General features: G+C 43.4%; 45 protein-coding genes, 4 tRNA genes and 1 pseudogene (1 of these 50 running past the window's edge). 25 read left to right on the top strand and 25 right to left on the bottom strand.

Annotation, left to right across the window (positions count from 1 at the left end):
• Positions 1 to 47, top strand: partial view of a ZIP family metal transporter gene (locus tag RCH20_RS03305; RefSeq protein ID WP_209955766.1) — the end only. Its footprint begins 661 nt before the window's first position; the window shows 47 of its 708 coding nt (coding positions 662–708); its start codon lies off the left edge, out of view; the stop codon is at positions 45 to 47.
• Positions 48 to 662: 615 nt separating this feature from the next.
• Here RCH20_RS03305 and RCH20_RS03300 read toward each other — a convergent pair.
• Positions 663 to 866: a CsbD family protein gene (locus RCH20_RS03300; RefSeq protein WP_209955764.1), complete on the bottom strand. Its 204-nt coding sequence runs from the start codon at positions 864 to 866 to the stop codon at positions 663 to 665.
• Positions 867 to 1,276: 410 nt separating this feature from the next.
• A complete protein-coding gene (locus RCH20_RS03295; protein ID WP_327192583.1) occupies positions 1,277 to 2,506 on the bottom strand; it encodes an NADH:flavin oxidoreductase/NADH oxidase family protein in 1,230 nt (409 codons plus the stop codon).
• Positions 2,507 to 2,695: 189 nt separating this feature from the next.
• Here RCH20_RS03295 and RCH20_RS03290 point away from each other — a divergent pair, with 189 nt between their 5' ends.
• Together RCH20_RS03290 and RCH20_RS03285 are read left to right on the top strand one after the other, a co-directional pair.
• A complete protein-coding gene (locus RCH20_RS03290) occupies positions 2,696 to 3,427 on the top strand; it encodes a TetR/AcrR family transcriptional regulator (protein WP_327192582.1) in 732 nt (243 codons plus the stop codon).
• Between the two features lie 65 nt (positions 3,428 to 3,492).
• Positions 3,493 to 5,733: a molybdopterin oxidoreductase family protein gene (locus RCH20_RS03285; protein ID WP_327192581.1), complete on the top strand. Its 2,241-nt coding sequence runs from the start codon at positions 3,493 to 3,495 to the stop codon at positions 5,731 to 5,733.
• Positions 5,734 to 5,884: 151 nt separating this feature from the next.
• Here the strand turns inward: RCH20_RS03285 and RCH20_RS03280 are convergent, their stop codons facing one another.
• Complete coding sequence (locus RCH20_RS03280; protein ID WP_327192580.1) at positions 5,885 to 7,213, bottom strand: D-amino acid dehydrogenase; 1,329 nt, start codon at positions 7,211 to 7,213, stop codon at positions 5,885 to 5,887.
• Between the two features lie 77 nt (positions 7,214 to 7,290).
• Positions 7,291 to 8,085 (bottom strand): CAF17-like 4Fe-4S cluster assembly/insertion protein YgfZ, encoded by a 795-nt coding sequence (gene ygfZ / locus RCH20_RS03275; protein ID WP_327192579.1) that lies wholly within the window; start codon positions 8,083 to 8,085, stop codon positions 7,291 to 7,293.
• Positions 8,086 to 8,416: 331 nt separating this feature from the next.
• Between ygfZ and RCH20_RS03270 the strand changes: the two genes are divergently transcribed.
• The gene (locus tag RCH20_RS03270; RefSeq protein WP_327192578.1) at positions 8,417 to 8,770 is read left to right on the top strand and encodes a zinc ribbon domain-containing protein YjdM; all 354 of its coding nucleotides are present in this window, start codon (positions 8,417 to 8,419) and stop codon (positions 8,768 to 8,770) included.
• A 170-nt stretch (positions 8,771 to 8,940) separates the two neighbouring features.
• A complete protein-coding gene (gene hemL, locus RCH20_RS03265) occupies positions 8,941 to 10,242 on the top strand; it encodes a glutamate-1-semialdehyde 2,1-aminomutase (protein WP_327192577.1) in 1,302 nt (433 codons plus the stop codon).
• A 167-nt stretch (positions 10,243 to 10,409) separates the two neighbouring features.
• Here hemL and RCH20_RS03260 read toward each other — a convergent pair whose 3' ends face one another.
• Positions 10,410 to 10,751 carry an Mpo1-like protein gene (locus RCH20_RS03260; protein WP_209958796.1) on the bottom strand — a complete coding sequence of 114 codons (342 nt, stop codon included), beginning with the start codon at positions 10,749 to 10,751 and terminating at the stop codon, positions 10,410 to 10,412.
• A gap of 507 nt (positions 10,752 to 11,258) precedes the next feature.
• Here RCH20_RS03260 and ppx point away from each other — a divergent pair.
• The 5 genes and pseudogenes from ppx (at position 11,259) to RCH20_RS03235 (ending at position 17,778) form a co-directional block, all read left to right on the top strand.
• Positions 11,259 to 12,809, top strand: a complete 1,551-nt coding sequence (gene ppx, locus RCH20_RS03255; protein WP_327192576.1) for an exopolyphosphatase — start codon at positions 11,259 to 11,261, stop codon at positions 12,807 to 12,809.
• Between the two features lie 429 nt (positions 12,810 to 13,238).
• Positions 13,239 to 14,054, top strand: a pseudogene (locus RCH20_RS03250) (acetyl-CoA carboxylase carboxyltransferase subunit alpha); the annotation flags it as partial.
• 117 nt (positions 14,055 to 14,171) lie between these two features.
• Positions 14,172 to 15,881 carry a tRNA lysidine(34) synthetase TilS gene (gene tilS, locus RCH20_RS03245; protein ID WP_327192575.1) on the top strand — a complete coding sequence of 570 codons (1,710 nt, stop codon included), beginning with the start codon at positions 14,172 to 14,174 and terminating at the stop codon, positions 15,879 to 15,881.
• A gap of 376 nt (positions 15,882 to 16,257) precedes the next feature.
• The gene (gene proC, locus RCH20_RS03240) at positions 16,258 to 17,091 is read left to right on the top strand and encodes a pyrroline-5-carboxylate reductase (protein ID WP_209955744.1); all 834 of its coding nucleotides are present in this window, start codon (positions 16,258 to 16,260) and stop codon (positions 17,089 to 17,091) included.
• Between the two features lie 117 nt (positions 17,092 to 17,208).
• A complete protein-coding gene (locus RCH20_RS03235; RefSeq protein WP_209955742.1) occupies positions 17,209 to 17,778 on the top strand; it encodes a YggT family protein in 570 nt (189 codons plus the stop codon).
• 102 nt (positions 17,779 to 17,880) lie between these two features.
• Here RCH20_RS03235 and RCH20_RS03230 read toward each other — a convergent pair whose 3' ends face one another.
• The gene (locus tag RCH20_RS03230; RefSeq protein WP_327192574.1) at positions 17,881 to 18,687 is read right to left on the bottom strand and encodes a hydroxymethylpyrimidine/phosphomethylpyrimidine kinase; all 807 of its coding nucleotides are present in this window, start codon (positions 18,685 to 18,687) and stop codon (positions 17,881 to 17,883) included.
• A gap of 346 nt (positions 18,688 to 19,033) precedes the next feature.
• Here RCH20_RS03230 and RCH20_RS03225 point away from each other — a divergent pair.
• From RCH20_RS03225 to RCH20_RS03215, 3 genes are all read left to right on the top strand, one after another.
• Positions 19,034 to 19,123 (top strand) — tRNA-Ser (locus RCH20_RS03225).
• A 184-nt stretch (positions 19,124 to 19,307) separates the two neighbouring features.
• Positions 19,308 to 19,384: transfer RNA gene (locus tag RCH20_RS03220), tRNA-Arg, on the top strand.
• 583 nt (positions 19,385 to 19,967) lie between these two features.
• Positions 19,968 to 20,573, top strand: a complete 606-nt coding sequence (locus RCH20_RS03215; RefSeq protein ID WP_442793094.1) for an RDD family protein — start codon at positions 19,968 to 19,970, stop codon at positions 20,571 to 20,573.
• A gap of 52 nt (positions 20,574 to 20,625) precedes the next feature.
• Here RCH20_RS03215 and RCH20_RS03210 read toward each other — a convergent pair whose 3' ends face one another.
• The 3 genes from RCH20_RS03210 to panD all read right to left on the bottom strand — a co-directional run bounded on the left by RCH20_RS03210 (position 20,626) and on the right by panD (position 23,522).
• Complete coding sequence (locus tag RCH20_RS03210) at positions 20,626 to 21,597, bottom strand: calcium/sodium antiporter (protein ID WP_209955738.1); 972 nt, start codon at positions 21,595 to 21,597, stop codon at positions 20,626 to 20,628.
• Positions 21,598 to 21,916: 319 nt separating this feature from the next.
• Positions 21,917 to 22,909 carry a calcium/sodium antiporter gene (locus tag RCH20_RS03205; RefSeq protein WP_327192573.1) on the bottom strand — a complete coding sequence of 331 codons (993 nt, stop codon included), beginning with the start codon at positions 22,907 to 22,909 and terminating at the stop codon, positions 21,917 to 21,919.
• A gap of 232 nt (positions 22,910 to 23,141) precedes the next feature.
• On the bottom strand, positions 23,142 to 23,522 hold the full coding sequence (panD, locus tag RCH20_RS03200) for an aspartate 1-decarboxylase (RefSeq protein ID WP_209955734.1): 381 nt from the start codon (positions 23,520 to 23,522) through the stop codon (positions 23,142 to 23,144).
• Between panD and RCH20_RS03195 the strand changes: the two genes are divergently transcribed.
• Positions 23,521 to 23,727 (top strand): hypothetical protein, encoded by a 207-nt coding sequence (locus RCH20_RS03195; RefSeq protein WP_327192572.1) that lies wholly within the window; start codon positions 23,521 to 23,523, stop codon positions 23,725 to 23,727. The genes panD and RCH20_RS03195 overlap by 2 nt on opposite strands.
• A 21-nt stretch (positions 23,728 to 23,748) precedes the next feature.
• On the opposite strand, the gene pth is transcribed toward RCH20_RS03195, so the two are convergent.
• From pth to RCH20_RS03155, 8 genes are all read right to left on the bottom strand, one after another.
• Positions 23,749 to 24,330, bottom strand: coding sequence for an aminoacyl-tRNA hydrolase (gene pth / locus RCH20_RS03190; protein WP_209955732.1), 582 nt, complete (start codon positions 24,328 to 24,330; stop codon positions 23,749 to 23,751).
• Positions 24,331 to 24,606: 276 nt separating this feature from the next.
• Entirely contained in the window at positions 24,607 to 25,290 is a 684-nt protein-coding gene (locus tag RCH20_RS03185; RefSeq protein WP_209955730.1) for a 50S ribosomal protein L25/general stress protein Ctc, read from the bottom strand.
• Positions 25,291 to 25,753: 463 nt separating this feature from the next.
• A complete protein-coding gene (locus RCH20_RS03180) occupies positions 25,754 to 26,701 on the bottom strand; it encodes a ribose-phosphate pyrophosphokinase (RefSeq protein ID WP_209955728.1) in 948 nt (315 codons plus the stop codon).
• A gap of 94 nt (positions 26,702 to 26,795) precedes the next feature.
• Positions 26,796 to 26,870: transfer RNA gene (locus tag RCH20_RS03175), tRNA-Gln, on the bottom strand.
• A gap of 222 nt (positions 26,871 to 27,092) precedes the next feature.
• Positions 27,093 to 27,167 (bottom strand) — tRNA-Gln (locus RCH20_RS03170).
• A gap of 164 nt (positions 27,168 to 27,331) precedes the next feature.
• Positions 27,332 to 28,450, bottom strand: coding sequence for a 4-(cytidine 5'-diphospho)-2-C-methyl-D-erythritol kinase (gene ispE / locus RCH20_RS03165; protein WP_327192571.1), 1,119 nt, complete (start codon positions 28,448 to 28,450; stop codon positions 27,332 to 27,334).
• A 101-nt stretch (positions 28,451 to 28,551) separates the two neighbouring features.
• Entirely contained in the window at positions 28,552 to 29,172 is a 621-nt protein-coding gene (gene lolB / locus RCH20_RS03160) for a lipoprotein insertase outer membrane protein LolB (RefSeq protein ID WP_209955726.1), read from the bottom strand.
• 176 nt (positions 29,173 to 29,348) lie between these two features.
• Positions 29,349 to 31,268, bottom strand: a complete 1,920-nt coding sequence (locus RCH20_RS03155) for a hypothetical protein (RefSeq protein ID WP_327192570.1) — start codon at positions 31,266 to 31,268, stop codon at positions 29,349 to 29,351.
• An 859-nt stretch (positions 31,269 to 32,127) separates the two neighbouring features.
• Between RCH20_RS03155 and hemA the strand changes: the two genes are divergently transcribed.
• The 4 genes from hemA to RCH20_RS03135 all read left to right on the top strand — a co-directional run bounded on the left by hemA (position 32,128) and on the right by RCH20_RS03135 (position 36,343).
• Complete coding sequence (gene hemA, locus RCH20_RS03150) at positions 32,128 to 33,510, top strand: glutamyl-tRNA reductase (RefSeq protein WP_209955722.1); 1,383 nt, start codon at positions 32,128 to 32,130, stop codon at positions 33,508 to 33,510.
• A gap of 594 nt (positions 33,511 to 34,104) precedes the next feature.
• A complete protein-coding gene (locus tag RCH20_RS03145; RefSeq protein ID WP_327192569.1) occupies positions 34,105 to 35,241 on the top strand; it encodes an aminotransferase class V-fold PLP-dependent enzyme in 1,137 nt (378 codons plus the stop codon).
• A 188-nt stretch (positions 35,242 to 35,429) separates the two neighbouring features.
• A complete protein-coding gene (locus tag RCH20_RS03140; protein ID WP_327192568.1) occupies positions 35,430 to 35,867 on the top strand; it encodes a YeeE/YedE family protein in 438 nt (145 codons plus the stop codon).
• Positions 35,868 to 35,923: 56 nt separating this feature from the next.
• Positions 35,924 to 36,343, top strand: coding sequence for a DUF6691 family protein (locus RCH20_RS03135; RefSeq protein WP_327192567.1), 420 nt, complete (start codon positions 35,924 to 35,926; stop codon positions 36,341 to 36,343).
• Between the two features lie 168 nt (positions 36,344 to 36,511).
• On the opposite strand, the gene RCH20_RS03130 is transcribed toward RCH20_RS03135, so the two are convergent.
• Positions 36,512 to 38,176: an AMP-binding protein gene (locus RCH20_RS03130; protein ID WP_327192566.1), complete on the bottom strand. Its 1,665-nt coding sequence runs from the start codon at positions 38,174 to 38,176 to the stop codon at positions 36,512 to 36,514.
• A 693-nt stretch (positions 38,177 to 38,869) separates the two neighbouring features.
• Here RCH20_RS03130 and RCH20_RS03125 point away from each other — a divergent pair.
• Positions 38,870 to 41,089, top strand: coding sequence for an FAD-dependent oxidoreductase (locus RCH20_RS03125; RefSeq protein ID WP_327192565.1), 2,220 nt, complete (start codon positions 38,870 to 38,872; stop codon positions 41,087 to 41,089).
• 425 nt (positions 41,090 to 41,514) lie between these two features.
• Here the strand turns inward: RCH20_RS03125 and RCH20_RS03120 are convergent, their stop codons facing one another.
• The 3 genes from RCH20_RS03120 to RCH20_RS03110 form a co-directional block, all read right to left on the bottom strand.
• The gene (locus RCH20_RS03120) at positions 41,515 to 42,279 is read right to left on the bottom strand and encodes a lysozyme inhibitor LprI family protein (protein WP_327192564.1); all 765 of its coding nucleotides are present in this window, start codon (positions 42,277 to 42,279) and stop codon (positions 41,515 to 41,517) included.
• 161 nt (positions 42,280 to 42,440) lie between these two features.
• Positions 42,441 to 42,857 carry a VOC family protein gene (locus RCH20_RS03115; protein ID WP_327192563.1) on the bottom strand — a complete coding sequence of 139 codons (417 nt, stop codon included), beginning with the start codon at positions 42,855 to 42,857 and terminating at the stop codon, positions 42,441 to 42,443.
• Positions 42,858 to 42,979: 122 nt separating this feature from the next.
• On the bottom strand, positions 42,980 to 43,984 hold the full coding sequence (locus RCH20_RS03110; protein WP_327192562.1) for a lipoate--protein ligase: 1,005 nt from the start codon (positions 43,982 to 43,984) through the stop codon (positions 42,980 to 42,982).
• A gap of 463 nt (positions 43,985 to 44,447) precedes the next feature.
• Between RCH20_RS03110 and RCH20_RS03105 the strand changes: the two genes are divergently transcribed.
• Entirely contained in the window at positions 44,448 to 45,512 is a 1,065-nt protein-coding gene (locus RCH20_RS03105) for a 2,3-butanediol dehydrogenase (protein WP_327192561.1), read from the top strand.
• A gap of 345 nt (positions 45,513 to 45,857) precedes the next feature.
• Here the strand turns inward: RCH20_RS03105 and RCH20_RS03100 are convergent, their stop codons facing one another.
• On the bottom strand, positions 45,858 to 46,157 hold the full coding sequence (locus RCH20_RS03100) for a Trp family transcriptional regulator (RefSeq protein WP_327192560.1): 300 nt from the start codon (positions 46,155 to 46,157) through the stop codon (positions 45,858 to 45,860).
• Positions 46,158 to 46,513: 356 nt separating this feature from the next.
• Between RCH20_RS03100 and trpB the strand changes: the two genes are divergently transcribed.
• The gene (gene trpB / locus RCH20_RS03095) at positions 46,514 to 47,749 is read left to right on the top strand and encodes a tryptophan synthase subunit beta (RefSeq protein WP_327192559.1); all 1,236 of its coding nucleotides are present in this window, start codon (positions 46,514 to 46,516) and stop codon (positions 47,747 to 47,749) included.
• Positions 47,750 to 47,869: 120 nt separating this feature from the next.
• Here trpB and RCH20_RS03090 read toward each other — a convergent pair whose 3' ends face one another.
• Positions 47,870 to 49,015: a hypothetical protein gene (locus RCH20_RS03090; protein WP_327192558.1), complete on the bottom strand. Its 1,146-nt coding sequence runs from the start codon at positions 49,013 to 49,015 to the stop codon at positions 47,870 to 47,872.
• A gap of 243 nt (positions 49,016 to 49,258) precedes the next feature.
• Here RCH20_RS03090 and RCH20_RS03085 point away from each other — a divergent pair, with 243 nt between their 5' ends.
• Complete coding sequence (locus tag RCH20_RS03085) at positions 49,259 to 50,362, top strand: alkene reductase (protein ID WP_209955699.1); 1,104 nt, start codon at positions 49,259 to 49,261, stop codon at positions 50,360 to 50,362.
• Between the two features lie 103 nt (positions 50,363 to 50,465).
• On the opposite strand, the gene RCH20_RS03080 is transcribed toward RCH20_RS03085, so the two are convergent.
• On the bottom strand, positions 50,466 to 51,524 hold the full coding sequence (locus tag RCH20_RS03080; RefSeq protein ID WP_327192557.1) for a pirin family protein: 1,059 nt from the start codon (positions 51,522 to 51,524) through the stop codon (positions 50,466 to 50,468).
• A gap of 122 nt (positions 51,525 to 51,646) precedes the next feature.
• A complete protein-coding gene (locus RCH20_RS03075) occupies positions 51,647 to 52,957 on the bottom strand; it encodes an NAD(P)/FAD-dependent oxidoreductase (RefSeq protein WP_327192556.1) in 1,311 nt (436 codons plus the stop codon).
• Between the two features lie 386 nt (positions 52,958 to 53,343).
• Between RCH20_RS03075 and acs the strand changes: the two genes are divergently transcribed.
• The 3 genes from acs to RCH20_RS03060 form a co-directional block, all read left to right on the top strand.
• Positions 53,344 to 55,311: an acetate--CoA ligase gene (gene acs / locus RCH20_RS03070; RefSeq protein WP_327192555.1), complete on the top strand. Its 1,968-nt coding sequence runs from the start codon at positions 53,344 to 53,346 to the stop codon at positions 55,309 to 55,311.
• Between the two features lie 186 nt (positions 55,312 to 55,497).
• Complete coding sequence (locus RCH20_RS03065; RefSeq protein ID WP_327192554.1) at positions 55,498 to 56,736, top strand: NAD(P)/FAD-dependent oxidoreductase; 1,239 nt, start codon at positions 55,498 to 55,500, stop codon at positions 56,734 to 56,736.
• 292 nt (positions 56,737 to 57,028) lie between these two features.
• The coding region (locus RCH20_RS03060) for an RNA-guided endonuclease InsQ/TnpB family protein (RefSeq protein ID WP_327192553.1) at positions 57,029 to 57,671 on the top strand (643 nt) is incomplete at its 3' end.

Raw genomic sequence — 57,671 nt, 5'->3', positions numbered from 1 at the left:
CCTCGCTTGGGTTTTTAGTGGGTGTCGTTGGTGAGATGTTGATCTAAAAGTAAGAAAAGTAAGAAGAAATGACTCATTATAAAGCGCTTGTAAGCATATGCTTACAAGCAAAGACGCTCACGCGACTTAACAACAAGGCAACAATTTGGCACTATAGATACACGGCATTAGGGAGTGCGACTCAAGGATTGAGTTTACCGTATTATGGATAATAATTCAGTTACTAGCATCAGGATGGTAATAGCAACTGAAGAAAGGACACATATCCCGTGCTGGTGGTAGATAATGCCAATAGTAGTTGTACGTAATGGGCAGGATGCCCAGCTGTCACGACACACTTGATATCTTGCAAGGATGCAGCGATTAGAGTGGTGATGGGTAACATGGATCGTTAACAATAAAGCCGCATAACAATTAATTGCTATGCGGCTTTATCGTGTCTAGAGTTTATGACAATTATGAGCGATATAAAATTATAAGTGATATGAGAAGCGCCTATATAAATGGCGCTACCGATCATTAAAATTTAGTTGGCCTCTTTTTTTTCGTAGTACTTAAAATCCACTCTTTTTTTAGTGCATTGTTATAAGTGGTCATTATATTCAGTTTTTATAAAATTATTGATAGCCCATACAAGTTTTTATGTGTGATGTATCTATCAACTAATATTTATTATCACGGCGCCATTCGTCCACTTCACGTTCAGCATCGTCCTTAGCATGGCCATAACGCTCTTGCACACGGCCGACTAGCTTGTCGCGGCTACCTTCGATATGGGTGAGGTCATCATCAGTTAGGTCGGCCCACTTCTGTTTTACTGCACCTTTCATCTGATTCCACTCACCTTTTAGAGTATGTTCATTCATAGTTATATTCCTCTTTCTATTTATTAAATTATTGACCGCAATACTTATATTGTAATGGATGTTTTTTAGTTATTGCTTTTCATCACCAATTTTATTATTGCTTTGCTATACAAGCGCTTAGCTTGTAGCACTGAATATAGGCGGTTTAGATTGTGTTGTCTGTATACACAATGTTTATAATGTTACTTAATTATAAGAAACGCCCTGTATGTGTTGTCCATACAAATACTGTGTTATAGCAAAGGTGAATTATGTCTATTATGCGTAACGATGATTAATAATTCATCGAAGTGATTTTTACTGACATCAATGAGTAGCGGAGAATCTATCAGAAAGAAAATAAATAAAAAGCAGAAGCCAAAACATGGAACTTCTGCTTTTTTATACTTCTTCTAGTATGAAGTGTTGAGTTATCTGGCTAAGTAGCCTTGATAGCGCTTCGTTAGTTTTTTTATTCGAATGCGATCACTAATCAGTGAGAATATCGGTGATGCGTTTGGTTTAGGTGGCTTACCTTCTCCCATACGTCGCAGTTGGCGCTTGACCACTGCCATCGTGGCAATCGCACTTAAGGTTTTGTCCTTCCATTGCACCCTTGGGTTGTGAGCGCTGAGTTGCTCATCTTTTTTCCAATCATTAGGCAAAGAAGGGTTCATCGCTAAAGCCGTTCCCATTCCGATGATATCGATACCGTGAGTCAATACGTCTTCCGCTATCGCTAAACGCCTGACACCGCCCGTGGTCATAATAGGCATAGTGGCCACTTGCGCAATATCTTTTGCGAAGTCTAAAAAGTAGGCTTCTCGCTGTAAGGTTCGGCCATCAGCGGTTGACCCCTGCATCGCTGGGCTTTCATAACTGCCACCAGACAGTTCGACTAAATCAACGGCCAGCGTATTCATCGCCAGAATAACAGTTTTTGCATCATTGGCATCGAAGCCACCACGCTGAAAATCAGCCGAATTTATTTTTACGGCTACCGCAAAGCTAGAGGCAACTTGAGCACGCACGGCCTTGATAACAGCAATCAATAAGCGCATACGGTTCTCAATGGATCCGCCATATTCATCCTCACGTTTATTGGTTAATGGCGATAAAAATTGAGAGAGTAGATAACCGTGAGCGGCATGAATTTGCACGCCATCAAAGCCTGCTTGTTCTGCTTTTACAGCGGTATCAACGAAGCGCTGAATCAGTTGCTCAATATCTTGGTGGGTCATGGCTCTAGGCTTACTAAATAAGTGAGAGTGCTTTCCCAAATCAAGGGGCACATCAGAAGGAGACAACACATCGCCTCCCATAGCCGCATACACTTGGCGGCCAGGGTGATTAATCTGCATCCAGACTTGAGTATTCTTCTGCTTGGCAGCTTGAGCCCAAGTCTTGAAAGGGGCTATAGCACTGTTCTTGTCTAATACGATACCACCTGGACCGGTCATAGCGCGGCCATCGACCATTACGTTACCTGTGATTAATAAGCCTGTACCACCTTCAGCCCAGCGCTGATACAAGCGCAGAATAGCAGGGCCAGGAATTTGTCCTTCATCGGCCATATTTTCTTCCATGGCAGCTTTGGCTAGGCGATTGGGGAGACTGGCACCACAAGGGAGTAAAAACGGAGTAAAAACTGCTGACGTCATAATGGCAACCTAACGGTGTGGTTTTGTGAAAAATAAGTTCTGCTATGAATTAAACGATAGACTTATAGTTTAAATGACTATAGCCTTATAGTCGAAGTAATCTTTATAAATTTATAATCGCTTTATGTAACCTCAAACAAGTTACTTGAACCTTGATTCAATCATTTACTAGACAGGGATAGATCAGCTTTGAATGCATTAGCACAGCAACATTCAGTAGTACTGACAGCAGCATCAGTACCAGTAGAATCGAAGCGTGAGCTGGCAAAAGCCAATACGCGTCGAGCGCTATTGAAAAGTGCATTACAGCTTTATAGCTTGGAGGGCGCTTGTGGTATGAGCATGAACAAAGTCGCTAAGGGCGCAGGTATCGCTCAGCCCAGCTTTTACAATCATTTTGATAGCATGGATGACCTGCAAAGTGAATTAAGTGCACAGCTGAAAGCCAATTATTTATCCCCTATGCGCATGGCTTGGGTGAACATGATAAAAGATTATGATTCCTTGAACAAAGACCAGTTCAGTCAGCGTTGCCAGCAGTGCCTGACCCTAATTTTTGACTCAGCATTTAAAAACATTGCTTTATTTCAACATTTAATCGAAGACCGCTCGCGTTGTGGCTCAAAGATAGAAGGTTTAGATAATAAAGGTTTAGAAAATAAAGGCTCATTAAACAAAGGCCTAGGAAACTTAATTATAGAAATACAAGAAGAGTGGGCGGACATATTTATTCAGGGGTTACAGTTATCTGGTCGTTGTTTTGAGCGCACTGATGTGAATCTCTGTGTCGATATCGCTAGTGCACAGGTCCATGAATTAATACTGGGTTGTCATCAAGAGCGTTATTCAAGACAACAGGCCATTGATATATTAAGTACGAATTTTAACGCACTCTTTATCAATTTTTTTGCCCGCAAGTAACGATGATTACAAGTAATTCATATAATGAAAACTAGGACTAATACAGAATAAAAGGGAGCACGACAATGGTTAAAGCAGCTAAAGCGGCTAAAGTAACTACAGCTAAAGCAACTAGGGCTAACGAACAGACACACTTTAGAACCTGTAACTTATGCGAAGCGATGTGCGGCATCGAGATAAAGCACGATGGCAACAAGGTCTTATCCATTAAAGGGGATAAAAACGATCCCTTTTCTCAAGGCTATATTTGTCCGAAAGCGACGGCCTTACAAGATTTGCATGAAGACCCTGATCGCTTGCGTCAGCCTGTCGAGAGAACCGCTAACGGCTGGAAGAAAATTAGCTGGCCAGACGCTTTAGATAAAGTGGCTGCCGGTATTCAATCAGTACAGAAACAGCACGGTCAAAACGCCCTCGGTATTTATCTGGGGAATCCGAACGTACATAACTTGGGAGGTATGTTGACGATTAGGCATTTACTGCACAGTATAAAAACGCGCAGTCGCTTTTCTGCTACCTCAATCGACCAATTACCGCATCACATTGTTAGCATGCATTTATTTGGTCACATGCTGCGCATTCCTGTACCGGATGTCAATCGTACCCAGTACATGCTGATCATTGGTGGTAATCCGCTCGCCTCTAACGGCAGTATCATGAGCGCGCCGAATATGCGTCAGAAGCTAAAAGATATCAAAGCACGTGATGGCAAAGTAGTTGTGATTGACCCAAGACGGACGGAAACAGCAGATATTGCCAGCGAACATCATTTCATTCGCCCAGCAACCGATGTCTTATTACTGCTGGCCATGCTGAATGAAATCCACTTACAAGGTTATGCTAAAGAGCATGTCAAAAATAATAGAGCGGCGGCTTTAGCACCAGAAATCGACCGTATCGCCTCTTTTGCTAAAGATTATACCGCTGAGTCAGTGGCGGGTATTACTGGTATTACCGCCGTTGAAATCAAACGTCTAGTGAAAGAGTTTTGTGAGGCTGAAAGTTCAGTCTGCTATGGCCGCATGGGCATATCGGTGCAAGAGTTCGGTTTATTAAGTCAGTATCTCGCTATGATCATTAATATCGTCACGGGCCGTTTGGATGAAGTTGGCGGTTTAATGTTCCCTAACCCTGCGGTCGACGTCGTTAATAATTCGGGTCCAGGCTATCTAGGTAAGCGGCTTAGCCGAGTAAGTAACTTGCCTGATTTTAATGGCGAGTATCCGGTAGTGGCTATGGCGGATGAGATGCTGGTAGAAGGGGAAGGGCAATTGAAGGGATTCATCAGCGTCGCTGGCAATCCTGTATTAAGTACCCCCAATGGTGAAAAGCTAGACAAAGCGCTGTCACAATTAGACTTTATGGTGTCGCTCGATTACTTCGTTACTGAAACCAGTCGTCATGCCAATATTATTTTACCGCCAGTATCGCCATTAGAGCGCGATCATTATGACCTTACTTTTAATGGTTTTGCTGTGCATAATGTGGCCAAATATTCGAAGGCATTGTTCAGTAAGAAAAAGAATGAAAGACATGATTGGCAAATTTACCTAGAGCTTGCGAAACGCTTGAATAAAAAAGTGCCTTTGGCAACCAAAGCCGAACGCTTGTTAATCAAGGTTTTAGGGCCAAAATTCTTGCTTGATCAAGGTTTGAGACGTGGTCCTTATGAAGGCATGACGTTAAAGAAGCTGAAAAAAAATCTTCACGGTATTGATCTAGGACCTTTAAAAAGTATGTTACCGCAAGCCTTAAAGCACAAAGATAAGAAGATTCATCTTAATGTTGATTTTTATCAAGCAGATTTAGACCGTGTGAAAGAGATGATGCAGCAATATGACGACAGTCAGATTCTACTCATTGGCCGTCGTCATGTGCGTAGTAATAATTCATGGTTGCACAACAGCCATCGATTGGTAAAAGGCAAGTCGCGCTGTACCTTGATGTTGCATCCTGAAACGGCGCAGCAGCATAGTATTGAGCACGGTCAAGACGTAAAAGTCAGCTCTCGGGTGGGTAGTGTTGTCATTGCAGCAGAAGTCACCGATGAGCTCATGCCAGGGGTTGTGAGTATTCCGCATGGTTGGGGTCACGGTCGCAAAGGCGTTAAGCAAAAGATTGCCCAAGCACATGCAGGCGTCAGCGTTAACGATTTAACAGATGATACTTTAATTGATCAGTTGAGCGGTAATGCGGCAGTGAACGGCGTACCGGTGCAATTAGAGGCAATCAAGGTAAAAGCAGGTGAGCTAGAGGTAAATAAGACTGATAAATTAGAAGCTACTGAACTTGAGGTATCGGGTTAAGTGGTATCGATCTAGAGGCTAGAGGACTCATTAATAACCTAAACTGAAAAGGCGCTTACCTATAGTAAGCGCCTTTTTTATGTCTGTATTACCGTAGCGTTTTCAAGGTATTTTAACTATAGCTATGAGACTGACACCGTTAAACTGGCATTTATTGAGCCTTTATACCAACGAAGTCAAAATCGACTGCGGGTATTTCACCCTGCATCAATAAACTAATCGCTTTAGCGGAGCCGCAAGCATGCGTCCAGCCCAGTGTTCCATGGCCAGTGTTTAGCCACAGGTTATCAAAGGTAGCCTCTGTATTATGACTACCATGACGAACGTGACCAGCATGTGCCCGCCCAATTAACGGTACATTTGAGGGAGTCATAGGGCGTAGCCCCGCCCAATACTTAACAGAATTGGCAACGATGCCTTTAGGGAATAGCTGCTGTACGCGCTGGGTAATAGCTTCGCAGCGTGTGCTATTAAGGTCTAGATTATAACCATTAAATTCGGCTGTCCCCGCTACCCGTAATTTATCACCCAGGCGCGACACAACCAGTTTGTACTCATCATCAATGAGGCTAATAAACGGCGCTAAGTGTGGCGCGCGTGGATTCACTCGATAGGTAGCAGAATAGCCTTTGGCTGGGAAGATGGGTAGATGAATATTTAACGGCTTCACGAGTGGCACACTATAACTGCCGAGTGCCAGTACATAACTATCAGCACTAAAAGTCTGCGCATTTTCACCCGCTGGGCGAATGGTGATGCTATGGACATGAGGTCTGGCAGACTCAGTGTCGGTATTTATGGCTAAAATATCAGTATCGTATAAAAACTGCACGCCAGCTTCGACGCAACGTTCTGCTAGACGCTGGGTAAATAAGTGCGTATTGCCTGATTCATCACTGCTGGTATAGGTTGCACCCTTCAGCTTGTGGGCAATGGGGTACAGTGCTGGCTCTAAGCTAGCGGCAGTATTGATATCAATGAAGTGGCGCTCACAGCCTAGTTCTTGCATACGCTCGGTTGGCGCAATGGCCGCATCAAACTCAGCTTGGCTGGTATAAAAATGCATGATACCTCGCGTTTGCTGCTCGTATTTGATATCAATATCGGCGCGTAGCTGCTGCAAAGCGGCTCTTGAATATAGGCCCAAATGTACCATCTGTACTAGATTGGCATCGGCCTTATCAGCGCGGCACTCTTGTAAAAACTGCATTGCCCACTTGAGTTGAGCTTTATCCGCACGCAAGCGATACAGTAGCGGCGCATCTTCTTGGAACAACCATTTGAGCGCTTTCATCGGTGCGGCTGGGTTGGCCCAGGGAGTGGCATGTGATACCGATATTTGACCACCATTAGCGAACGAGGTCTGTAGTCCTGCGGCTGGCTCACGTTCAATCACAGTCACGTTATAGCCTGCTTGCCGCAGATACCATGCGGTAGTTACACCGACTACGCCTGCACCGAGTACTGAGATATGGGTCATAGAATTCTCTACTGTGATTGATTAAGTCATACTGTCGGAATGTCGATTAAGGCCGTTATTTACCTATTAATCGCCATCTATTTAGGACGGGCAACATCTGTTTGTAGCGCTGGGGGCAGTGCTAATACTGTTAGGTCGCTATCAGCAAGATGTTCTGGACGGGCCACCACTAATGCTTCAAAACCTTTGTTACGTTGGTTATGTTGGCTATCTTGGCCAATTACTATTGCATTGACCACTTGAATTTTGCCTAGTTTTTCGCCTACTGCTGGCAGGTCGCCTGTCCCCTGTACATAATGTAAAAATGCCTTAGGCGCTGATTTAAAGTAAATACGCGCGATGACTTCTTGACCTAAATAACAGCCTTTATCGTAGTCCATACCGCCACGCTGATGTAAGCGTAACTCTTGTGGCTGAAACTCGCCTTGGGTGGCGGCCACTATCCAGTAGTTACCGGTTGCAATACTAGACTGCACCCATGCTTGCGTATCTTCTGGCGTATTGTGAGTCTCTTTATGGCTAAAGGTTGGCTCATCTGCCAGTACGCAAGGATAAATCGGGGTTGGTGCACTGGTTTCAAACTTTGAAAAGGCACCATATTTACCAAGATGTGCTTTTAAAGACTCTGCACAATCCGCACTGATAACCACGTCATAATGCTTTTCGGCTTGTTTTTTAATCCAAATGCCAAACTCAATACGACCTTTTAAGTTGCCGATAGCAGCGGCCTGATAACTGAGACCCAGTTTGGTCACGTCACAGGTTAATTGGCCTTGTAAGAATTTTTCGGCATCGTCACCTTGGATGGTTAATTGTTGGAATTTGACCGTAGCAGCGGGTACAGAAGAATCTGGAGTCAAAGATTGAGTCATAGTGGTCATCCTTATTATGAGAATTGAGTGATTGACCTTTAGGTACAAAAAACAACGTCCAGATGTAGGTGCTGAGATTGGCTACTAAAGAACAACTGATTAACCTAGCATGATTTAAAGGGTATAACCTAAAGGTAGAAAAGTAATATATAGAAGTAAATGAGTTCAAAGAGAGTACCATAAAAAACAGCCTCAAAAAAAATGCTGAGCTTATAGTGTAAGTTGGGCATATAGTATGGTTTTCAACCGAACCGATTGGTTAAAATCAGCGACTTACGGTACAATGAGTACTCTAAAGCGGACCTAATTTATGACGGCTAACGAGGATATTATGAGTTTACCCAATTGCCCAGCATGTGATGAAAATTATACTTACGAAGATGGTGCGCTACTAATATGCCCAATGTGTGCCCATGAGTGGACCGCGGCTGAAAATGATGTAGCGCAAACTGACGAGCAAGACACTGTGATACGTGATGCCGTTGGCAATGAGCTGCAAGATGGCGATGCCGTCACCGTAATTAAGGATCTAAAAGTCAAAGGCTCGTCCACCGTCATTAAAGTGGGTACCAAAGCAAAAAGTATCCGCCTATTGCCCGATGCATCCGATGGTCATGATATTGACTGTAAACTCGACGGCTTTGGCCCCATGAAGCTTAAGTCCTCAGTGGTTAAAAAAGCTTAATAAACAGGATTTACATCCCTAGTTTTTAAATCCTTAACTGAGCTGTTTTAGCTTTATTTAATGTCACGTTTATCCCTTTTATTCGAAACTGACGATGTTAGTTATCTATTAAATAAAGCATCGACTGTTGCTGCTCAATTCTTAATAAAATAACATAATAGAGATCATTTATGAGTACTAAAAACGAACAACTCTTCGCCCAAGCCCGCAAACATATTCCTGGTGGTGTGAACTCCCCAGTTCGTGCCTTTGCTGGGGTAGGCGGCACACCCGTATTTATGCACCGCGCTAATGGTAGCAAGATTTATGACACCGAAGACAATGCTTATATCGATTATATAGGCTCGTGGGGGCCGATGATTTTGGGTCACGCTCATCCAAAAGTCATTGATGCGGTCAAACAAGCCGCTGAGGATGGACTTAGCTTTGGTACGCCAACACCGTTTGAAACCACGGTTGCTGATAAGATATGTGACATCGTTCCTAGTGTTGAGATGATTCGTATGACCAGCTCGGGTACTGAAGCAACTATGAGTGCAATTCGTCTGGCACGCGGGTTTACTGAGCGTGATAATATTGTCAAATTCGAAGGCTGTTATCATGGTCATTCAGACAGCTTGCTAGTCAAAGCTGGCTCAGGAATGCTTGATATTGGTGAGCCCACGTCAAAAGGCGTGCCAGCTGACTTTGCCAAACACACGATTACTCTACCTTATAATGACCCACAAGCGATCAAAGACTGCTTCGAAAAATGGGGCGACACTATTGCTTGTGTTATCGTCGAGCCTATCGCTGGCAATATGAATATGGTTATCCCGGAGCAGGCTTTTCACGATACCTTACGTGCTCAATGTACTGAACATGGAGCCGTGCTGGTTTTTGATGAAGTAATGACTGGCTTTCGAGTGGGACTGGGCGGTGCTCAAGCACATTTTGGTGTTAGCCCTGACTTAACCTGTTTTGGTAAAATCATCGGTGCCGGCCTACCGGTTGGTGCATTCGGTGGTAAGCGTGAGATTATGTCTTGCATCGCACCAATGGGCGGGGTCTATCAAGCAGGTACCTTATCTGGTAATCCTCTCGCTATGCGTGCTGGCATCGCCATGTTTGAAGACTTAACGGTAGAGGGATTTTACGACGAGCTGGCCGGCAAAGTTGACCGTCTCATTGATGGTATCCAGGCCGCCGCTGACAAGCACGGTATCCATTTGCGCACCAACAAGCTTGGCGGTATGTTCGGTATGTTTTTTGTCAAAGACAGCGATACCAAAACCCCACTCGATTTTGATGATGTCACTGAATGTAATATGGATGCTTTTAACACCTTCTTCCATGGCATGCTTGATCGGGGTATTTATCTCGCGCCTTCTGCTTATGAAGCCGGCTTTATGTCTATTAAGCATAGCAACGAAGATTTAGATTTTTCTATCCAAGCCGCTGACGAGATATTTGCAGAAATGGCCAACGCGTAATTTAATGGCTTTAAGCTTTAAATGATAAGTTTTAACGTCTAATCAATCTCCATAGAAAAGGCCAGCATATAATTATGCTGGCCTTTTCTATAGTTGAACGTTTTTAGCCATATAGTTAAAATACCTTAAAAAAGCCACGGTACTGCTGGCCCAGATGAACCCGGCACTTACTGCTGTCGCGGCTTATCAAACGTGCGATCTTTCAAGCTTAAGTTACCGCGCAGCACGTCGCCATACATGCGAAAATCACTGACAAAGCTTTTTAGTGGAAATTTAAAAGAGGCCGGTTTGTTTTTTTCAAAGAAAAAATGCCCGACCCAAGCACAAGCATAGCCTGCCGCAATACCCTTCAGTAATGGTTTCGGTGAACGGGTTCTGATAGAGTTGGCTATGCCTAATAAGCCAAAACTACTACCTGCAAAGTGGAGGCGGCGGCAAGCCATGTTTTGATGCTCAGCTAAATAAAAATCATAGAAGCCCGTTTCAACTGACCTATCCATTTTTACCATATCAGTCCTGGCGCTGCTAGATTTAGAATTAGTATCTGTTTTAATGTTGTTAGTATTAGCGACTTGTTGTGCTTGAGTGGTAGCAGTCTGATTCATTTTATTAGCTTCCTTTGCTGGTGATTTATCTACTATCAATTAATCACTGACAACGTCCTGGTTATCAGTGATTAATCAGCATTATCCATAGTCATGTTCAATAAATTATTTATGAATGACAGTTAAATGCTTGTTATTTATTGCAATATTGCTGATTTTAAATGTAGCAAATAGCGCTGGTTAATACAAGTGCTAGGCGTTGACTGAGCGTTCGTATTCTGGGCGCACCTGAGCAAGCGTTGCGTCCTGCTTGCCAGTGTTTGGCATAAATGCTTTAATGACGAAACTTGTCTATGATGCGCATGGCTGACACTACTATTAAAAAGTTATTGATACGATGTGCATAAGATATTTGTTTGTATTTGACTTTATAAGCTACCCCAACCCTCATAAATGGTAACTATTTTTCCTATGCTCAATAACACCCTTGAAAATCTGCCCATCGCTGATGATGAACTGATAGCCGCCATTGATATTGGCTCTAACAGCTTTCATTTGGCGATTGCTCGCCTTGATCATGGCGAAGTACGAAAAGTAGCTTCCATGTCCGAAAAGGTACAGTTAGCAGCAGGATTAGATGAGCATAATATCTTAGGGGCTGCTGCCGAAAACCGAGGGCTAGATTGTCTGAGTCGCTTTGTAGCACGCCTTGATTCAGTGCCGCCTGAGCGCATTCGTATTGTCGCAACCAATGCCCTGCGCCAAGCTAAAAATGCTAACGATTTTATCGCACGCGCTAATGAAATTTTGCCCAAGCCGATTGAAATCATCGCCGGTCGTGAAGAGGCGCGGTTGATTTATCTGGGCGTATCACATACCAATGCCAGTAGCGACAAGCGCTTAGTGATTGATATTGGCGGGGGTTCGACAGAATTTATCATTGGAAAAGGCTTTGATCCGTTATTGACCGAAAGTTTACAGATGGGCTGTGTGGCCTTTACTCAGAAGTTTTTTGCGGATGGACAGATTACTAAAGAGGCTTTTAACCATGCTATCGCAGCGGCCCGCAAAGAAGTATTATCGATTAATGGTCGCTATCAAAAGACTGGTTGGAACAGCGTAGTTGGCTCTAGTGGGACGATTAAAGCCGTACGAAACGTGCTAGTCTCAAAAGGTTGGTCTGATGCTCAAGAACGCGTGACTTATCGAGGAGTCAAAGAATTAGAAAAGCTATTGATTAAAATTGGTGATGTGAACGATATTGAGCTAACTGGCGTCAAAGAACATCGCAAGGCCGTATTTCCAGCAGGGGTGGCCGTACTGCGTGCAGCCATGAAAGTACTGGGTGTGGAGACTATTACTTACTCTGATGGGGCGCTACGCGAAGGCGTCATGTATGACATGCTTGGGCGCTTTGCTAGTGAAGATGTACGCGACCGCAGTGTCTTGGCGCTAATCAAACGCTATTCTGTGGACAAAAAACAAGCCCGCCAAGTGGTCAGAACCAGCCGTCATTTACTCAAGCAAGTCCAAAAAGACTTACAGTTGACTGGCGATGATGCAGATGTATTGAGACGTGCTGCTTATTTGCATGAGATTGGACTGGCAATCAGTCACAGCAATTATCATCGCCACAGCTCTTATCTACTTGAAAATTCGGATATTCCTGGTTTTTCACAAGTGGATCAAAAGCGTATGGCCCAATTGATGCTGAGTCATAGGCGCAAGTTAAAAGGTGATATGCTCGAGAAAACTTGTCTCATTGGTGGTAATCAACTGGTTTATTTGTGCTTGCTACTCAGACTTGCGGTTTTAGCTCATCATAGCCGTAGTGAATATGACCTGCCTCAGATGCAGCTGATTGTCACAGACACCAATTGCTGGCAAATTACTGTTAGTACTGACAAAAAGCATTATGCATTTTTATATTCTGATCTTTGTGCTGAGATTGAACAGTTTGCCAAGTGGGGCGTCAAGCTAAATGTCATTGAGTCTAGTGTTATTAAAAAACTAAGTCATTAATTTAGTCATTAACTTAGTCATTAACTCAGCAACTGATTTAAATATTAGATGGCATGATTGTTTGCTCAACAGTCAATCAAAAACTAACATTACAAAAGCTGCCTTCTCGGTAATGCCACGACATTTGAGATGTGCTACTATAGCTTTTATTGAGTTTACAACTGTACTGCTGTGTTACTCAAAGTAATAACCGTGCTATATAATTAGATTCACATAACATAACCAGATTCATATAACCAAAACCATATCATTTTAATACCCGTTTAACCATAAAACGAGTAACCATAAAACGAGTAACTATAAAACGAGCATCCATAACAAGTGCCAGTAAACAATACTAGCGAACTGTGTGTAAATAGTACGCATCGTTCAATAGGTAGGGCTGGCACGGTAGCGAAGTGATATGGTTTTGACCACAAAACGACAAAAAAGGAAACGTCTATGAGTACTGTTTGGGATAGCGTTCAGCTGGCACGGCATGCCAAGCGTCCATTATTTATGGACTATGTTAATCAGCTATTTACTGAGTTTGATGAGCTGCATGGCGACCGTGCCTTCGCTGATGACAAAGCGATTATTGGTGGTCTAGCGCGCTTAGATGGTAAGCCAGTAATGGTGGTTGGTCAACATCGAGGGCGCAGTACTCGCGAGCGTATCGCCCATAACTTTGGTATGGCAAACCCTGAAGGCTACCGTAAGGTTATTCGCTTAGTCAAAATGGCTGAGCGTTTCAATATTCCGGTAATGACTTTCGTTGATACTCAAGGTGCTTACCCTGGTATTGGTGCTGAAGAGCGGGGACAAGCGCAAGCTATCGCTGAAAGTATCGCAGTATTCTCAAGTCTTAAAACCCCTATTATCGTCACCATTATCGGTGAAGGTGGTTCAGGTGGTGCATTGGCTATTGGGGTTGGTGATAAAGTTAATATGCTACAAAATAGTATCTACTCGGTCATTTCTCCTGAAGGGTGTGCTGCCATTCTCTGGAAAACAGCTGAAAAAGCCCAAGAGGCTAGCGAAGCCTTAAAATTAAATGCTATCAACCTTTATCAAATGGGCTTGATTGATGCGGTCATCGAAGAAGGTGAAGGGGCACATATTCATCCACAACCGGTAATGAACTCGCTTAAAGCCCTGTTAATTGAGCAGCTAGACGAGCTACAAGATATGGATGCGCACGACCGTTGTGAGCAGCGTTATGAAAAGCTAAAATCTTTTGACTCAGAAGTGATGTTGCCCTGCTAACTGATGTTGTTTTGACAAGTGACGATAGCAGATTAAATATTGCCAACTAAATAATAACTGACGTGCTACTTTGTGGCACGTTTTTTTGTATATAAAACCAGATAAATAAGATCAATTATGACCAGCAGCGCAATCCGTCAATATCCTATTGAATCAATAGCCAAATCGCTAATAGATAAAGACTTAGCACAGGCGTTACTAATCAGCGTGGCTGAATATACTGACCAGCTACAGGGTCACCGGATCTGGCTGGCCTGTAGTGGTGGGCGTGATTCATTGGCGTTAGCTGCCATCTGTTTACAATTGTATCGGCAAGGTCAGCTAGCGTTTTTACCGCAACTATTGCATGTCGACCATGGCCTGCAAGCTGATAGTAAGTGTTGGGCGCTGCACCTTGCTGAGTGGGCGCATGCGCAACAAATGCCTTGCCATATTTTACAAGCAACGGTTAACGGTCATGATGAGCAAGCCGCCCGGCAAGCACGTTATCAAGCCATGCTCGCTCATATCAATCAAGATGATGTTTTATTATTAGCCCATCATGCCGATGACCAAGCTGAAACTGTGCTGATGCGCTTGATTCAAGGCGCAGGAGTAAATGGCTTGTCCGGTATGGAAGCATGGCGAGTACAATCGCAAGGCGCACGTCGCAACGTCGTATGGCGGCCTTGGTTAACAGTACGTCGTGCGAATATCAGCAGCTACGCCCAGCGTCTACAGCTCCCCTACATTGACGATCCTACTAATACCAGTGGTGACAATGTACGTAGTGGCTTGCGTCATGAAATCATGCCGGCATTGGCACATTATAATACGAATGTCATTGATAATATTGCTCGTAGTGCGCAGTTGCTCGCCGATGCTCAAGCAACGGTCAGCGCGCAAGCTGCCCAAGATTTTCAGCAGACCGCCATCACATCGCTGCAATTTGTACCGGCGCAACGGGTGCTGAGTATTCTTGATTTACAGCTATTGCCATCCTATCGCCAGCGACAATTGCTGCACTATTGGCTCGCACAAGATGAGCCATTACCGCCTGCTAAGCAATTAGTCGATGATGTGATTATGCTGATTCAGCGTAGCGATAATGACCATCAGACTCAGCTACATTGGCAAGGCCGTAAGCAACAGTACCTCATTTGTCGCTACCGTCAGCAATTGTATCGTCTCAGCAAGAGCTGGCTGACCTGGCTGACCATACCACTGATTGAACAAACGCACGTCTTACCTAGTACTGTTGTGTCTGAAACCCGTTTGTCTGAAATTAATGGGGCTGAAACTAATGGGGCTGAAACTAATGGGGCTGAAACTAATGGGGCTGAAACTAATGGGGCTGAAACTAATGGTTCTCAAAATACCTTAACGACACTTACCTTACGTACAGATGAAAATTTTGTTTGGCATTTACCACTGACCTGCGATTCAATAGGGCCGTTATTAAGCCGTTTAAACACTTTATTAGGTAACGCTCACACACCAATAAATGTATTAAACTTGATAAGTCATCAAGATAAAGTTGTGTTAAAGATCGCCCCATTAGGTCGGCAGCAGCGATTACAAACCACCCTGGCTACACGTCCACAAGCCGGCAAAAAGCTGTACCAGACGCTGGGTATTCCTTTATGGCTACGTGACAGCCTAGCAGTGGTTAGTATTGTCTGTATAGATACGCAGAATGATCTACCGTTTGATTTACCCATATTACTACTATCACCATTTGACAGCTGGATATTAGGGTTTGATAAATCGGTAGCGAATATGATGAGTGACGAGTTTGATGAGAATAACACTGTCAACAGTACTTTAAGCCTTAATAATAGATCCTAAAAATACAGTAGATCCAATTTAAAAACGATACAGTGCTGCAAGCTAATTGAAGCGGAAGCTAGTAAAAAAATTTTCTTAAAAAAGTCTATTAGAAATAATATGAAGTCACAAAAGTAAGCGCTTTTCTTGTATAACTCTGTTTGCTAAAACCTGCCCTGAAAAATTCTATTAACAACTTTCTAAAAACTTAACATATTGGTTCTCACTCAGTGGTTAACTCAATACTCTAGCTGAGTCTATTGTCACTGTTACCGTCACGAATTTATCAAACGGTAGCAGTAGCAGTATGATAGAATGAGTGTCATTTTCAATAGCATTATATTAGTTTGAGTGCTTTTAAATGTTGCCGATAGGGGACTGTTCTTAGGAGATCAGAATGTCAGTATTAGATAACAAGAAAATTAGCTTCATCGGTGGCGGGAACATGGCCCAAGCCCTTATTAGTGGGCTTATTAGCTGTGGTGTCAAGCCTGAGCTGATTACGGTAGCAGATCCTAGCGCGGAAGTGCGTCAGCATTTAGCGGCCCAGCACCTGAAGACTGTTGATCCGGTCGCCGATCCAAAATCGGCCGTTATTGATGCTGACGTGATTGTGCTGGCGGTAAAGCCGCAACTGATGAAAGTGGTAGTGAGTGCATTTGCTGATGTGTTGGATAATCAGCTGGTTATCTCAGTAGCAGCGGGCTTATCGACTGATATTTTATCCGGTATGCTTGGTGGTTATCGCAATATTGTGCGCGCTATGCCTAACACTCCAGCCATGATTCAAATGGGTGCAACGGGTCTATATGGCACCGATGATACCACTGAAGAACAACAACGGTTGGCAACAGCAGTGATGGAAGCGTCAGGTCTGGTAATGTGGGTAGATAATGAAGAACATATGCATGCGGTGACCGCAGTTTCCGGTTCAGCACCCGCGTACGTCTTTTACTTTATCGAATCAATGATAGATGGCGGGATTGCCTTAGGGTTGGACAAAGAGCAAGCCTCAGCACTCGCTATGCAAACCGTCCTAGGCGCAGCAAAAATGGCTATTGGCAGTGATGACGCGCCAGCTGAGCTACGTCGTAAAGTCACGTCGCTAAACGGAACCACTCAAGCGGCGATTGAATCAATGCAAGGCAATGAGATCGGTCGTCAAATCGCTGAGGCTATGAAAGCCTGCGCTGACCGTAGTCAAGCACTGAGTGATGAGATGAGTGATTAATTGGTTATAAAAAATCAGCTATAAAGCCAGCCATATTAATAGTGGTTGTGATATTAGCTGTAAGCATAAGAGTTTAATAATGGTATCTGTTAACACGGGCATATTGAGTAGCGCTTCATGAATAACATGTTATTGCAAATTTTTGATCTGGTCACCACCTTCGCTATGTTGTTGGTGTTTATACGCTTCATGCTACAGTTTGCAGACATGGATGCAAGCGATCCTATGATTCGGCCGGCTTACAAAGCGACCCATATTGTAGATGTGTTTGGTCGTATCTTTCCGACCGTGGCTCAAGGGCGTATCAGTATTGCTGCAATTGTACTGATGCTGTTAATTCGTCTGATAGACATTTCTGGTAAAGCTGCGTTAACTCAACAAGGCATTGCGCCTGTGCCGCTATTTTTCACCGGCTCAGTAAGCTTGGTTTTAGACTTTTTGCGTATGTGTCGCTATCTGGTAATTGGCTCTATTATTGTCAGCTGGATTGTGGTGTTTACCAACTCTTCGCATCCAGTCATTGGTATTATTATGCGTTTAGCGGAGCCCATCTTAGCCCCGTTCCGCCGTATCACGCCAAACCTTGGTATGCTCGATCTATCCCCTATGGTGGCCTTCTTTGCTTTTTACTTGCTAGAGATCTTCATTGGTGGCTTGGCCTCAAACTTTATGCCAATGTTAGGCTAGGCTAGGCTGGACTGATTTAAGTCGGTCTAATAGAGACCTACTATTTTGCTATCAAAAAAGACGCCTTAGTAATCAGGCGTCTTTTTTACGTCTAAGATCCTCTTAAGTACTAGCTGTTATTTTTACGAACCGATTCGGTATCAACTGAGCTTTAGCATCATCAGGATGCGGCGCGTCAGCAGCAATGAGCGTTTGGGTGATCCAATGGTCTGCCGCAATCACCGCTGCTGTGAGCGCATCGCCCAGCGCTAAGCGTCCAGCAATGAAGCTAGCAAGCGAACAGCCAGAACCATGAAATTCACCATCAAGGCGTGATAGCGTACTCTGATGAATCATTTCACCTTGCACATACAGATATTGCTCAATATCACCGCTATCAAAGTCATGCGAAGTTTTGACCAGTACTGCATGTGTTCCTTGGGCACATAACTTCTGCGCGCCAATATGTAAATCTTGCTCGCCACTCAATGCGCGCAGTTCGTGAGTATTGGGGGTAATTAAAGTGGCATAGGGCAACAGCTTTCTAAAGGCAGCTACTAGCGTTTGCTCATCGCCCAAACTGCCACCACTGTTAGCAACTAGCACGGGATCAAGTACAAAAGGCGTGCCGTCAGCGATTATCCGTTCAGCAAATAAGCGCGTTAGCATCGCGATGTTATCTGTGGTACCTAACATGCCAGATTTAATGACTCGAACCGGTAAGTCATCTAGCACAGTCGTTGCTTGAGCTTCTACCAGTGTGGCCGCACACGCTTCGAAGCCAATCACCTGCTGCGAGTTTTGCACCGTGATGGCGGTGCAGGCGACTGCTGCATGGGCACCTGCTTGTCCAATCGCCTCAATATCTGCTTGTAGTCCAGCACCGCCTGACGGATCTAACCCTGAAAAACACAATACTACCGGCCGCATAGCTTTTCCTTTTATGGTTCATTATGAGTGTGCAATAATTTTTGTTCATCGTATCTAATGACTGCTACTTACTATAGCCATCCTGATTTAAAAAAGCCATAGTAACGTATAGTCGCTAGCTGCTGTTTGGCTGCTATAGCAGCTAAGAATGAGAGCAATATAAGAGAAATGAGCACTTATGAGCCATTTGGAACAATTAATATTCAAAATTATGCTAAAAGCCTTACCAAAACCACGTGTAACGCTTGCAATTTATTTTGGCTTTGATATAATACTCGCCCACGACATAGGACGTATCATTAGCATTGATACTTGTTTTTAGAACTTAAAAAGTCTGACGTCGTTTGGTGAAGTGGGTGAGTGGCTGAAACCAGTTCCCTGCTAAGGAACCATACGTTTGCGCGTATCGAGGGTTCGAATCCCTCCTTCACCTCCATTATATTTAGTTGTTTGTAGATTTAGAACGCAGCTTATTCCTGTTAAAAATGATTTAACTTTTGAAATAGAAAGAATTCTGTCTTAATCGTTAAAATGCATTGACACTAGCTGTATTATCTATATAATAGCCAACCTAATTTGCTGTAATAGTTTTTGACTGTGCAGTAAATGATGTGCAATACGCGCCTGTAGCTCAGTTGGATAGAGCACTTGGCTACGAACTAAGGGGTCGGGAGTTCGAATCTCTCCAGGCGCACCATTTGCATCATCGCTTATATACTAGATCAATCGCCTGTCTTATGACACTCTGGCGGTTTTTTTATGTCTGCTACTTTTACAGATTGATCCCACTCAGTTCAAAAAATGCGCTCTAATCTCGATATAGCAAAGAGCAGTTAATACTTTTATTCTTAAATCATGCTCGCAGACTCTCAATGCTGCTTGCTGCTCACTTATCTTTACCCAATCTACAGTCACAAACCTATAGTCAATGAAAAGTAATATCGACACATAATTTACTGCTGGCATAAGTTTTTCTTGCTTGCTGTGCCTACGCAGACAGAGGCTGCAAAAAGCTTATACCAGCAGTACCCTAGCGTTTCTAAGGTATTTTAACTATATAGTCACAAACATTTTGTTGCATATCATAGCGATCTGATGAGAATTGCTCAAAATTTATAATCAGTATCTTTTCGTTTCATCTGCAGATAGCATATTAGGATTGTGTACGATAAAGGGTTTAATTACGGTACAATAGAGTTATTATTTTCCGCTTGCCATGAGCTTGTATGATGCCAAAAAATACACCAAAAGCTGCTGCTAACTCAAAATCTAGAGCCAAAATGCCATCACGACGCCTGCCCGAAGTCGAAGAACCTACCATTGCCAAACCAACGGAGCGGGTGGTTGCTATTGTCTACGATGGTATGTTGATACTGGCGCTACTGTTTTTGGTGGGGACGGTACTGACCGTTATCGGTACGCTGCTCACGATGCAAGCTGGGACCCAGTCAGCAGAGGCGCAGTCGTTGCCAACTTGGTATCAGAACTCTATCATGACCCCCTCGTTTGTGCTGACGCTGGTCGGATTCTATGGTCTGTTTTGGCGTCGTGGCGGTCAGACATTAGGCATGCAAACGTGGCGGCTAAAAACGGTCAACAGCACCGGTCATTTATTGACTTGGGGTCAGTCATTTAAACGTATTTTCGCCGCCTGTTTGATACCATTGTTGTGCGGTATTATTGGCAGTGTCATTGATGGATCACGGGCTGTTCTATTAGCCAGTATTTTTTTGGGGTGGATATTTAATTATGTGTTTTGCCTCTTTAACCCCCGCGGTCTGGCAGTGCAAGACATGCTATCCAACACCATCACTCTAAAAATGCCCAAACTAGAACATGAAGGCTTATGGAGTGGTTTTAAGAACCGTAAGCAAAATAAAACTTAACTGACGGTTCTTAAATGAGGGTTTTTGTACGACTATGTTCATCTGACCCTACTTACATACTAACCGTTCGGATAAGTAAAAAGGAATAACCGACAAAGAACAATACTAAGGTGACCCCAGAGGCACGACCGAATTTACGCTTAGTTTTGTAGGAAAATATACACATTGCAAACAATAACAGAGTCAAAACTCCCATAGCCAATACATCGCGCGATAAGATGATGGCGTTAGGGGCAATAGGTGCGATAAGTGCTGCCAATCCTACTACTGCTAAGGTATTGAAAATATTAGATCCGATAATATTGCCCAAAGCCATATCATGCTCGCCTTTGCGCGCGGCTGATATACTGGCTACCAATTCAGGTAATGAGGTACCGATGGCAACAATAGTTAAACCAATAATTAGCTCACTTAAACCCCAAAGTGTAGCCAATTCGACCGCGCCCCAAACGATAGCTCGTGAGCTCAATATCAGCACTAATAGCCCAAGAAACAAGCTACCTAGACCACGCGCCATGCTGTGTTCAGAATCCGAAATTTCTTCTATAGTATCATCTTCATGCTCATGATTGCCTTCACGTAGGCTCAGCACAATTTGAAGACCTAAGACTACTACTAGTAATACTATGAGTATAATCCCGTCAGTATTGTTCAAGACCCCGTCGCTTAGCTGCCAGGCTGCCACTGCCGTTACTAACAATAATAAAGGCATATCACGTTTAATGATGCTCTTGCGAATGATGATTGGACTTATCAATACGGTTACCCCTAAAACTAAGGCAATATTGATAATGTTGGAGCCATAAGCATTACCCAATGCCAGTTCTGGGCTACCCTCTAGTGCTGCCAATACGGACACTACCATCTCAGGTGCTGAGGTACCTAGCCCCAAAATGATCACCCCAATCAAAAAACTTGGAACGTTTAGCTTATTTGCTAAGGCTACTGCGCCATCAATAAAGACATCAGCGCTCCAGACCAAAATTATAAGACCTATTACTACCGCAGTTACGGCCAACCACATAATTTTATTTCCTTATCTATAAAAAATACCAAAAGATTACTGCTAATAAAAGCACTAATAACAGGTATAAAAAAAGCTGAAACAGCATTGTTTCAGCTTTTATATTAGCACAGGTTTTTGATTAAGTTATAAAAATAACTTAAGTAATTTGACTCTATCTTTAGTTTTATTAATAAATGTCAAAGTAATGATCAATCAATATTGTCATCAACATTATCATCAATATTGACCGGTTATAGTCGAGCTACCGTAAAGATTGCTAGGGTTTGTTTAGAGATACAATCAACTTGATGAGTATCCCTTTTCATAGAGTTATGGACTAAATACTGGCTGTCTGGATTAACCATAGGGTATAACCGATGAAGAATAGCACCAGCACAATTCCAGCTAGGCGGCCTAGTTTGCGTTTGGTTATAAAGGCGAACAGACACATCATAAAGAGCAATAGGGTCAGTACTGCCATCACTAAAACGTCGCGCGACAGAATAACTGGATTGGCGGTAATCGGTACAATAATCGCCGCTACCCCCACCACCCCTAAAGTATTAAATATATTAGAGCCAATAATATTGCCTAATGCCATGTCATGCTCGCCTTTACGAGCTGCTGATAAGCTCGATACCAGCTCAGGCAAGGAGGTGCCAATAGCGACCACCGTCAAGCCGATAATCAGCTCACTGACTCCCCATAACGTTGCTAATTCAATCGCCCCCCAAACGATAGCGCGCGAGCTCAGCACTAAAATAAGTAGGCCAATAAACAAGCTCACTAAGCCGCGTATTAAGCTTGGTTCTACATGCTCCAGACCTTCATTTTTGATTATCACATCGTCTTTATGCTCATGCTCAATCTCTGAATTACCCGCGCGTAGGCTCAATATAACTTGCAGACCTATTACTATGACCAAAACTAGTAATAATACGATACCGTCAGCTTGACTTAGCCTTCCATCACGCAGCTGCCACCCTGCCAAAGCGGTAATTAATACTAGTATCGGTAGATCCCGCTTGACGACACCTTTACGAATAATAAGAGGGCTTATCAGTAACGTGGCCCCTAAGACTAAGGCAATATTTACGATATTAGAGCCATAGGCATTACCTAAAGCCAAATCAGGGCTACCTTCTAACGCGGCTAATACCGAGACTACCAATTCAGGTGCTGACGTGCCTATACCTATGATCAGCATGCCTATTAAAAAACTAGGAATCCTTAGCCTTTTCGCTAATACTGTTGCCCCATCAATAAAAACATCGGCACTCCAAACTAAGATTGCCAGTCCAATAATTACTGCAATAACTGCCAACCACATGAGTAGGCTTCCTTATGAATAAGTTAATGTAAAAAAAGTACCAATCAATAGACATAAAAAAAGCTGAGTCTCTATTTAGACTCAGCTTTTATGCCAGTATAAGTTCCCTATGGAGAGGTAAGAATACCTTTAATAACTTTGCTACCTGTGTAGTATTTGTTAATTACTAGCTAAAATAGATACTTTGCTGACAAGAAAAGTAAGTAACTGATATTCCAGACAAAACCAGTCTTTAAGCGACTTGTACTGGAATGATATTAGCTGTGTCTTTAACAGTATTGTCTTCGTTGCAATAGACCAGCTTTGGTTGATAAGTGTCTGCTTCGGCTTCATCAAAATGAGCGTAGGCACAAATGATAACGATATCGCCTAAGTCAGCCATATGAGCGGCAGCACCGTTCAATGAGATGATACCAGAGCCGGCTTCAGCACGAATAGCGTAGGTACGAAAGCGTTTGCCATTGGTGACATTATAGATGTCGATGGACTCATTTTCGCGCAGACCAGCGAGGTCTAATAAATCGCCGTCAATGCCGCACGAGCCTTCATAGTGGAGCTCAGCATGCGTGACGCGGGCACGGTGCAATTTGCATTTAAGCATATTAAGTAGCATGGATTGCTTCCTTAGCGTAATAAAAGTAAAAAGTAATAAGTTAGTGGGGGTGCTTACCGTCACATTAAAGGGTAAGGAACCGGTTCAGCGCGCAAACTTGAGCACGGAGCCCAAGCTTGAGATAGCAGTTAGTGCTGCTACCGGCGAAACTACAATGGGCGTTGACGTGGTTCATATCGACCAGCCGTCAAAACATTTACTATAAGAAAAAACGCATCATACCTTGTCAGTCTGGTAATTTAAAGCCATTAATTTGCGTACGCGCGCGTTCAATATCACCTGCTAATAATAGTGGTAGCGACTCAAAGGCCGCAGTGAGCGCACTATCAATAGCGATCTGTTCATCAGGCGAGGCTTTAGAGAGTACATGCCCTGTGACTTTAGACTTATGGCCTGGGTGACCAATGCCCACACGTAAACGGTGAAAGTCATTGCCAAGGTGCGGGGTAATATCACGCAGACCATTATGACCGCCATGACCGCCCCCAGTTTTTAGCTTGATACTACCTGCTGGAATATCCAGCTCGTCATGAGCGATGAGTAACTGGTCGTTATGAATGTCATAAAAATTAACCATCGGCACCACTGACTCACCAGACTTATTCATAAAGGTCAGCGGTAATAATAGCCGCACATCATGCCCATGAATTTGTCCACGCCCAGTCACTCCGTGAAATTTTTTGTCAGGGCTCAGGGCAATATTAAACTGCTGCGCTAAATGATGTACGAACCAAAAACCTGCATTGTGACGGGTAAACATATACTGTTGACCAGGATTGCCAAGACCGACGATAAGCTTTAGGGACATGACTGTACTCTGCTTGTAATCAATGAGGGAGGGATAACTGGTTGAAAATTTGCTGTTTGTTCCCTAAATAAATATATGGCTAAATTAAGGTGTAACACAGGCCATTTTTTAAGGATTTTAAATCCAAAGTTTCAGATTCGGGGTCTTCAAATATCACTTACAAAAACAGCAGGAGACGTTTATCCCCTGCTGTTTTTTGAACATAAGCACAATAAGCTAATTTACCGTTTAAATAGGACACCATAAGTGCCTATAGAACAGGAGTTAATGTGCTTATTATTCGCCGTCTGCGTCATCAGCAGCTGCTTTGTCGCTTTGCTCAGTAGAAGGAACTTCGTCAGCGTCAGTTTCAGCATCTTCATCAACTTCTTCAACCGTTGGTGGCTGCATGTTGACGATAGTACGGTCATGACCGTCTTCTAGCTCAAGCTCATTAATAACCACGCCTTCAGGCAAATCGATGTCTGATAGACGGAATAGGTCACCAATTTCCATAGTAGATACATCTAACTGTAAGTACTCAGGTAATAATGATGGTAGGCAAGAGATTTCGACATCTGATACAAGCGTAGATAGTACGCCGCCTTTTTCAGTACCTGGGGCATCTTCTCTACCGACAAAATGCATAGGAACATTCATACTGATTTTTTGACCTTTCACAATGCGCTGAAAGTCAGCATGCATTGGGAAGCCTTTAGCAGGATGGCGCTGTAAGTCTTTGATAACGACTTGATGTGCTTCGCCATCAACGGTAATAGTCAAAATATGCGAGAAGAAGGCTTCAAATTCAAGCGCTTTTACCAACTCGTTAAGTTTGATAGAAATGGCTGTTGGCTCTGCGTTACCACCATAAATGATAGCAGGAACAAGATTCTGCTTGCGTAGGCGGCGGCTCGCACCTTTACCTTGCTGGTCTGCAGAACGATTGACCGTGTATAGTTCAAAATGATTAGTGCTCATGGGTATAATCCTATAAAAAAATAGATGAAGTGTCGGGTCTAAAAAGTGGATTTGCGACCGATCCACTAATAGGTGATGATAGCCATCAGTCATGGTTACCAACGATAAAACCAGTAACAACGACATAGTGCTATTCGCTACCGTCAGTCGTTTGGCTCGATAATCATTATTATCATAGCCGTCGTCGTATGGCATGCTCAGCACTTTTTTGATGCTGTCCTGCTCAAATAGAGCAAATGACTAGCACAGGCGCGCATTATACGTGGTTTTATAGCAATAATAAAGTCTTACAGACAACACTTAGCGCCAAGACTAATCCAACACTAATATTGGTATTAGATCTTGACGCTAATTTTTGCACATTAGTGTTGCTTATTTGAGTCGTCCAACAGCAGACTAGCAACTAATAGCTCAGTAATTAATAGACCAGTAACTAATAGACCAGTAACTATAATTCAATCATTTAGGCATCAAACATGGCACTGATAGACTCTTCGTTATTAATACGACGTAAGCTTTCAGCCAGCATCGGCGCGATAGAGATTTGGCGAATTTTGCTACAAGCTCTGGCAGCATCAGACAATGGAATAGTATCAGTAACTACGATTTCATCTAGTACCGACTCGCTGATATTTTTCAGGGCATGACCTGACAATACTGGATGCGTAACGTAAGCGACCACGCGACGTGCGCCACTGTCTTTTAGTGCTTGCGCCGCCTTACATAGAGTACCTGCAGTATCAACCATATCATCAACAATCACACAGTCGCGGTCACGAACGTCACCAATAATATGCATGACTTGTGACTCATTAGCGCGCGCACGGCGTTTGTCAATAATGGCTAAATCGGTACCGCCTAATTGTTTGGCCATTGCACGGGCACGTACTACCCCACCAACGTCAGGTGACACCACCATGATGTTGTCATAATCTTGTTTTCTAAGGTCGTTAAGCAGGACAGGAGTCGCGTAGATGTTGTCAACTGGGATATCAAAAAAGCCTTGAATCTGATCCGAGTGCAAATCAACAGTCATGACCCGGTCGATGCTGACGATATTGAGCATATCAGCGACGACTTTAGCAGAGATAGGCACACGAGCTGAGCGCGGACGGCGATCTTGACGGGCATAACCAAAATAAGGCATGACAGCCGTGATGCGACCAGCACTAGAGCGACGCAACGCGTCAGCCATCATCATGATTTCCATCAAGTTATCATTAGTTGGTGCACAGGTGGGCTGCATAATAAACACGTCTTTACCGCGCACGTGCTCTTTGATTTCCACGGCAATTTCGCCATCAGAAAAACGAGTGATGTCAGCTTTACCAAGGGGAATATGAAGGTGGTCGGCTACGGTTTTCGCTAGTTCTGGGTGGGCATTACCCGTAAAAATCGCCAAATAAGGCATGACAAAAGTCCTATTGAGTGACTCAAGCAGCGACCGCTAAGCAGTGACAAACTGCTCAAATTAAGAAAAGTGTGGTGAACATGACTCTAGAAAATGGTAGGGGTAGCTGGACTCGAACCAACGGTGTCAGGATCAAAACCTGATGCCTTACCAACTTGGCTATACCCCTGTAATGTGTAGACTGAGCACTGCCAATGTTTAACGTTAAGCATTGGAATGGCGGTGCTGTCTTTTAAGTCATTTGAAGAACAGTTAAAAACCGTCTAAAAACAACATCTTCCTAGCGGTGTTCGTTGCGAACTATACCGAAACTGGAAGGCTGTTGTCAATTGCTATAAGATAACTGGCCATTTATATTAGTGACGAATTATCATGATGCAAACTGAAAATATGGTAGGGGTAGCTGGACTCGAACCAACGGTGTCAGGATCAAAACCTGATGCCTTACCAACTTGGCTATACCCCTATTAAGGCGACCTATTATAAATTAATCTTCATACATTGCAAGTCATTTGCGCTTTTTTATGACTTTTATTCATAATAATTTGAAGTCGAAGCTATTTTAACAAATTAATCCCCTTAATCCTACCACTGCTGGTGATTTAGATGACTATTTATATAATATTTACATTACATTGACTTTTGTAAATTATTGACGACATAGGCAGGGCATGGGGCATTTGTTATCCAATCTGATAATAGCGCGGTCTCATTCATCAGATGAGCGTCTAATGGCAAAAATACAGCGCTACCGGAACCGGTCATCCTTGCTACTCCTAACGCTTGCGGCTCTAAACCACGCAGATATTGCAAAGCTTGAGCTACCGCTGGTGCAAGACTCTCAACCACCGGCGCAAAAACATTATTGTAAGGGGCACGTAGTGTTTGGATGTAATGCGAGGATTGGTCACGGATAGTGGCAGCGGATAGCGGGGTAGTGTTGCGTTGTAGCTCTGGATGCGCGAACAGCTGGGCAGTATTGATATGCGCATTCGGGGTCAGTAGTAAGTACTGCTGATTGGGCACATGAATCGCAGTGAGCTGCTCGCCAATACCCATTGCAATAGCATCTTGACCAAAGATGAATATTGGCACATCGGCCCCAAGGGTTGCCCCAATAGTGCGTAGCTGCATATTACTAAAATCTAATTGCCAAAGCTCATTAAGCACCAGCAAAGCAGTCGCTGCATTAGAGGAGCCCCCGCCCAATCCTGCGCCCATGGGCAAGCGTTTATCTAGGGTGATACTAACATGATGTAGCCGAGCGGGTAGTCTACCCAATGGGATGGCATAAGCTAACAATGCGCGTGCTGCTTTTATAATTAAGTTATCAGCTAGGCTGTCGGTGATGGTTTCAGCACCGTCGAGTGTCAGCAGTTGAGCGCAAAGTGTAGCGGCCTGCTGATGGGTAATAGGGTTTAGTGTGGGTAACACTACCTCGGATGCGCATAGGACTTCTGGAATAGGCTGCGCGTCATTGTTAACAGCATTATCAAAGTCATTGCGACCATCGTTATTAATTTTGATGCTGGAAGTAATAGTGGCTTCAAGGTCACTATCAGTTGTGGATATCAACAGCAATTGGGCTGGTAAAAAGTGTAGGTAGTCACCCCAATCAAGCAGACGAAAAACCGTCTGCAAGTTGTGGTAACCGTCAGCACGCTTACCAGTAACATGCAAAAATAAATTAATCTTCGCAGGCGATAGGCGGGTGATTAGGGCGTGCGTAACCGTTATACTGTCAGTCATAAATCACATTTTTAGTCATAAACAGGGGTCTTTATAAACGACAATCAAAAATATTATGATTTGCCTTTTTGACGATTCATTTATTAGTTTTAGTGATTGATTTATTGGTTTCGATGATTAATAGTCATGACTACTTTATGACCTTCGGGCTGTACAGCGCTGATTTTACTGGGTAGCTTATCGCTGCCCTTATAACTAAAGCTGGCTGTCCACGCACCATTGACCGAGCTAGTAAGTCGACCTTGAGCATCAGTTTGCGGCGCGCTGTCTGAGGGTGCCGAGCGTCCAGAAATCCAGTAAGGCATTTGCGAGATCGGCGCTTGCCAGCCAGTGGCTTTTTGTAGCAAGGTCTCAGGATTATCTGCAGTCAAGGTGCCGGTCTTTTCACTCACTAAAGTGGCCGTCTGACCATCATACTCGATATTGGTCTTGCCAATCCCTAACGCACCAATCAGCTCAATAGCGAAGCGCTCGTTTTGCTGACCCCAGGCATAAAAAGCACTGCCACCTTGAGCGCCACTATTGCTAGGGGTGGTCACGCCGATTTTACCGGTGATGTTAAAGTTATTAAGTTTTTGTGCGGGTACGATAGAGCTAGGTTGGGTGGTGGCGTTCGCACCTTGCAAAGACTGACAACCAGATACGAGTCCCAAAGCTGCTGTTAAGGCAGCAAACATGGCTAATTTAGCGGATTTATGGCGGCTTGTTTTTATAGATAACATGACTTTTCCTCAAAATTTACAAACTTAAAGAGATTTAATTTTAATAAGTTAGCTTAAGCCTTGGTTGTTACCCTGTTATGCACCGTTGTTGGCTTATTATAAGCGAGGTGTACAGGAAGTTCGCTCATAGGCCTTTCTCACAGTCATATCGAACTTGAGATCATCTTAAACCGGCGTTAATAAAGTTGTATACGGTCATTGACGTTGTGCTGTCCAAATGAGAAGCGTAGCTGTAGATCTACTAATAACGCTTCAACTTTAGCATTATCGCCTAAGCCTTGGTAAGCGCGGAGTAACAGCACACCTGAACGTAAGTTAGGCAGTACATCATAAGGCGTTTGCAGATAATCGATAACCTGGCTGTAATTATTATAGGCTAAGGCGCTACTGGCCAGCACATTTAACGCTTGTAGGTGTAGCTCATTGTCATAACGTGGGTCATCGTAACGAATTTGAATGACAGTCGTTGCCAGCGCTAAACCTTGCTCGGAGCTGCGATCGTTAGACAGCAGTAATTGCGCGTAGCTGAGCTGATAAGATAGATTACTAGGCGCCAGCGCTTGTAAATGGTTGAGTAAAGTACGTTTGATCACGTAATCATTACGGTCGTCAAGCAATTGGACGCGAGCAAAAAGTAAGGTTTCATTATCAGGATATTTACGGCTGGCGCGGGTTAATAGTCGCAATGCCTCAATGGGCTCTTCTTGCTGCCATAAGATATCTGCTTGTAACACATAGGTTTCAGGGGCGAATACCTCAAACTGTCGACGCAGTTTTTGTAGCGTGGCTATTGCTGCATCCACATCATTGTTCAGTAATTCAAAAGCCATAACCTTTTTGCGTGCCGCCAGCACTAAGTCTTCCTGCATGACCGCATTTAGGTAGTATTTAGCCTGCTCAAAGCGCTGCTGACGCTCTGCACTGATGCCAAGGTAATAATAGGCTTGGTCAAGATAAGCTGAGTTTTTTGCGAGCATATTAAGCAGCTGATCAGCGCTGCGGTACTCTTCAATGTCTAAACTGACCAGCGCTGCCAATAAGGTAATTTCAGCATCATCATTAAAGCGATTATGTGCATCAAGCAATAGCTGCCATGCGTCTTGGCTTTGCTTCAAATCAAGCAAGTAGCGAATTTCATATAGGTATAAGCTTTTGCTACTAGGATTACGCAGACGTGATTGGTTGACATAAATCAGCACTGTCGCGTCTGGTTCAGTTTTACGCAAAATGTCAGCTTTTAGCGTAATAAACGGCACATAGTCTGGCTGGCGATCCAACGCCCGATTAATATGAATAAGGGCTTCTTGAGGTTCATTGAACTGGTAGAGCAGCCCTGCTTTTAGTACTGACAATGAGGCATTTTGCTCGCTATCAAGAGGCTGCAAAGCGGCAAGCAATTCACGCTTGTCATTGTCTGTATCGGGATAGATGCCAATAAGAATTTCGCTTAAATCGGCACGAGGGTCATAGCGTAGGATGCGGTTCAAGGTTTCGCTAGCCAGTGTATAATCGTGTGCTCTTAGGGCCAGATGTGCGACATAAAACCAAGCAGGAACGTGGTCAGGGTTTTGGTCTTGCCAAGTCTTGGCAAACTGTAATGAGGCGCCCACAGTCTCGTTACGTAAAGACAAACTAAGCGCTCGCTCAAATACGGCGGTAGCATCTTCTTTAAAAGACTGCTGTTTATAAATAGCCAAGGCACGGCGGGTATCCCCGCGATCAGCTGCGAACTCGGCATCCAAAAGGCTATATAGGCTCGGCTCGTTAAGCCCAGTCTGCCATACGGTTGCTGATGGTAGGCTAGTAAAAGTAGCCACACTAGCTGCCATTTTTATTCTTTTACTACTATTGCCTTTGTCACTATCGGAAGGGGCTGCCGAGGTACTAATTCTTGTCGTAGTAGTGATGACAGTATCTGGTGATAAATTTAGTAGATTGGCATGAGCAGGCGTCCCTAAGCATAGGCAAGCGGCCAACAGTAACGTTAGCTTATGATGCCGGCATAGTCGGTCAATGATGACGCGCAATAGAGCTTGGAGGCTAAATTGGTCGCTATGCTCAAGTTGTGATTGTAACGATAATCCAAAAAAAATCATAGACAGCAGTATTCACCCATTAGTTACCCATCCTAGTATGTACTCATGTCCTTTTATCCATAAGGTCACTTTATGTATTACTTGGCCTTAAGGCTACTTTATTACGTACTTATTATAATATTATCACAGACATATATTGCAGGTATTATATAGGTGGATGAGTATTATAAACAATAGTGCTCATGTTACTCAAACACTGGCAAAATTGATTAGATTTAAACGTGTATCGTTACTATCAAGGTTATTAGGGCACAAGGTTATTAGGGCTCAAGGTTATTAGAGCTGAAAAATGCCATTAGGGCCGAAAAATACTCACCACGACCCGGAACCATAATAAAAACGGGCTTAATGGAAATAACGCCATAGCGATACTATTTATTCAAACACGTTATTTAAATTATTCAAACAGGTCATGCAAACACGAGCAATTAAGACGCGGGAAGTCAATGGCTCATTAGCTCAACTGTATTTGCAGCAAGGGTTTCAAAACCTAAAATAGATATGAATAATGATAATTAAAAGTCATCAGAGCAGTTGATTTGTCGTTAGGTTACCCAAATACAAGTAGATAGTGGTAAGGCTGTAGAGCAATTATTAAATAAAGCCGGTAACAATGATATAATGGGCGGTTTTATACTTATCGTAACTGATTTTGACCTATTTTTAACCTGGTCTTTAATCTATTCAAATCAATAACGCTCATGATTTATGCGGCTAATGGCGTTTGATCATAGTATGTTTTAGCCTGCTATTCAAAACGAATTTCACCCGCTTTTAACACTCGCTTTTAAAGTCCGATTTTAAAAACAGAACAGTGGCTTTGCAAGTAAATGAGCGTTATGTTTATGGTCTATCAATAATGAGATTAGTGGTCATTGGGGTCAATCATAACACCGCACCAGTCGCTTTACGTGAGCGCCTGGCGCTCGTGGGTGAGGATGTCACTATTGCGCTTGAGCAGCTCAAAGGCTTTACTGATGGTAGCGTGATTGTCTCGACTTGCAATCGCACTGAAATATATGCGCTGGTACCACAAGCGCATGCGACTAATAATAATACAGCGACAAGCTCATCTACAGCACTTTCTAATAGTAGTGGCACTGCCATTAATGGCTCCAACTCTGGCGTCACATCAGAAGCTACAAGCGCCTATATTAATCATATTAAAACTTGGCTGGCTAATTTCAAGCAGTTTTCTGTCGCTGAGATTGACCAGTATTTGTATGTGCATCGTGACACCCACGCGCTCACTCATTGGTTACGAGTCGCAGCTGGTCTGGACTCGATGATATTAGGCGAGCCGCAAATACTCGGTCAAATTAAGCAAGCCGTTCATCTCGCGCAAACTGAGCACGCACTAAGCAATCAGTTAGGCTGGATTATTGACCAGGTATTTGCCGCATCTAAACGGGTGCGTAATGAGACCAATGTGGGCGCCCATGCAGTATCGCTTGGCTTTGCAGCCGCTAAATTAGTGACCCAGATTTTTGATAACCTACCCAGTCGTACCTTATTGGTGGTGGCCGCTGGCGAAATGAATCGCTTAGTCGCTACTCATATTGCAGGGCTTGGTGTTGGACGGGTGATTATCTGTAACCGTAGTCCTGAGCGTGCTGAAGCGCTAGCCGCTGAGCTGCGTCAGCCTAACCGCAGCGTAGAAATTAGGACGCTACAAGAGCTACCACAAGTGTTGGCGGAGGCTGATATTGTTAGTAGCTGTAGTGGTAGCATGGACTTACTGATTGATAAGACCATGACCACCCAAGCGCTTAAAAGCCGCCGTTACCAGCCGATGCTGATGATAGACTTGGCCGTGCCGCGTGATATTGATTCGGCTGTCAGTCAGATTGATGATGTTTATCTTTATTCTGTCGATGACCTACAGCATGTAATCGCTGGTAATATCGAACAGCGCCGTCAAGCTGCTGTTGATGCTGAGTTGCTAGTCAGTCAATTGGTCGTTGACATAGAACGCCGCTTTCAAGTGCGCCAAGTAGGCAAAGATATTCAGCAGTATCGTGACCGTACCCATGTGCAAGTGGACAAGTTACTTATTGAGTCGATCGGCGAACTGCAGCGTGGCGATGCGAGCCCTGAAGAAGTGATTGCTGAGTTATCACGGCGTTTGACTCAAACCCTGACTCATGCACCATCGAAGCTTATGCGTAAGGCGGCAGCTGAAGGTGATAGTGAGCTGCTAGACTTTGTGGTCTCAGGGCTACAGGACGCTTATAGCCGCTAACGACGCTTATAGTCGCTAAAAATAGGCAGTAAGTTATTGGCAAACTGCTAACAACTTACTAGGAACTGCACTGATAAGACCATTGGTAAATAGAAAATTATGCTAGAGTTACCGCTAAGCGAACAATCCGTTGTCAACCACCATTATCAATGCTAATATCAAGCTGTCATGATTGTACTGAGTCATGATACTGCTATGGTAATGTCTACGTCGTGTACGTTGCCATATCTCTGACGACTGTCGCTCAACACTTTAGCTCAACAGAGTTAAGTGAGCGAGATCAACAGTAGTCATTATCATCTGTCTGCCTCCGCGCAGCACCCATGATGGCGCTGATGTCACATGCAGCCTTGCATAGGACATACCTTACCAACGGCAATAGCGCTAGGATAAAGTGCTATATCGTCAATCCTATGTCTTACTGTCTATAAATACCCAATTATTACTGCCGATAGTTAGTAATGCCCATAGTAGTAACCTTATCGATAGCTATCTTAATAGTGAAAACTACAGGCTTTCAAAGCGGGCATTCAAAAATATACACCCAAATTTTAATAACATCTAAATAATCTAACCATGAACAAGGAACGTGCTATGCCTGCATTACTTAAAGATATTGATCCAGAAGGCTTATTAGAATATTCAGTGGTTTATACTGACCGCGCCCTCAACCACATGTCAAAAGCTTTTCAGCAAGTGATGAATGACTTATCTACGGAGCTAAAATCAGTTTATAACGCTGATGCCGTGGCTATTATTCCAGGCGCTGGTACGTATGGCATGGAAGCGGTCGCCGCTCAGCTAGCAAGAGACCAAGATTGCCTAATCATTCGTAACGGTTGGTTTAGCTACCGTTGGACCCAAATTTTAGAAAAAAATAATATCGGTAACACCACTACTGTCTTGGCTGCTGACCGCACTGAAGATACTGATGCGCCCAAGCCATTTGCTCCCGTTGATATCGAAACTGCTGTTGCCAAAATCAAAGAACACAAGCCTGGTATCGTATTTGCACCACATGTTGAAACTTCAGCCGGTATTATCTTACCGAATGATTATATTAAAGCCCTGAGTGACGCTGTTCATAGCGTTGGTGGTTTATTGGTCATCGATTGCATCGCTTCAGGTTGTGTCTGGCTTGATATGAAAGCGCTGGGTATTGACGTGATTATCAGTGCCCCGCAAAAAGGCTGGAGCAGTACCCCTTGTGCTGGTCTGGTTATGCTTAGCGACGCGGCAGTCAAAAAAGTGGAAACTACCGAATCTAATAGCTTTAGCCTCGACTTAAAACAGTGGCTCACTATTATGCGCGCTTATGAGAATGGCGGTCATGCTTACCATGCGACCATGCCTACTGATAGCTTACGTCAGTTCCGTGACACGATTAATGAAGCCAAAGAAATTGGTTTCGAGACACTATGTGATGCACAGTGGGAACTGGGTAATAAGATCCGTAAAGTACTCGAGGCCCAAGGTATCGAAAGTGTGGCAGCTGAAGGCTTTAGAGCCCCAGGTGTGGTGGTTTCTTATACCAGTCGCAATGATATGCATAAAGGCAGCGCGTTCGCTGAGCTTGGCATGCAAATCGCTGCTGGCGTTCCGCTTAAATGTGGCGAGCCTGATAGCTTTAAAACTTTCCGCTTAGGTCTATTTGGCTTTGACAAACTGACTAACGTTGATGGCGCTGTTGAGCGTTTTGAATCTACTCTCGAAAAAGTAGTGGCCGAATAAACGCATTGATTTGGCAAACGATTTACTGAATATTACAGGTAAATAATACTAATAAAAGTACTGATAAAAATACTGAGCCAACGCGTTCAGTATTTTTTTACCTATTTATTATACTTTATTATATAATGTGTTTTTATAAATAGAATTTTAGAGTAATACTTGATAAAAATTAGGTTAGGTAATCAGTTATGACTATACAGATAGACTGGCAAGCATTTACCCCAATCTCATTAGTAGGTGGCTTAATATTGGGGGTGGCGACTGTCATTTTGCTATTAGGTATGGGACGTATCGCAGGTATCAGTGGTATCGCGTCCAGCTTGTTGAAGCCCAAGCGCGTAGAGGTGTGGCAAATATTATTTGTACTGGGCCTTGTCGTCTCACCGTTATTGTATCAACTGGCATCGCCGCTACCCATTATGCAAGTGACCAGCTCATTGCCGCTATTAATTGGCGCCGGATTACTAGTTGGTTTTGGCACACGCTTGGGATCAGGTTGCACCAGTGGCCATGGAATCTGTGGTAATGCTCGGCTATCACCACGTTCAATGGCGGCAACGGTGACCTTTATGTTATTTGGTGTGCTTACGGTCTATATTGGCCGACACCTGCTTGGGCTCATCTAATCGTAGCTGGTTGCTAACAGGTTCACTATTTTGACTAGACAATATAAGAGACTAAGATGTTAAAAAATATAATTGGGCTAGTAGCAGGGTTATTATTTGGTTTAGGGCTGCTAATATCGGGTATGACGGACCCTGCCAAGGTACAGGGGTTCTTGGATGTCTTTGGCGCATGGGATATCTCCTTAGCACTAGTGATGGGTGGCGGATTAATGGTGGCCATCGTTGGGGTACAATTGGCCAAACGCCAAGGTAGCAGCTGGATTGGGACACCGATAGAGATGCCCAATAACACTACAATTAATAAAAAATTACTAATTGGTGCGATATTATTTGGTGTTGGTTGGGGTTTAGTGGGTATCTGCCCAGGACCAGGCATTGTATTGCTAGGTACTGGACAGTGGCAAGCTTATGTATTTATCCCAGCCATGGTAATTGGTATGCTGATCTATCAGTGGCTTGAGCCCAAGCTTGCTTAGAAGTCAGCTTTAAAAATAGATAGTAAATAAAAAGGTCAGCTTAATCTTAAATTAGGCTGACCTTTTTTAATGGCTGACCTTTGTTAATGGCTGACCTTTGTTAATAGCTGATCTTAACAGCTGATTGTAATGATTGGTTCTAATAGCCAGTCAGTTGTTTTTGGCTGCTCATTTTGGTTGGTGCGTGACCTTTGAGGTTTCATGTGCCAAAGATTTGGCCGCTTGGCGTAACTCAAACTTTTGTACTTTGCCGGTACTGGTCTTAGGTATTTCGGCAAAGATAATGTGTTTGGGTACTTGAAAGCCAGCCAGATGCTGGCGGCAATGCTCGATAACTGCATCACGCTGCAAGGTGCTGCCGTCATAAATCTCAATAAAGGCGACAGGTACTTCGCCCCATTTATCATCTGGTGCGGCAACCACTGCGCAGCTTTGAATTGCCGGTATTTTATACAAGACATTTTCGACTTCAATACTAGATATATTCTCACCGCCGGAAATGATGACGTCTTTAAGTCTGTCCATGATTTTGATATAGCCATCAGGGTACTTAACCCCCAAATCACCCGTGCGGAACCAGCCGTCAGCAAACGCGGCTTCGGTGGCTTTACGGCTTTTGAGGTAACCTTTCATCACCATATTACCGCGTAGGGCCAATTCGCCCATTTCTTCGCCATCAGCTTTTACCAGTTCCATGGTTCCTTGTTTGAATACATCAAACCCTGCCATTAAATGTGAGGTTACGCCTTGGCGTGATTTCTTTTGAGCGCGGGCAGCAATATCAAGATCGCTCCATTCTGCTTGCTCAGCGCAGATAGTCACCGGTCCATATGCTTCGGTAAGGCCGTAAGTGTGAGTGATATCGAAGCCCATCTCTTCCATTTGTGCGAGCATAGTTTCAGAGGGCGGTGCACCGGCAACCCAGCCTTTGACTTTATGATTGATCGCTGCTTTATATTCCGGTTTACCGCTCGCAATCATATTGTGCACTACCGGTGCTGAGCAATAATGGCTGACTTTATACTTGGCAATCAACTGCAAAATGAGATCGGCATTCATCTTACGCAGGCAGACGTTAACGCCAGCTCGCTCAGCGATAGACCACGGAAAGCACCAGCCATTGCAATGAAATAGGGGTAGCGTCCATAGGTAAATAGGATGCTTGGGCATGTCCCAATCTAAGATATTAGACACCGCATTGAGGGTCGCACCGCGATGATGATAGACCACACCTTTTGGGGTGCCCGTTGTGCCTGAGGTATAATTAAGCGCAATGGCGTCCCACTCGTCTAATGGTTTTTCCCAATTATCTAAACGGTCGGAGCTGGTAAGTAATGATTCATAGCTCATCTGTCCAAAACGCTCAATATCAACGGCGGCATCAGTGGCATGGATAACAATTAACTGAGGGAAGGTCTCATCGATAATCTCAGCAAGATCAGCAAATTCGCTATCCATGATTAAGACTTTGGCTTCAGAATGTTGCAGACAAAAAGTTAAAGCATTAATATCTAGACGAGTGTTCAAGGTGCACAATACACCGCCTGACATTGGTATGCCAAATGCGCACTCTACCATGGCTGGAGTATTGGGCAGCATAACCGCGACGGTATCGTTTTTATCAATACCTAGTTTACGTAGACCATCCGCCAACTGTTGGCAACGAGTATAAGTCTGCTGCCAGGTTTGGGTTAGATTGTTATGTTTAAGATCGTCGTAAATGATGGCGGTCTTATCAGGATAGACCTGTGCGCTGCGGATAATAAAATCAATAGGGGTGAGTGGTTGGTAATTGGCAGGGTTTTTGCCGAGACCTGTATGAAAGTCGGTCATGGAGATAGTCCTTTATCGTATTCTTATAAAATGGTGAACCAAGTATAAAACCGCTATAGTATCAGACTGGCTTAATATAGTGCTCAGCGCTCAGTCAGCTACAATTTTCACGCATCTTACTATAGCCAGTTCAAAATAAAATAGATACAGCTGTGTTAGCGCACTACTGTTATAAATTTTTCTTGCTTGCTGTTCGAACACGTGACAGAGGCTACGAAAAATTCATAACAGCAGCACTGCATCGTTTTTAGATTGGATTTACTATATTACTAGTTCTATACTTGACCTGCTATAAATACTAGGTCTTTCATTAAGGGTAATAGCGCCTAAAAAACGAGTTTGTTTGGTGACTTTCGCTCAATCGTATAACATTTTGTACTATACAGATATCTATTTTAAGCAATAATTTTAAGGCAGATGTTTAAGGTAGATGTTCAAGGCGTTTTCTTAGCGTGAAGATTCCAACTCTGACATATGCTTACTATCCTTCTATAGTAAATAGACCATACTAAGGACAGTAGACGGTACGAATTATTGAGTAGCCGTTAGCAACAGACAGTATCACCATAATGCTCACTCATCAGTCGTTTGTGTGCGTAGCTGAGAATAAAGGGGGTGTGGTACGATAGAATTAATATCAAATTTTCATATCGTTTTTATAACAATAACCCGTAGATTCAGAAGGATAATGTCATGAGCGCCAGCCTTGATACCGCCAGCCAAGCAAACCCTAGTCAAGCAAACCCTAGTCAATCAAACAACAGCATTAAAAATACCGATCGTATTGCTACCAATAGTGCTGCGATTGATGCTGCTAATGCCTCCGAGTATTACCCGCATTTGTTTACACCGTTAGATTTAGGGTTCACTACTTTGAAGAACCGTGTGGTCATGGGCTCGATGCATACCGGTCTTGAAGACCGTTTTTACAACTATGGCAAGCTTGCGGCGTATTTTGCTGAGCGCGCCAAAGGCGGTGTGGCCATGATGATTACCGGCGGTATCTCGCCCAACCGCGAGGGCTGGCTATTACCGGCAGGCGGTACCATGAACAGCAAGATGGATGTCCTTAACCATCAACGCGTGACCCGCGCTGTGCATAAGCACGACAGCAAAATTATCATGCAGATACTACATAGTGGTCGCTATGGTTATCATCCGTTTGTTGTATCGTCCAGCCCGATCAAGTCGCCAATCTCACCGTTTAAACCCCGCAAAATGAGTATCAAAAATATTGAGCAAACAGTCGAAGACTTTGCACGCTCAGCTCGTTTAGCCAAGCAAGCCGGCTATGATGGTGTTGAAGTTATGGGCTCTGAGGGTTATCTACTCAATCAGTTCTTATCGCGCCACGTCAACAAGCGTAGCGATATTTATGGTGGCGATATTCATGGGCGTATGAAGCTGGCAGTAGATGTGGTCAAAGCCGTTCGCGCGGCGGTTGGCGAAGATTTTATTATCTTATTTCGCTTATCAGTGATTGATTTGGTCAAAGATGGCAACGTCATGGATGAAGTCATCACCGTCGCTAAAGCGCTAGAAGAAGCTGGCGTGACTATAATGAATACCGGTATTGGCTGGCATGAAGCCCGCGTGCCGACTATCGTCACCAGTGTCCCGCGCGCCGCTTTTGTAGACTTTACCGCTGAGATTAAAAAACATATCAGCATTCCGATGATGGCTGCCAACCGTATCAATATGCCAGATACTGCTGAATCAATCGTCGCTAGTGGTCAAGCTGATTTGATTCAGATGGCACGCCCGTTCTTAGCGGATCCAAACTGGGTCAATAAAGCTAAAAATGGTGAGGCTGCTCGTATTAATACTTGTATTGCTTGTAACCAAGCTTGCCTTGACCACACTTTTGAAAATAAGCGCTCAACTTGTCTGGTCAACCCACAAGCCTGCTATGAGACCGAATTGGTTTATAAAAAGACTAAAAAGCCTAAAAAAGTCGCGGTTATTGGTGGCGGGGTAGCGGGTATGTCAGCAGCGCATGTCGCAGCATTACGCGGCCATAAAGTGACGCTGTTTGAAGCCAAAGATATCTTGGGCGGACAGTTTAACTACGCCAAGGTTATACCGGGTAAAGAAGAGTTCTTTGAAACCATTCGCTACTATATTAACGAGCTTGAGCACTTAGGCGTGAAGGTCAAACTCAATACCAAAGTAGATAAAGCACTGCTAGAAGCTGGCAAGTTCCATCATGTGATCGTGGCAACTGGGGTGGTGCCTAAAAGCTTGGTTGGTAAACTTGAAGGTGCAGATTTGCCGCAAGTGATGACTTATGCAGAATTACTCTCTGGACAAAAAGCAGTCGGCAATACCGTTGCAGTCATCGGTGCAGGCGGTGTTGGCTTTGATGTGAGTGAGTATCTAACGGCTCGTCATGGTCAGCCATTAGATGAGCTGCCACCTGAAACCCTAAAAGACCCAAGCTATCGTCCAAAAGCGCAATCAGTTAGTGAATGGCGTGAAGAGTGGGGCGTGACTGATGATTTTAATTATCAAAGTGAAGGCGGCTTGATTAAACCAGACGCCATTACGCCCGTACGCCAAGTCTATCTGATGCAACGTACTAAGGGGCGCTTGGGTGGCAGTCTCAATAAAACGACCGGCTGGGTCCACCGTGCTCATGTCAAATCGCATGGTGTTATTCAAGTGTCAGGGCTACAGTACGAAAAAATCACTAACGAAGGCATCTGGATCACCAATAATCAAGGCCAAAGCCAGCTGCTGCGTGTTGATAGCGTAGTAGTGTGTGCGGGTCAAGAGTCAGTAGTAGATTTGATGCCCAATGTTGGCGACGCGCCTGATGCACAATATCATTTGATTGGCGGAGCCAAACTGGCCGCTGAGCTAGACGCCAAACGTGCGATACGTGATGGGGCTGAGGTAGCGGCAGGAATTTAACAGTTAAATAAAGCTATAGAAGTGGCGAAGTATTCTATTTCGCTATTCACTTAATGATCGCATGTCGATAACCCGCTTAATTTTAGGCGGGTTTTTTATTGGTTATATTTCTTTTTATTTATCTCGTAATCCCTCAAATCAAAAAATTTATATCCAAACTTAGGTTGGGTATCACCTTGACTTGCTAACCTTTTCATCAACTTAAAACTTTCAGATTCTTTACTATATCTATAATAATTAAATATTATTATAGATAAGACTATCGCTCTGACTACAAATCAGACGAGCATATAAACTTATCCTAAATAAGCAGGCGTAGGATGGGTTATCTAAAGCGTAACCCACCAAGTTTATGATTCTAATATCCAATGGTAGATTACGTCTAATCTTCATTCTTTACGAGAGTTCGAAGAAACTAATCTACCTTATTCCCTTTCTAATACAATACCGTCAAAATAACCTCGCACACCACAACGTCCCGATCTGAATTGGTCGTCAATGTCTTTTAATAGTAGCTGAGTCTTACCTTTATAAGGTGCTGGATACAAGCGCAGCTCAAGAATTTCATCTTGTCCATCGTCATTAATGACCCAGTGATTCTGAGACCATGTTGCAATGTTGTCTCCAACATCACAGGTATGAAAATTAGTAAAAAATAAAGTTCCCTCTATAATTGAGAGATAAGGTTTATTAGCGACACTATAAATCGATAAAGTATTCGTTACCTCTTGCGGATCATTCCGGTTAGTTTCTGAATTGTATATTGAGGTTTTAAAAGTTTGAGAAAACTTGCCAAACTCATTTTTGCTAGGTAAATCAGAACGACTTAGCTCGTCTGGGAAGTTCCAAGCCACACCATAATAATTCTTATCTTCAATATACTCTTTATACTCGCGGATGAGACACTCTGTTTCTTTACACGTGTTGCGCTGAAATTTAAGCCAAAGTCGTTGATCGATAATCATGTTACCTTTAAGAATTTCGCTGTCTTCATAATCAAAAGTATTAGTGAGATTTTGTTTATATTTTTTCGCCATAGCATCATCGAGTTTGGAAAGCTCAGGACTTTTACAAATAGTTTTTTCTACCCAAGTAGCAGCTTTTTTGCAATCGAAACTTGCTGAATTTGCCTGAGTAGATAATAAAGAAGCTCCTAAAATACTTGCTATGGCTAAGACTAGTTTTTTCATATTATTCTCGTTTTCTTAAAGCTTGATGATATTTTAATGAAGTTATTGTAGATACAAGAGTAAGTCATTAGCAGCGCAACTCACCAAATTTGATATCTAATAGTGAATTACGTTTAACTTTTCCTATTTATGAGAATTTGATAAGTCCAATCCAGCCTTATTTACCATGTACCCATATTTTCCATCGAAATCCAAGGTTCGACGGGTTCTAAGCGCTCACCATCTTGCAGCAATTCGATTGAAATATCGTTAGGGTCTTTAACAAAGGCCATATACCCATCTCTAGGCGGTCTTAATATATCGACACCCGCTGTCATAAATGTTTCGCATTGCTCATATATGTTGTCGACCCTAAAGGCAAAATGCCCAAAGTTGTCTCCATTGCTATATTCTTTTTCGTCCCAGTTATGAGTAACCTCAATCTCTGGAGCACCGTCATGAGTTGCTAAAAAGTATAAGCTAAATCGTCCTGTCTCAGAGTCTTTCTTCCTAAGAAGCTCTAAACCCATAAGCTCACAATAGAAGTGTAAGGTGTCCTCTAGTTTGTTGGTTCTAATCATTGCATGTAAGTACTTCATAAAAATACCTTATAATTTATGGTGGTCTGAAAAAATGTAGCGGTAAAGTTTTAACTGGTAGCGACAGCTTTGAATGAATCTATATCTTATTTTTATGTCTTCTTCATCAAACGATAAAAATCTCAAATTTCCATCTCTGTAACCAGCCATTCACAAAAATCATCAACTTGAGCTGCTAAATTTGGCTGTGTTTGTTTAAGCTCGTCCAGCTTAGCTCTGATGTCCTTCTTATTGTATTTGACCCCTGTCAGCGTATCTCTTAAGACATCAATTAATTCGATATTTAGTGCATCAGAAAAAATAACCACTTCTTCGATCACCGCCTGTTTTACATCCATATGTAAATCAATCATGCCCCAATCAAAGCGCGTTTCGATACGATGGGAGAATTCAGGGGTTTTGCCAAAGCGCCAATTCCAGTCTGACATTTGCTGGTAGTATTTATTGAGATTAGGCTGCTTGGCGAGACTGGCTTCATCTAACTCTTCTATTTTGACTGTTTGTCCGTAATATTCACAAAACGCCTCAATAATTGCTTCGGACAACATCTTGTGATTGATGTCTTTATTGAATTCAACCAAGTTAGCAACCCGTGAGCGCACGGACTTGATACCTTTTGCTTGCAATTTTAGCGGGTGCGGATTGAGATAATCACCAAGCTTTTGCATGTCAGCATTCACCAGTAAAGTGCCGTGATGAAAGCTACGATCAACTGCATGTTTAAAGGCGCTACCTGATATTTTACGATCGCCAACTTGCATGTCGTTACGGCCGGATAGCTCAGCATCTATGCCCAGCTTCTTCAGGGCATTAACAATAATGGTGAAGTTAGCCGTTTGATCGTAGCCATCTTTAGGCGATAAAAAGGTAAAGTTGGTATTGCCTAAATCATGAAATACCGCGCCACCACCACTTTGACGGCGAGCTAGAAAGATATTGTCTTCTTCCATTTTGTCAGTCTTACATTCCACCCAAGGGTTTTGTGAGCGCCCAATAACCACAGTTTCAGAATTACGCCATAAAAATAGCGTGTGTGAGTTGGCGTCAAGCGCTTGAAATATCCAATCTTCGGTCGCTAGATTAAACCAAGGGTTAGTCACCGCAGATTTTAAGATGCGTAGTTTCATTTATTCGATTCCTTGTCCATTACGGTATTTATAATGATTTTTATCAGTTAACTGTTATAGATTGGCTTATCGACACTAGAGGCAATCATTTTTACTGATGTGCGATTAAAACTTAATTATTCTTTAAGACTGGCAATTTAGCGAGATAAAAAATCTAAACGTATTAATAGAGTAGATGCTTTGACCAGTGCTTTTAACTATTAAGATTAACACTATTGGATTGAGAATTGGGTAGGGGATTACAGCTAGAGTTTAAGAAAGGGTTGAAAGGGTTTCAGATTTATGGAAAATTTACAGGTATGTCGAGGAATGAATTGGTATATGATGAAGGCTATGACACTAAATTTTAAGCTATCAGCGGCATAGCCAGTTCAAAATAAAATAGGTACATTTATAACAGCAGTACTGTATCGTTTTTAAATTGGATTAACTATATCATCGGGTGTATTAAAAGGAGATTTATATGAAAGCGGCACGTTTTTACGACAAAGGCGATATTCGTATTGAAGACATCCCAGAGCCTACTGTAGAACCAGGTACGGTCGGAATCGACGTTGCTTGGTGTGGTATCTGTGGTACTGATTTGCATGAGTTTATGGAAGGTCCTATTTTTATTCCACCTTGTGGTCATCCCCACCCCATTTCAGGAGAGTCTGCCCCAATCACTATGGGTCATGAATTCTCAGGCGTCGTTTATGCTATCGGTGAGGGCGTTGATGATATTGAAATCGGTCAGCATGTCGTGGTCGAACCATATATCATCGCTGATGATGTTTCTACCGCGCCTGGTGAGAATTATCATTTATCAAAAAATATGAACTTTATCGGTCTGGGTGGTCGCGGCGGTGGTTTGTCTGAAAAAATTGCGGTCAAGCGACGCTGGGTACATCCTATCTCTAATAAAATCCCATTAGATCAAGCAGCCTTGATTGAACCGTTAGCCGTTGGCTATCATGCTTTTGTCCGCAGTGGTGCCAAAGCAGGTGACATTGCTTTGGTCGGTGGTGGTGGTCCGATTGGCTTGTTATTGTCTGCAGTTTTGAAAGCCAAGGGTATTACCGTAATTCTCACTGAATTGAGTACCAAACGCAAAGAGAAGGCTAAAGAAAGTGGCGTTGCCGATCATGTTCTAGATCCGACTGAAGTAGATTTGACTGAAGAAGTCATGAAGCTTACGGATAATCGTGGTGTAGACGTGGCCTTTGAATGTACCAGCGTCAATAAGGTATTAGATTCGTTAGTTGAACTCACCAAACCTACTGGTGTGGTCGTGATTGTCTCTATCTGGAGTCATCCAGCCTCCGTAAATGTCCATAGCGTAGTCATGAAGGAACTCGATATACGCGGAACTATCGGCTATGTAAACAATCATCAAGAAACCATCAAATTGGTCGAAGATGGCTCGGTTAATCTTGAGCCCTTTATTACTCAACGCATCCAGTTGGATGATTTAGTTTCTAAAGGCTTTGAGACCTTAATTCATAATAATGAGTCAGCGGTGAAAATCATTGTAAACCCAAACCTATAAATAATAAGGCAAGGAACCAGTGGTCATGGACTAGGGCTGTTTAGCCAGGTGGTCTTAATTGGTACGTTGGACTGAATCAATCCTCAAGCGGCTTGCATTCACCTGGGAAAACGTACACACAGTAAATACCTCTGTAAGCTTTGTAAATTAAGCATTATGAAGGTATTTGCTGTCTCTATATTAGGGCGTGTTGTCTGTTTAATGACTGCTCTGTAATAACTTATACCAAGATTGAGAGTATTTACGTACACGGATTGTGTCCTAATAAGCCCTGTTTGATAAGCGGTTAGATCATCTAAATTATCCTATATAAAATTCCTTTATCCACTATAGTATTCAGGATTTTTAGACCTTAAGCTTGTCACCAATATTCGGTAGTAACTCATTAATTTGGTGTTGCTGAAAGACCTTGGCGCCACGCGAAACGGTGGCAATACCGACCCCAAGTCTGGCACTAATCTCTCTTTGCGTCACTCCTTGATGCAGCAGCGCAAAAATCTTTAATCGATTCACTAGTTCTTGCTGTTCTTTGTCGGTCAGCAATGCTTCTAATATCTCCGACAGCTGTTCTTTATCATTAGTTTCCAGCAGCAAATCTAATAAATAATCGTATGCTCCGTTGGACGAAATGTCCTCTGTTGGCATGTTGATCTCCTTTTTATAAAAATAAATTAAAGTGGTTGATTCTTTGCAAGTTTGCGACCGCTTCAAGCATCACTTGATGCACTGTAGGTAGTGTAGCCTGTAGTTCTACGATCTAGTTCTTGGTTCCAGAATACTTCCTAGTCCCATAATTAAATGCAAGCAATTGTAAAAATAAGCGTTAAATACTCTGAAGGTAATGCTTAAGCTTGACCTGAAATAAAACTTGGCTTAGAATAATGTTTCATTGTACTAGAACATGATAACAATTACTTTATTATATCGTACAAAACTAATCTTCAAAACGGCTTTATTAAACAGCTTTCTTAACTAATTTTCAAAAATATTGAGGTTTTAATATGACCACTGTAAATGAGGCAACTGCTACCAATAGTTACGGGCTACCTCAATTGATATTACCCAGTAATGACGGTTTGTATGGTGAGTTCGGTGGCAAGATTGCCCACCCTGATCTGGCCAAAGCCATGGATGAGATAGAAAAGGGCTTTCGTGAAATTATCAAAGAGGATGATTTTATTATTGAAATGCAGCGTTTGCGCGAGACTTATATCGGTCGTCCAAGTCCTATATATCATGCCAGACGTTTAACGGAGCATTGCGGCGGGGCGCAAATTTATTTCAAGCGTGAAGATTTAAATCATACTGGTGCCCACAAGATAAATCACTGCTTGGGTGAGGTGTTACTGGCAAAAAAATTAGGCAAGACTAAGGTAATTGCAGAAACAGGAGCAGGGCAGCACGGGGTGGCACTGGCAACTGCGGCGGCCTTGATGGGTATTGAGTGCGAGATACATATGGGGGTGGTTGATATTAAAAAAGAACACCCGAACGTCAGCCGTATGAAGATTTTAGGCGCAAAAATCGTCCCTGTATCACGTGGCGCAAGTACTCTAAAAGAGGCCGTGGATAGTGCTTTTGAAGCTTATCTTGGCGAGCTAGAGACCAGTATGTTTGCGATTGGTTCTGCTTTAGGACCGGCACCCTATCCTGAAATAGTGAGTTACTTCCAATCGGTGGTTGGACGTGAAGCCCGCGCACAGTTTTTAACCACGACTGGCAAATTACCCAATAAAGTAGTGGCCTGTGTCGGTGGTGGCTCGAACGCTATCGGTATATTTAGTGGGTTTTTGGGTGATGAAAATGTCGAGTTAGTAGGGGTTGAACCTGCTGGTGAAGGCTTAGATACCCCAAACCATGCAGCAACCATGACTCTAGGTGTTAAAGGTGAGATTCATGGCTTTAAATGTTATGTGTTGCTTGATGATAAAGGCCAGCCTGCTCCCGTACATTCGATTGCTTCAGGTTTAGATTATCCTGGAATTGGGCCGCAACACTCATATTTAAGAGATGAAAAATTGGCCACTTATGAGTCTGCAACAGATGCTGAGTGCTTAGAAGCCTTTATGGCGTTGTCACGATTAGAAGGAATTATTCCAGCTTTGGAGTCTGCGCATGCCATTGCCTACGCGATGAAAATTGCCAAGGACTTACCCGCCGAGGATACTATTTTGATCAACTTATCAGGGCGTGGGGACAAAGATATTGATTTTATTTTAGATAAAGTGAAGTTGTAGTCTAATATTATGGTTGTGGAGTGGGTTACTGCGAGCGTAAGCCACTCCAACGTCATTATTCAACGTCGTTAGTTAAAGTGGTTATTCAAAGTGATTATTTAAAGTGATTATTTAAAGTGATTAGTCAACGTTATAACTGACACAAATCACGCTACTTAAACAGTCTCTATTATTATCTTCCCAAGGTGAAGGTATTGGTAACGCTGCCATTAACTGGTAGCGTGGCATTGCCCAACCGTCTCTCTTATTGCCCTTATCATCTTTGCTGGGCACTGGATACTTTTTCTTACGCTCGCGGTCGGACAGTGCGATAAAATCAAGAAAACTTTGCGCGTCTTGAGCCAAGGTACTGTTAGAGCGTTTGGATAATTGTGTCATTGCTTGTGTGTATTTGGGATCAAGAAATTCGTGTACAGCATCATCTGTCCAGCGGGTATTGTCTGAACCATAAAACAGCACATAGCGATACAGGCTAAATAAATCTTTTGCATCTTGAATAAAATAACTTTTTGGGTAACGCCGGATATAATCTTCCCAAAAGTTAGCACGGGCAATCACTTCGCTAAAAGACACTGCAACCGCCGCATCGTTCCAAAAAATACCTTGATTGTCTTTTGCCATACGCTGAATAAACTTTGCTTGATCGCCCGGTAGATAAGGAACAAACAAGTCAGCCATCGCCTTTAAATTATGATGAAATGTGAAGATGCCTTCGCCTAAATATAGCAGGCTAACGTCAGCGTTATTCGCTACTAATTCAATAAGGTAGCGTCCACGTGGGCTCAGTGTTTTTAGTTGCTTAACAGATAATCCTTGGCCTTGTTCTATGGTTGCTACTACCTCGTAAAAGTCTGCATCGTCCATATCATCATTAGACCCTAAAAAACGTCCGTACAGCGCCTGATACTCCTTTAGCCACTGCAGTATTTCGACGTTATCAGTCATTGGCAAGCAAGCATTTAATTGCCGCTGGATAGCGTGAATATCTTCGATTTTACTTTTATTATCAATGGCTGTCATAGCCTCACTGAGCTTAGTGCAAACCAGCTTATCTGTTAGCTTTTTTTCAGACAGCTTTATCAACGCAGTCGCTAATGCCTTTGGGGTTTTTGCCTCTATTAGAGGTTCTGCATTTGGCTGCTCTACAGTTTGCGTGGATTTTGATTTGGTTTTGGATGTTTCTGGCAGATCAGCTGGAGGCTGGCAAGCGCTCATAGCAAATAATAGGCTTGCTCCCATCATCAGTGCTAATGTGGTCTTTTGCATAATTTGAATCCTTTAGGGTAATCTTATTAACTTAATACGGTTATAAGAGTACTTGAATAATGAGTATTATAAATATCGATATCACGTTATATGGGCGTTTTTGTTTGTAAAATATGCTTGAATAACATCATTGATCCCCTATAAAGGAAATTGAGAATTAACAGAACGCTAAGTGAATTCAATAAGTAGAACTAATTTTTACTCATTTAGCTATAAACTTTATAATGATAGACAAGGCACCTCATGGCACACGATAATTTATTCGAACCCGTCAAGATGGGTAAGCAAACTCTGAAAAACCGCATTGTTATGGCACCATTAACGCGCTTACGTGCCGTTGAACCGGGTGACGTACCAACAGCATTGGCGGGTGAATACTACTCACAACGCGCAGGCGCAGGTCTTATTATAACTGAAGCAACCCAAGTCTCGTTTCAAGCAAAAGGCTATGCAGGTGCGCCAGGTCTACATACGCAAGATCAGATGGTTGCGTGGAAAACTATCGTTGACAATGTCCATGCAAAGGGCAGTAAAATAGTTGTGCAACTTTGGCATACGGGTCTCGTTGCCCATGAGAGCGTCCAGCCTGATGGTAAAGCGCCCATCTCAGCCTCCGATATCGATGTCGGCGTACGTACTTCTCTACGCGATAGCGACAATCAAGCGATTCGTGTCGCTGCAACACCGCCGCGTCCAGCAACTATAGCTGAGATCAAGCAAGTTATCGCTGACTTTGCACAGGCGACTAAGCTTGCCCAGCAAGCAGGCTTCGATGGCGTAGAGGTTCATGGTGCTCATGGTTATTTATTACATCAATTTTGGGTTGAGCAAACCAATAAGCGCGATGATGAATACGGCGGCAGTCGCGAGAACCGTGCGCGCATAATGCTCGATGCTATCGATGCTTGTGTCGATGCTTGGGACAGAGATCACGTTGGTGTCCGTGTCTCGCCACTCGGCAGCTTCAATAATGTGGATGCCGGCTACGAAGAAGACAAAAATATCTGGTTAATCGAGCAAATCAATAAGCGTGATTTGATGTATTTGCACTTGTCTGAGCCGGATTGGGCAGGTGGTACACCATACAATGATGGTTTCCGTCAAAATATTCGCGCAGTCTTTGATAATACTATTATCGCAGCTGGTGGTTATACTGCTGAAAAAGCGGAGAGAAATGTTCGCGAAGGGTACATTGATGCCGCTGCTTTTGGCCGTGACTATATTGCCAATCCTGATCTGGCTGAGCGTATTCATCAGGGCGCCGCGCTTAATGATCAGCATCCAGAAAGCTTCTATGGTGGTGGTACAGCAGGCTATACCGATTATCCATTTTTAGACCAAGCCTAATAACTGTTTATTTATAGACAGCTGTTAAAAAAGCCACCTTGCTAGCGATAGCCAGGTGGCTTTTTTATAATAAACTTCCAATATTTAATTTTAAGCGAATATTTTAACCAAAATTACCCGTTTGATAGTCATGCAGAGTCCGCTCTAGCTCATCAGCGGTAGTCATTACAAAGGGACCATAGCTGGCAATCGGCTCACCAATAGGCTCGCCACTGAGCAGCAGTAACTTAACGGGCACTGAGACACTATCAGAGGTGACAGGATAGTTCAGTTCGATGACATCAGTAGATGGGCTGGATGACTGCTGAGACTCAGAGTTCTCAGTTTGTAGAGGTGTTGTTTGTTTGGTAGGCGCAGCAAACTGAATCAGCTTGCCAGCATCAACTAGAGTGTCATTGACAAGTAGCTCGCCCTCTTGCACCAGCAGCATAACATTGTGGCTATCAGGAACATTGAGTGTGGTGACGCCCGTGGTTAGCAGTTCAATATTCCATAAGTTAACGGGCGTAAAAGTCGTTGCAGCGCCGCGCTTATCTTGGTACTCTCCTGCGATGATAGTGGCGCTACCGATTTTTATACTATTGTCTGTAACTTGCTCATCAGCAGTGTCTTTATAAGCAGTGTCTTTATAAGCAGTACCAGTAGCGTTGTCGCCAGCTTCACTAGCTTGACTATACAGATCAATAACGGGCATGTTAGTACGTCTAATCGTTTGGTGGTTTGGCGCTGTCAGTTTGTCTGCTTGTGGTAGGTTGATCCACATCTGCACCATGCTAAAGACCCCACCGTGCTGTCCAAAGTCTTTTGAGTGAAATTCTTCGTGCATGATACCGCGCCCTGCGGTAATCCATTTGACATCTCCCTCCGAAATAGTACCGCAACCACCTGCTGAATCGGTATAACTAAGCTGACCAGCATAAGCGATGGTCACTGTCTCAAAACCTCTATGTGGATGCTGACTCACCCCATACGGATGAGTATCATAATAGATATTAGGTGCAAATGTCCTTGGTAAGCCATAATCAAACAACAAAAAAGGGTCAGTGTGCTGGTAATTAAAGTCAGGATCTTCACTAAAATGACTGATCAACGTTTTTACATGAAAGCCATCACCTATCCAATGACTGGGATTATCACCATGAACTTTTTTGATTGCGCGCATGTATTACCTCATAAAATTAAGTTTATTATCGGATTAATATAAAAGATAAGCGGGAAGTTACAATCAAACTCACTGTGACGCTTTGCTTATTAGCCGGCTTCGGTTAGTAAATTAGGTTTCAATTAAACCACTTCACCGCAGACAAAGCCGCTGGCCCATGCCCACTGAAAGTTATAGCCACCAAGCCAACCGGTCACATCGAGGACTTCACCAATGAAGTATAGTCCGGCCTGATGGTTGCTTTGCATATTTTTGGAGGAGACTTCATCCGTTTTGACTCCACCGCGCGTAACCTCAGCAGTGCGATAGCCTTCAGTACCTGACGGCTTAATCCGCCAGCCATTAATGGTCGCTCCAAGCGCCGTTAAACGCTCGTCTTTAATATTGGCCAGTTCAGTATCTTTAATATCGTCCCACAGCGCCGTTTGTAGGGCGGTCAGTAGTTTTTTGGGCACGCTGTTATCGGTATAGTCAGCCAGTACCGTGCGCACCAGCTGCCTTGGGTGCGACTTTTTATGGTCTAGCAGCAGCGCAGTCATATCGATATCAGGGAGTAAGTTAATGTCAATATATTCGCCTGTCTGCCAGTAGTTAGACAATTGCAGCATGGCAGGACCAGACAGACCACGATGGGTAAAGAGCATTGGCAGACGAAACGAGATCCGCGCATTACTCGCAATCACTGGTAAGCTAATACCTGCCAACGCACGAATCAGCTCACCGGTTTTATCGGTAAAAGTAAACGGCACGAGACTGGCATCGATCGGGTTTAGCTTATGGCCAAATTGCTGTGCCAGCTCATAGCCTAAACCACTAGCCCCCATTGTTGGAATAGAGAGGCCACCAGCCGCAACCACCAATGATTCACAGCTATACTGAATTTGGGCGGGTTTTATCTCATTTGCAGGATCATTTTTATCCTTCTTGCTGAGCTTCTTACTGGTTAAAAGCTGAAAGCGTGCCTCATCATTGTTAGCATGACTGTCATTTTGTTCAACTATTTGCACCTGCTCAATTTGAGTATTAAGTCGCACTTGCACACCAGCAGCCGCGCATTCATCAAGTAGCATTGATAAGATATCTTGTGCAGAATCATCACAAAACAGCTGCCCATGCTCGCGTTCATGATAGGCAATTTTGTGTTTTTCAACCAAGCCAATAAATTCCCAGCTGGGATAACGGCTTAGCGCTGATTTACAAAAATGTTGATTGGCACCGATAAAGTGCTCAGGTTCCACAAAATAGTTGGTAAAGTTACAGCGACCGCCCCCTGACATGAGAATTTTTTTCCCCGCTTTATTGGCATGGTCGAGTACCAACACTCGGCGTCCACGGCGACCAGCCGTGAGCGCACAGTATAGCCCCGATGCACCAGCACCGATGATAATGACATCGTAATGGGAGTGGTTTTTTCCATTATGATTATTGTTCATAGCGGTTATTTTCCATTGCGGTTAAGTTTATAAAGCGATAGGTTTAAAAAAATATTGATTAAAAAATACTTTTACGGCTTAAAAAGAGCTGTTTAGAGTGGCTATTGTCCATATTTAATTTGGTGTTACAAGGGTTAAATAACAACCAATCTAAAAAATTTCAAATAATATCAACGACTATACAGCTACTAGTAGTAGGCAATAGGTGTACACATGTATTTCGAAATTATTACCATTAACGGTTGATGTCTTGCATCACTCGCCCTTATTTGTCAAACTGCTAGTAGGTGTCACACATTATGGAAGATGACCCCACATCACCGGTATAGATAACCATTATGAACGATAATTTGTACCGGTAATAATAATTAAAAAGGATTATAACCATGACTCAAAAATCATTTCCCATTGCGGCTGAGTTCGTCGCCGCCGCCAATACTAGCCCTGAACAGTATGCTGATACCTATCAAGATTCTATTAACTCGCCTGCCGCGCTTGAAGCTTTTTGGGCTGAGCGTGCTGAACAAATTGACTGGATAAAAAAGCCCACCAAAGTCAGTAATGTTAATTATGATTTAGATGATTTTCGCATTAAATGGTTCGAAGATGGTGAGCTTAACATTTCGGTCAACTGTCTCGATAGGCACCTAAAAACCAATCCTTATAAGCCGGCTATTATTTGGGAAGGAGACCATCCTTCCTTGCACAAGATTATATCATTTAAAGAGTTGCATTCCGATGTCTGTCGCTTAGGTAACGCCATGCGTAAGCTTGGTGTTACAAAAGGCGACCGGGTGACCCTTTATATGCCGATGATACCGGAAGCTATTATAGCCATGCTGGCTTGTACTCGAATTGGTGCGGTGCACTCGGTGGTATTTGGTGGCTTTTCAGCTGAAAGTCTAGGTAACCGAATCGTTGACAGTCAGTCCAAACTGGTTATTACCGCTGATGAAGGCTTGCGTGGTAATAAACGTACCCCGCTCAAAGCAAATGTCGATCGCGCGCTGGACATGGAGGGTACCGACAGTGTTAAAAATGTCATCGTGGTACACCGCACAGGTAACTCAGTACCGATGAGCGGTCGCCGCGATATTTGGTATCATACCTTGGTAGAAAGTGAAAAAGAGCAGTGCGAACCAGAAGTAATGAATGCCGAAGATCCACTGTTTTTATTATACACCTCTGGCTCTACTGGTAAGCCTAAAGGGGTATTGCATACTACTGGCGGCTATATCACCTACGCGCTGTCGACCTTTCGTGATGTTTTCGATGTTAAGGATGACGATATTTACTGGTGTACGGCTGATGTCGGCTGGGTGACTGGACATACCTATTCCACCTACGGACCGCTTGCTAATGGTACGACAACTGTAATGTTCGAAGGCGTACCAGAATATCCAACGTGGGCGCGAGTCGGTCATATTATCGATAAACATAAAATTAGTATCTTATATACGGCGCCAACGGCCATTCGCGCGATGATGAAAGAAGGCGATGCCTTTGTCCGCGAGTCTGAGCGCTCAAGCCTACGTCTGCTCGGTACAGTCGGTGAGCCCATCAATCCTGAAGCGTGGGACTGGTATTACAATGTGGTTGGTAGTGGTCACTGTCCGGTTATCGATACTTGGTGGCAAACCGAAACCGGTGGTGTCTTACTAGCACCTATACCAGGTACGGTGGCGCTTAAGCCAGGCGCTGCCATGAACCCACTATATGGCATCATACCGGATGTTATGGATACTGATGGCACAGTGCTCCACGGGCCTGCTGAGGGTAATTTAGCGATTAGAAATAGCTGGCCGGGACAAATGCGTACTATTTATAATGACCATCCGCGTTTTTTAGAGACTTATTTTACCAACTATCCAGGTTATTACTTCACCGGCGATGGTGTACAGCGTGACGAAGATGGACACTACTGGATAACTGGACGTGTTGATGATGTACTCAACGTCTCAGGACATAGATTGGGCACTGCTGAGGTTGAAAGTGCTATAGATTCGCATCCTTCAACTGTCGAAGCAGCCGTGGTTGGCATGCCGCATGAGATCCGCGGAGAGGGTATTTGCGCTTTTATTATTCTCAAATTAGGCGAAATTGCCAATGATAACCTAAAAGCTGAGCTGAATCGGCATGTACGGAATGAAATTGGTCCGATTGCCAACCTAGACGCCATCTATATCGTAGAGGCCCTGCCCAAAACGCGCTCCGGCAAAATTATGCGCCGTATCTTGCGTAGCCTTGCTGCTGGACAATATATAGGATTGGGTGATCTATCCACCCTAGCTGATAGCTCGGTTATTAATCATTTGGTTGAAGTGGTCAAGGCTGAACGTAAAGTTTGCCATTAATAGATAGTGGTTATCAGAGACTCAAAATAAGCCATGTTGTTGAAGATAGCATGGCCTTGTAATGTGCTTTTTTAATAGATATAGCGTTGGATTATAATAAAACAGCTGCTTTGAATTAAGTCTTTTTAAGTTATCTAAGTTTCCTTTTTACTGATTGTTCTATATTTTATAAGGCTTATCGTCATTATGACCGACCACTCTGTCACTGATTTAAATAATACCAAAACCCACAGTTCTAATACTAATAATGGCGTAGCAAAAATAGCCATCATCGGCGGTGGGTTGACCGGTTTGTTCACTGCAACTTTGTTAGAGCGTACATTCGGTCAGCAAGCAGATCCCTCTGACCCTCAAAAACTGCCTCCACAGATAACTGTTTTTGAAAAATCACGTAGTGTTGGCCGTTTAGCAACGCGCTATCGCACCGATGAGCAGAGTGATAAAAACTGGCAATGGGCATTTGGTGCACAGTTTTTTACTGCCAAGTCAGACAGTTTTTCGCAGTTTATTGAACCGTGGTTGGGAACAGGTATGCTACAACCATGGTGCGCACAGGTGGTCAATTTAACGCCAGCCACTGAGGATGCACAACCTATCATCAATAAAAAGGAGCAATGGGATACCACCCATGCGCGTTATATTAGCACTCCGAAAATGACCAGCTGGGGTCGGGCATTAGCCGACGACCTACAATTGACTAGGGTAACGTTCAAAACCTGTGTCGCACCGCTAAGTGCTTCAAAAACTCATCAGCTACAAGAATATTCTACTCATAAAAAAACCGAGCTGTTTGATACCGAGGGTGACAGTTTAGGCTGGTTCGACTGGGTCATTTGCACTGCGCCAAATGATCAGGCGGTAGCCTTGATGGCAAATAGCAACTTTAGTGAACAAGCAAAGATTACCGAGCCCCAGATGCAGGCGTGTTATACGCTGATGTTGGGCTGGGACAGTGTGCAGCAGTTACCAGCAACTTTTAGTCGCCATTTGACCAACGCGACCAATGTTGTGCTGCCAGGGTGGGATGTGGCTTATATGCATGGTTCTATACTTGATAGAGTATTCGTTGAGCATCACAAACCGGGGCATGGCGATTTATCACCAAGCGTGACTATCCATGCGCGTAATGACTGGTCACAAGTACATGTTGATGACGATATTGAAACAGTAAGATCACAATTATTAGCTGCAGCGCAGCAAGCACTTAATTGGAATAATGATACGGCCCCTAGCCAAATAGATTGCCATCGCTGGCGTTATGCGGCAACGGTTGTTACTGACACCAATAAAGAACAAGGTATCTTAGTAGATGATAACCAACAATGGATTGTAAGTGGTGATTGGTGTGGTCGGGGAAATATAGAAAGCTGTTACCAAGCAGCTGAACAGACGGTAAAGGTTATGATGGCGACATTAAGTCAATAGATTAAGTACACTAATTGTGTGAAAGGTTTCGAGTTAATAATCTCTGCCATATAAAATGAGTACTACGGACAAAAAAAGGCCCACAAAGGAGAGACTGTGGGCTGAGGAAAACTGAGTATGTAGCTGACTACAGGTTCAGTGGTTGTTACTTATTATTATTGGTTTTTTAACATCTCGGCGCAGAATTCCCCTACTTCTAAAGTAGTGGGATGAATGCGTATTTTTGGGTTACTATTTGGTGTATATGTTATATTAATTAATTATTATAGCGCCAATGACAAACAACTTCCATATGAGCAAACAAATCCTTAAAGCCTATAAAATCAGACTGTACCCGACAGAGGATCAACAAATACTCTTTGCTAAGTCGTTTGGTTGCACGCGCTTTATTTGGAACAAGATGCTTAGTGATAAGATTGAGCATTATAAAGAGAGTAAGACTGAGCTTAAAAATACCCCTGCTCAATATAAGACTGAGTTTGAGTGGCTAAAAGAGGTTGATAGTTTGGCGCTGGCCAACGTCCAGCAGAACCTACGCAGTGCTTATAATAAATTCTTCAAACAAGGGTCAGGCTTCCCTAAGTTCAAGAAGAAAGGCATCAAAGACAGTTACACCACCAACAATCAAAAGGGTACGGTAGCGGTCACACAAAGCAGCGTTAAGTTGCCTAAAATCGGTCACATCAAGGCGAAGATACACCGCTCTATCAATGGCTTAATTAAAAGCGCTACCATCAGTAAAAGCCCATCCGGTAACTACCATGTCAGCTTATTGGTTGAAACAGTGGTCGATGACCTGCCTAAAACCCAGTCAAACACCGGTATTGATTTAGGATTAATAGACTTCATCGTCCTATCAGACGGGTCAAAAGTTGCTAATCCTAAATTTCTATCAAAATTGCAAAATAAACTGGCGCGAGAACAAAAAATATTGG

This window comes from Psychrobacter sp. PL15 (genome assembly GCF_035984995.1).
Lineage (GTDB): Bacteria > Pseudomonadota > Gammaproteobacteria > Pseudomonadales > Moraxellaceae > Psychrobacter.
Note: the sequence above shows the minus strand (reverse complement) of the source record. Positions and strands in the feature narration are given on the sequence as shown.

Excerpts from the sequence above, each read along its gene's own strand:
- RCH20_RS03300 (WP_209955764.1), bottom strand. The coding sequence starts at position 866 with ATGAATGAACATACTCTAAAAGGTGAGTGGAATCAGATGAAAGGTGCA.
- RCH20_RS03295 (WP_327192583.1), bottom strand. The coding sequence starts at position 2,506 with ATGACGTCAGCAGTTTTTACTCCGTTTTTACTCCCTTGTGGTGCCAGT.
- RCH20_RS03285 (WP_327192581.1), top strand. The coding sequence starts at position 3,493 with ATGGTTAAAGCAGCTAAAGCGGCTAAAGTAACTACAGCTAAAGCAACT.
- RCH20_RS03280 (WP_327192580.1), bottom strand. The coding sequence starts at position 7,213 with ATGACCCATATCTCAGTACTCGGTGCAGGCGTAGTCGGTGTAACTACC.
- ygfZ (WP_327192579.1), bottom strand. The coding sequence starts at position 8,085 with ATGACTCAATCTTTGACTCCAGATTCTTCTGTACCCGCTGCTACGGTC.
- RCH20_RS03270 (WP_327192578.1), top strand. The coding sequence starts at position 8,417 with ATGAGTTTACCCAATTGCCCAGCATGTGATGAAAATTATACTTACGAA.
- hemL (WP_327192577.1), top strand. The coding sequence starts at position 8,941 with ATGAGTACTAAAAACGAACAACTCTTCGCCCAAGCCCGCAAACATATT.
- RCH20_RS03260 (WP_209958796.1), bottom strand. The coding sequence starts at position 10,751 with ATGGTAAAAATGGATAGGTCAGTTGAAACGGGCTTCTATGATTTTTAT.
- ppx (WP_327192576.1), top strand. The coding sequence starts at position 11,259 with ATGCTCAATAACACCCTTGAAAATCTGCCCATCGCTGATGATGAACTG.
- tilS (WP_327192575.1), top strand. The coding sequence starts at position 14,172 with ATGACCAGCAGCGCAATCCGTCAATATCCTATTGAATCAATAGCCAAA.
- proC (WP_209955744.1), top strand. The coding sequence starts at position 16,258 with ATGTCAGTATTAGATAACAAGAAAATTAGCTTCATCGGTGGCGGGAAC.
- RCH20_RS03235 (WP_209955742.1), top strand. The coding sequence starts at position 17,209 with ATGAATAACATGTTATTGCAAATTTTTGATCTGGTCACCACCTTCGCT.
- RCH20_RS03230 (WP_327192574.1), bottom strand. The coding sequence starts at position 18,687 with ATGCGGCCGGTAGTATTGTGTTTTTCAGGGTTAGATCCGTCAGGCGGT.
- RCH20_RS03215 (WP_442793094.1), top strand. The coding sequence starts at position 19,968 with ATGCCATCACGACGCCTGCCCGAAGTCGAAGAACCTACCATTGCCAAA.
- RCH20_RS03210 (WP_209955738.1), bottom strand. The coding sequence starts at position 21,597 with ATGTGGTTGGCCGTAACTGCGGTAGTAATAGGTCTTATAATTTTGGTC.
- RCH20_RS03205 (WP_327192573.1), bottom strand. The coding sequence starts at position 22,909 with ATGTGGTTGGCAGTTATTGCAGTAATTATTGGACTGGCAATCTTAGTT.
- RCH20_RS03195 (WP_327192572.1), top strand. The coding sequence starts at position 23,521 with ATGGATTGCTTCCTTAGCGTAATAAAAGTAAAAAGTAATAAGTTAGTG.
- panD (WP_209955734.1), bottom strand. The coding sequence starts at position 23,522 with ATGCTACTTAATATGCTTAAATGCAAATTGCACCGTGCCCGCGTCACG.
- pth (WP_209955732.1), bottom strand. The coding sequence starts at position 24,330 with ATGTCCCTAAAGCTTATCGTCGGTCTTGGCAATCCTGGTCAACAGTAT.
- RCH20_RS03185 (WP_209955730.1), bottom strand. The coding sequence starts at position 25,290 with ATGAGCACTAATCATTTTGAACTATACACGGTCAATCGTTCTGCAGAC.
- RCH20_RS03180 (WP_209955728.1), bottom strand. The coding sequence starts at position 26,701 with ATGCCTTATTTGGCGATTTTTACGGGTAATGCCCACCCAGAACTAGCG.
- ispE (WP_327192571.1), bottom strand. The coding sequence starts at position 28,450 with ATGACTGACAGTATAACGGTTACGCACGCCCTAATCACCCGCCTATCG.
- lolB (WP_209955726.1), bottom strand. The coding sequence starts at position 29,172 with ATGTTATCTATAAAAACAAGCCGCCATAAATCCGCTAAATTAGCCATG.
- RCH20_RS03155 (WP_327192570.1), bottom strand. The coding sequence starts at position 31,268 with ATGATTTTTTTTGGATTATCGTTACAATCACAACTTGAGCATAGCGAC.
- hemA (WP_209955722.1), top strand. The coding sequence starts at position 32,128 with ATGAGATTAGTGGTCATTGGGGTCAATCATAACACCGCACCAGTCGCT.
- RCH20_RS03145 (WP_327192569.1), top strand. The coding sequence starts at position 34,105 with ATGCCTGCATTACTTAAAGATATTGATCCAGAAGGCTTATTAGAATAT.
- RCH20_RS03140 (WP_327192568.1), top strand. The coding sequence starts at position 35,430 with ATGACTATACAGATAGACTGGCAAGCATTTACCCCAATCTCATTAGTA.
- RCH20_RS03135 (WP_327192567.1), top strand. The coding sequence starts at position 35,924 with ATGTTAAAAAATATAATTGGGCTAGTAGCAGGGTTATTATTTGGTTTA.
- RCH20_RS03130 (WP_327192566.1), bottom strand. The coding sequence starts at position 38,176 with ATGACCGACTTTCATACAGGTCTCGGCAAAAACCCTGCCAATTACCAA.
- RCH20_RS03125 (WP_327192565.1), top strand. The coding sequence starts at position 38,870 with ATGAGCGCCAGCCTTGATACCGCCAGCCAAGCAAACCCTAGTCAAGCA.
- RCH20_RS03120 (WP_327192564.1), bottom strand. The coding sequence starts at position 42,279 with ATGAAAAAACTAGTCTTAGCCATAGCAAGTATTTTAGGAGCTTCTTTA.
- RCH20_RS03115 (WP_327192563.1), bottom strand. The coding sequence starts at position 42,857 with ATGAAGTACTTACATGCAATGATTAGAACCAACAAACTAGAGGACACC.
- RCH20_RS03110 (WP_327192562.1), bottom strand. The coding sequence starts at position 43,984 with ATGAAACTACGCATCTTAAAATCTGCGGTGACTAACCCTTGGTTTAAT.
- RCH20_RS03105 (WP_327192561.1), top strand. The coding sequence starts at position 44,448 with ATGAAAGCGGCACGTTTTTACGACAAAGGCGATATTCGTATTGAAGAC.
- RCH20_RS03100 (WP_327192560.1), bottom strand. The coding sequence starts at position 46,157 with ATGCCAACAGAGGACATTTCGTCCAACGGAGCATACGATTATTTATTA.
- trpB (WP_327192559.1), top strand. The coding sequence starts at position 46,514 with ATGACCACTGTAAATGAGGCAACTGCTACCAATAGTTACGGGCTACCT.
- RCH20_RS03090 (WP_327192558.1), bottom strand. The coding sequence starts at position 49,015 with ATGCAAAAGACCACATTAGCACTGATGATGGGAGCAAGCCTATTATTT.
- RCH20_RS03085 (WP_209955699.1), top strand. The coding sequence starts at position 49,259 with ATGGCACACGATAATTTATTCGAACCCGTCAAGATGGGTAAGCAAACT.
- RCH20_RS03080 (WP_327192557.1), bottom strand. The coding sequence starts at position 51,524 with ATGCGCGCAATCAAAAAAGTTCATGGTGATAATCCCAGTCATTGGATA.
- RCH20_RS03075 (WP_327192556.1), bottom strand. The coding sequence starts at position 52,957 with ATGAACAATAATCATAATGGAAAAAACCACTCCCATTACGATGTCATT.
- acs (WP_327192555.1), top strand. The coding sequence starts at position 53,344 with ATGACTCAAAAATCATTTCCCATTGCGGCTGAGTTCGTCGCCGCCGCC.
- RCH20_RS03065 (WP_327192554.1), top strand. The coding sequence starts at position 55,498 with ATGACCGACCACTCTGTCACTGATTTAAATAATACCAAAACCCACAGT.